The organism is Mycobacterium sp. 360MFTsu5.1, assembly GCF_000383495.1.
GTDB lineage: Bacteria > Actinomycetota > Actinomycetes > Mycobacteriales > Mycobacteriaceae > Mycobacterium > Mycobacterium mucogenicum_B.
In genome coordinates, this window is sequence record NZ_KB911475.1 from 57,543 (window position 1) to 114,169 (window position 56,627).

At 66.9% G+C, this 56,627-nt stretch carries 54 protein-coding genes and 1 tRNA gene (2 of these 55 cut by a window edge); 24 read left to right on the forward strand and 31 right to left on the reverse strand.

What is annotated here, in order from left to right; genetic code table 11:
- The 3 genes in view from H289_RS0126690 to H289_RS0126700 are tightly spaced (at most 21 nt apart) and all read right to left on the reverse strand, a layout consistent with a single transcriptional unit that may run on beyond the window.
- A protein-coding gene (locus H289_RS0126690; protein WP_020103919.1) for a BglII/BstYI family type II restriction endonuclease crosses the window boundary here: on the reverse strand, window positions 1–253 show its start. Its footprint begins 488 nt before the window's first position; the window shows 253 of its 741 coding nt (coding positions 1–253); its start codon is at window positions 251–253; its stop codon lies beyond the left edge, outside the window.
- Between the two features lie 21 nt (window positions 254–274).
- Window positions 275–715: an SRPBCC family protein gene (locus H289_RS0126695; protein WP_020103920.1), complete on the reverse strand. Its 441-nt coding sequence runs from the start codon at window positions 713–715 to the stop codon at window positions 275–277.
- Window positions 712–1,044 carry an ArsR/SmtB family transcription factor gene (locus H289_RS0126700; protein ID WP_020103921.1) on the reverse strand — a complete coding sequence of 111 codons (333 nt, stop codon included), beginning with the start codon at window positions 1,042–1,044 and terminating at the stop codon, window positions 712–714. Before H289_RS0126700 ends, H289_RS0126695 begins: the two co-directional genes overlap by 4 nt.
- An 86-nt stretch (window positions 1,045–1,130) precedes the next feature.
- On the opposite strand from H289_RS0126700, the gene H289_RS0126705 reads away from it, so the two are divergent.
- Window positions 1,131–1,889 (forward strand): DUF899 domain-containing protein, encoded by a 759-nt coding sequence (locus H289_RS0126705; protein WP_020103922.1) that lies wholly within the window; start codon window positions 1,131–1,133, stop codon window positions 1,887–1,889.
- Window positions 1,879–2,535: a maleylpyruvate isomerase family mycothiol-dependent enzyme gene (locus H289_RS0126710; protein ID WP_020103923.1), complete on the forward strand. Its 657-nt coding sequence runs from the start codon at window positions 1,879–1,881 to the stop codon at window positions 2,533–2,535. Before H289_RS0126705 ends, H289_RS0126710 begins: the two co-directional genes overlap by 11 nt.
- 3 nt (window positions 2,536–2,538) lie before the next feature.
- Here H289_RS0126710 and H289_RS0126715 read toward each other — a convergent pair whose 3' ends face one another.
- From H289_RS0126715 to H289_RS0126740, 6 genes are all read right to left on the reverse strand, one after another.
- Window positions 2,539–3,996, reverse strand: coding sequence for a DUF7059 domain-containing protein (locus H289_RS0126715; protein WP_020103924.1), 1,458 nt, complete (start codon window positions 3,994–3,996; stop codon window positions 2,539–2,541).
- Window positions 3,993–4,340, reverse strand: a complete 348-nt coding sequence (locus H289_RS0126720) for a hypothetical protein (protein ID WP_020103925.1) — start codon at window positions 4,338–4,340, stop codon at window positions 3,993–3,995. The genes H289_RS0126715 and H289_RS0126720 overlap by 4 nt, the downstream gene beginning before the upstream one ends.
- A gap of 101 nt (window positions 4,341–4,441) precedes the next feature.
- Window positions 4,442–5,131: a TetR/AcrR family transcriptional regulator gene (locus tag H289_RS0126725; protein ID WP_020103926.1), complete on the reverse strand. Its 690-nt coding sequence runs from the start codon at window positions 5,129–5,131 to the stop codon at window positions 4,442–4,444.
- Complete coding sequence (locus tag H289_RS0126730; RefSeq protein WP_020103927.1) at window positions 5,124–6,215, reverse strand: TIGR03857 family LLM class F420-dependent oxidoreductase; 1,092 nt, start codon at window positions 6,213–6,215, stop codon at window positions 5,124–5,126. Before H289_RS0126730 ends, H289_RS0126725 begins: the two co-directional genes overlap by 8 nt.
- A 53-nt stretch (window positions 6,216–6,268) precedes the next feature.
- On the reverse strand, window positions 6,269–6,544 hold the full coding sequence (locus H289_RS31440) for a hypothetical protein (RefSeq protein ID WP_020103928.1): 276 nt from the start codon (window positions 6,542–6,544) through the stop codon (window positions 6,269–6,271).
- A gap of 45 nt (window positions 6,545–6,589) precedes the next feature.
- The gene (locus H289_RS0126740; RefSeq protein WP_110772239.1) at window positions 6,590–7,228 is read right to left on the reverse strand and encodes a TetR/AcrR family transcriptional regulator; all 639 of its coding nucleotides are present in this window, start codon (window positions 7,226–7,228) and stop codon (window positions 6,590–6,592) included.
- Window positions 7,229–7,272: 44 nt separating this feature from the next.
- Here H289_RS0126740 and H289_RS0126745 point away from each other — a divergent pair, with 44 nt between their 5' ends.
- A complete protein-coding gene (locus tag H289_RS0126745) occupies window positions 7,273–7,911 on the forward strand; it encodes an O-methyltransferase (protein ID WP_020103930.1) in 639 nt (212 codons plus the stop codon).
- 6 nt (window positions 7,912–7,917) lie between these two features.
- Here H289_RS0126745 and H289_RS0126750 read toward each other — a convergent pair whose 3' ends face one another.
- The gene (locus tag H289_RS0126750; RefSeq protein WP_020103931.1) at window positions 7,918–8,475 is read right to left on the reverse strand and encodes a sugar O-acetyltransferase; all 558 of its coding nucleotides are present in this window, start codon (window positions 8,473–8,475) and stop codon (window positions 7,918–7,920) included.
- Between the two features lie 61 nt (window positions 8,476–8,536).
- Here H289_RS0126750 and H289_RS0126755 point away from each other — a divergent pair, with 61 nt between their 5' ends.
- A complete protein-coding gene (locus H289_RS0126755) occupies window positions 8,537–8,785 on the forward strand; it encodes an Rv2628 protein family (protein WP_020103932.1) in 249 nt (82 codons plus the stop codon).
- Between the two features lie 22 nt (window positions 8,786–8,807).
- Here the strand turns inward: H289_RS0126755 and H289_RS0126760 are convergent, their stop codons facing one another.
- Together H289_RS0126760 and H289_RS0126765 are read right to left on the reverse strand one after the other, a co-directional pair.
- Window positions 8,808–9,353, reverse strand: a complete 546-nt coding sequence (locus H289_RS0126760) for a pyridoxamine 5'-phosphate oxidase family protein (protein WP_020103933.1) — start codon at window positions 9,351–9,353, stop codon at window positions 8,808–8,810.
- Window positions 9,354–9,431: 78 nt separating this feature from the next.
- On the reverse strand, window positions 9,432–10,052 hold the full coding sequence (locus tag H289_RS0126765) for a TetR/AcrR family transcriptional regulator (RefSeq protein ID WP_020103934.1): 621 nt from the start codon (window positions 10,050–10,052) through the stop codon (window positions 9,432–9,434).
- A gap of 111 nt (window positions 10,053–10,163) precedes the next feature.
- Here H289_RS0126765 and H289_RS0126770 point away from each other — a divergent pair, with 111 nt between their 5' ends.
- Window positions 10,164–11,336: an aromatic ring-hydroxylating oxygenase subunit alpha gene (locus H289_RS0126770; protein ID WP_020103935.1), complete on the forward strand. Its 1,173-nt coding sequence runs from the start codon at window positions 10,164–10,166 to the stop codon at window positions 11,334–11,336.
- 74 nt (window positions 11,337–11,410) lie between these two features.
- A complete protein-coding gene (locus H289_RS0126775; RefSeq protein ID WP_020103936.1) occupies window positions 11,411–13,144 on the forward strand; it encodes an acyl-CoA dehydrogenase family protein in 1,734 nt (577 codons plus the stop codon).
- Here the strand turns inward: H289_RS0126775 and H289_RS0126780 are convergent.
- The 3 genes from H289_RS0126780 to H289_RS0126790 form a co-directional block, all read right to left on the reverse strand.
- A complete protein-coding gene (locus H289_RS0126780; RefSeq protein WP_020103937.1) occupies window positions 13,141–14,601 on the reverse strand; it encodes a bifunctional phosphatase PAP2/diacylglycerol kinase family protein in 1,461 nt (486 codons plus the stop codon). The genes H289_RS0126775 and H289_RS0126780 overlap by 4 nt on opposite strands.
- Before the next feature lie 116 nt (window positions 14,602–14,717).
- The gene (locus tag H289_RS33825; protein WP_020103938.1) at window positions 14,718–15,422 is read right to left on the reverse strand and encodes an esterase; all 705 of its coding nucleotides are present in this window, start codon (window positions 15,420–15,422) and stop codon (window positions 14,718–14,720) included.
- On the reverse strand, window positions 15,419–16,324 hold the full coding sequence (locus tag H289_RS0126790; protein WP_020103939.1) for an NHL repeat-containing protein: 906 nt from the start codon (window positions 16,322–16,324) through the stop codon (window positions 15,419–15,421). Before H289_RS0126790 ends, H289_RS33825 begins: the two co-directional genes overlap by 4 nt.
- Before the next feature lie 289 nt (window positions 16,325–16,613).
- On the opposite strand from H289_RS0126790, the gene H289_RS31445 reads away from it, so the two are divergent.
- The gene (locus tag H289_RS31445) at window positions 16,614–16,922 is read left to right on the forward strand and encodes a DUF732 domain-containing protein (RefSeq protein ID WP_231388133.1); all 309 of its coding nucleotides are present in this window, start codon (window positions 16,614–16,616) and stop codon (window positions 16,920–16,922) included.
- A 412-nt stretch (window positions 16,923–17,334) separates the two neighbouring features.
- On the opposite strand, the gene H289_RS0126805 is transcribed toward H289_RS31445, so the two are convergent.
- Window positions 17,335–18,462 carry an SIR2 family protein gene (locus H289_RS0126805; RefSeq protein ID WP_020103942.1) on the reverse strand — a complete coding sequence of 376 codons (1,128 nt, stop codon included), beginning with the start codon at window positions 18,460–18,462 and terminating at the stop codon, window positions 17,335–17,337.
- A gap of 232 nt (window positions 18,463–18,694) precedes the next feature.
- On the reverse strand, window positions 18,695–20,437 hold the full coding sequence (locus tag H289_RS0126810; protein ID WP_020103943.1) for a hypothetical protein: 1,743 nt from the start codon (window positions 20,435–20,437) through the stop codon (window positions 18,695–18,697).
- A 275-nt stretch (window positions 20,438–20,712) separates the two neighbouring features.
- Here H289_RS0126810 and H289_RS31450 point away from each other — a divergent pair, with 275 nt between their 5' ends.
- On the forward strand, window positions 20,713–21,540 hold the full coding sequence (locus tag H289_RS31450) for a hypothetical protein (protein WP_231388134.1): 828 nt from the start codon (window positions 20,713–20,715) through the stop codon (window positions 21,538–21,540).
- A gap of 3 nt (window positions 21,541–21,543) precedes the next feature.
- Here H289_RS31450 and H289_RS0126820 read toward each other — a convergent pair.
- A tRNA-Gly gene (locus tag H289_RS0126820) sits at window positions 21,544–21,617 on the reverse strand.
- A gap of 45 nt (window positions 21,618–21,662) precedes the next feature.
- Here H289_RS0126820 and dcd point away from each other — a divergent pair.
- Window positions 21,663–22,232 carry a dCTP deaminase gene (dcd, locus tag H289_RS0126825; protein ID WP_029105797.1) on the forward strand — a complete coding sequence of 190 codons (570 nt, stop codon included), beginning with the start codon at window positions 21,663–21,665 and terminating at the stop codon, window positions 22,230–22,232.
- A gap of 233 nt (window positions 22,233–22,465) precedes the next feature.
- On the opposite strand, the gene H289_RS0126830 is transcribed toward dcd, so the two are convergent.
- Entirely contained in the window at window positions 22,466–23,320 is an 855-nt protein-coding gene (locus H289_RS0126830; RefSeq protein ID WP_029105798.1) for a superoxide dismutase family protein, read from the reverse strand.
- A gap of 165 nt (window positions 23,321–23,485) precedes the next feature.
- Here H289_RS0126830 and H289_RS31455 point away from each other — a divergent pair, with 165 nt between their 5' ends.
- From H289_RS31455 to H289_RS0126860, 6 genes are all read left to right on the forward strand, one after another.
- Entirely contained in the window at window positions 23,486–24,796 is a 1,311-nt protein-coding gene (locus H289_RS31455; RefSeq protein WP_020103947.1) for an ammonium transporter, read from the forward strand.
- Window positions 24,797–25,020: 224 nt separating this feature from the next.
- Complete coding sequence (locus H289_RS31460; RefSeq protein ID WP_196810097.1) at window positions 25,021–26,583, forward strand: DUF7159 family protein; 1,563 nt, start codon at window positions 25,021–25,023, stop codon at window positions 26,581–26,583.
- Window positions 26,584–26,678: 95 nt separating this feature from the next.
- Window positions 26,679–28,007, forward strand: a complete 1,329-nt coding sequence (locus H289_RS0126845) for a UDP-glucose dehydrogenase family protein (protein WP_029105799.1) — start codon at window positions 26,679–26,681, stop codon at window positions 28,005–28,007.
- Window positions 28,008–28,061: 54 nt separating this feature from the next.
- Window positions 28,062–29,375 (forward strand): cytochrome P450, encoded by a 1,314-nt coding sequence (locus H289_RS0126850; protein WP_020103950.1) that lies wholly within the window; start codon window positions 28,062–28,064, stop codon window positions 29,373–29,375.
- A gap of 1 nt (window position 29,376) precedes the next feature.
- Complete coding sequence (locus tag H289_RS0126855; RefSeq protein WP_020103951.1) at window positions 29,377–30,126, forward strand: maleylpyruvate isomerase family mycothiol-dependent enzyme; 750 nt, start codon at window positions 29,377–29,379, stop codon at window positions 30,124–30,126.
- Window positions 30,127–30,146: 20 nt separating this feature from the next.
- Window positions 30,147–30,509 carry a nuclear transport factor 2 family protein gene (locus tag H289_RS0126860; RefSeq protein ID WP_020103952.1) on the forward strand — a complete coding sequence of 121 codons (363 nt, stop codon included), beginning with the start codon at window positions 30,147–30,149 and terminating at the stop codon, window positions 30,507–30,509.
- Between the two features lie 91 nt (window positions 30,510–30,600).
- Here H289_RS0126860 and H289_RS0126865 read toward each other — a convergent pair whose 3' ends face one another.
- Complete coding sequence (locus tag H289_RS0126865; RefSeq protein ID WP_020103953.1) at window positions 30,601–31,827, reverse strand: YibE/F family protein; 1,227 nt, start codon at window positions 31,825–31,827, stop codon at window positions 30,601–30,603.
- 35 nt (window positions 31,828–31,862) lie between these two features.
- On the reverse strand, window positions 31,863–32,324 hold the full coding sequence (locus H289_RS0126870; protein ID WP_020103954.1) for an SRPBCC family protein: 462 nt from the start codon (window positions 32,322–32,324) through the stop codon (window positions 31,863–31,865).
- Between the two features lie 36 nt (window positions 32,325–32,360).
- Here H289_RS0126870 and H289_RS32085 point away from each other — a divergent pair, with 36 nt between their 5' ends.
- A complete protein-coding gene (locus H289_RS32085; RefSeq protein ID WP_020103955.1) occupies window positions 32,361–32,990 on the forward strand; it encodes a TetR/AcrR family transcriptional regulator in 630 nt (209 codons plus the stop codon).
- A gap of 55 nt (window positions 32,991–33,045) precedes the next feature.
- Here H289_RS32085 and H289_RS0126880 read toward each other — a convergent pair whose 3' ends face one another.
- The 4 genes from H289_RS0126880 to H289_RS0126895 form a co-directional block, all read right to left on the reverse strand.
- Entirely contained in the window at window positions 33,046–34,329 is a 1,284-nt protein-coding gene (locus H289_RS0126880) for a pyridoxal phosphate-dependent aminotransferase (protein WP_020103956.1), read from the reverse strand.
- A gap of 115 nt (window positions 34,330–34,444) precedes the next feature.
- A complete protein-coding gene (locus H289_RS0126885; RefSeq protein WP_020103957.1) occupies window positions 34,445–37,330 on the reverse strand; it encodes a heterodisulfide reductase-related iron-sulfur binding cluster in 2,886 nt (961 codons plus the stop codon).
- A 212-nt stretch (window positions 37,331–37,542) separates the two neighbouring features.
- Window positions 37,543–40,032 carry an isoniazid response ATPase/transcriptional regulator IniR gene (iniR, locus tag H289_RS31470; protein ID WP_020103958.1) on the reverse strand — a complete coding sequence of 830 codons (2,490 nt, stop codon included), beginning with the start codon at window positions 40,030–40,032 and terminating at the stop codon, window positions 37,543–37,545.
- Window positions 40,029–42,002, reverse strand: a complete 1,974-nt coding sequence (locus H289_RS0126895) for an Hsp70 family protein (RefSeq protein ID WP_020103959.1) — start codon at window positions 42,000–42,002, stop codon at window positions 40,029–40,031. Before H289_RS0126895 ends, iniR begins: the two co-directional genes overlap by 4 nt.
- Window positions 42,003–42,217: 215 nt before the next feature.
- On the opposite strand from H289_RS0126895, the gene H289_RS33525 reads away from it, so the two are divergent.
- The 6 genes from H289_RS33525 to H289_RS0126925 all read left to right on the forward strand — a co-directional run bounded on the left by H289_RS33525 (window position 42,218) and on the right by H289_RS0126925 (window position 49,539).
- Entirely contained in the window at window positions 42,218–42,754 is a 537-nt protein-coding gene (locus tag H289_RS33525) for an Rv0340 family IniB-related protein (protein ID WP_020103960.1), read from the forward strand.
- Window positions 42,755–43,010: 256 nt separating this feature from the next.
- Window positions 43,011–44,123: an IniB N-terminal domain-containing protein gene (locus tag H289_RS0126905; RefSeq protein WP_020103961.1), complete on the forward strand. Its 1,113-nt coding sequence runs from the start codon at window positions 43,011–43,013 to the stop codon at window positions 44,121–44,123.
- Window positions 44,124–44,219: 96 nt separating this feature from the next.
- Window positions 44,220–46,061: a dynamin family protein gene (locus tag H289_RS0126910; protein WP_020103962.1), complete on the forward strand. Its 1,842-nt coding sequence runs from the start codon at window positions 44,220–44,222 to the stop codon at window positions 46,059–46,061.
- Window positions 46,058–47,572: a dynamin family protein gene (locus tag H289_RS0126915; protein WP_020103963.1), complete on the forward strand. Its 1,515-nt coding sequence runs from the start codon at window positions 46,058–46,060 to the stop codon at window positions 47,570–47,572. The genes H289_RS0126910 and H289_RS0126915 overlap by 4 nt, the downstream gene beginning before the upstream one ends.
- Window positions 47,573–47,665: 93 nt before the next feature.
- Window positions 47,666–48,298, forward strand: a complete 633-nt coding sequence (locus H289_RS0126920; protein ID WP_020103964.1) for an Abi-alpha family protein — start codon at window positions 47,666–47,668, stop codon at window positions 48,296–48,298.
- A complete protein-coding gene (locus tag H289_RS0126925; protein ID WP_036421636.1) occupies window positions 48,298–49,539 on the forward strand; it encodes a DUF445 domain-containing protein in 1,242 nt (413 codons plus the stop codon). The genes H289_RS0126920 and H289_RS0126925 overlap by 1 nt, the downstream gene beginning before the upstream one ends.
- On the opposite strand, the gene H289_RS32095 is transcribed toward H289_RS0126925, so the two are convergent.
- The 3 genes from H289_RS32095 to H289_RS0126940 are packed head-to-tail and all read right to left on the reverse strand — an operon-like array spanning window position 49,536 to window position 51,431.
- Window positions 49,536–49,925, reverse strand: coding sequence for a hypothetical protein (locus H289_RS32095; RefSeq protein WP_020103966.1), 390 nt, complete (start codon window positions 49,923–49,925; stop codon window positions 49,536–49,538). The two genes, H289_RS0126925 and H289_RS32095, sit on opposite strands and share 4 nt — an antisense overlap.
- 6 nt (window positions 49,926–49,931) lie before the next feature.
- On the reverse strand, window positions 49,932–50,861 hold the full coding sequence (locus H289_RS0126935) for an LLM class F420-dependent oxidoreductase (RefSeq protein ID WP_020103967.1): 930 nt from the start codon (window positions 50,859–50,861) through the stop codon (window positions 49,932–49,934).
- Window positions 50,862–50,879: 18 nt separating this feature from the next.
- On the reverse strand, window positions 50,880–51,431 hold the full coding sequence (locus H289_RS0126940; protein ID WP_020103968.1) for a hypothetical protein: 552 nt from the start codon (window positions 51,429–51,431) through the stop codon (window positions 50,880–50,882).
- Between the two features lie 101 nt (window positions 51,432–51,532).
- Between H289_RS0126940 and H289_RS31485 the strand changes: the two genes are divergently transcribed.
- Together H289_RS31485 and H289_RS0126950 are read left to right on the forward strand one after the other, a co-directional pair.
- Window positions 51,533–52,582, forward strand: a complete 1,050-nt coding sequence (locus H289_RS31485) for a sulfate ABC transporter substrate-binding protein (protein WP_036421581.1) — start codon at window positions 51,533–51,535, stop codon at window positions 52,580–52,582.
- Window positions 52,579–54,336 (forward strand): SulP family inorganic anion transporter, encoded by a 1,758-nt coding sequence (locus H289_RS0126950; protein ID WP_020103970.1) that lies wholly within the window; start codon window positions 52,579–52,581, stop codon window positions 54,334–54,336. The genes H289_RS31485 and H289_RS0126950 overlap by 4 nt, the downstream gene beginning before the upstream one ends.
- 9 nt (window positions 54,337–54,345) lie before the next feature.
- Here the strand turns inward: H289_RS0126950 and H289_RS0126955 are convergent, their stop codons facing one another.
- The 3 genes in view from H289_RS0126955 to H289_RS0126965 are tightly spaced (at most 33 nt apart) and all read right to left on the reverse strand, a layout consistent with a single transcriptional unit that may run on beyond the window.
- The gene (locus H289_RS0126955) at window positions 54,346–54,642 is read right to left on the reverse strand and encodes a hypothetical protein (RefSeq protein WP_020103971.1); all 297 of its coding nucleotides are present in this window, start codon (window positions 54,640–54,642) and stop codon (window positions 54,346–54,348) included.
- Window positions 54,643–54,661: 19 nt separating this feature from the next.
- Window positions 54,662–54,928: a hypothetical protein gene (locus H289_RS0126960; protein ID WP_036421584.1), complete on the reverse strand. Its 267-nt coding sequence runs from the start codon at window positions 54,926–54,928 to the stop codon at window positions 54,662–54,664.
- Window positions 54,929–54,961: 33 nt separating this feature from the next.
- A protein-coding gene (locus H289_RS0126965) for an AMP-binding protein (protein ID WP_036421587.1) crosses the window boundary here: on the reverse strand, window positions 54,962–56,627 show its 3' portion. The gene runs 1,181 nt beyond the window's last position; the window shows 1,666 of its 2,847 coding nt (coding positions 1,182–2,847); the start codon falls outside the window, past its right edge; the stop codon is at window positions 54,962–54,964.

Here is a 56,627-nt window from a genome sequence, read left to right on the forward strand (position 1 = left end):
CCACGCGTGCCTCACGCCAGCCCTTGTTCCGGAAGGCGGTGTTGAGCCGGGCCGCGAGCTCGGTCTCCTGGCCGCCGGGCTGGACGAGATCGTCCGTGCGGAGCTGGAATTCGTGCAGGGCGGTGAGGAGTTCGTCGAACCGCTGCGGGTTGGTGGCGGCCAGGATCGCGGCGGCGTTGCGGGTCTCGATGAACTCGTACCGATCACGGACGTGCGGCGGCAGCACGCGGGTGTACGAGTCCGTCAGATCCACGAGGCGACGGTAGCAGTGCGCTCAGCCACGCAGCACGGCCTCCAACTGTTCGGCGGTGCGCGCCCAACCGTTGTGGAAGTTGTCGTACTCGTGCGACGGCAGCAGCGAGTGCTCGATCTCCATCAGCGTCTCGCCGTCGCCGTGGGGCTCGAAGGTGACGTTGACGACGCTGGCCATGGTCGGGTCGGGCCAGTTGGAATTGCTCCACGTGAAACGGAGCAGCCGCGGGCGGTCGATCTCCAGGAAGTGCCCGATGATCAGGACGATGGTGCCGGTGGCGTCGTGGTCGACTTCGAACCGCAGCTTGCCGCCGACATGGGGTTCGACGGTGATGTCGACACACCGGGATGGGCGCGGGCACATCCAGTCCATCAACGACTCGACATCGAGCCACTCGCCGAACACCACGTCGGGGACCGCCGGCATGACGCGCTGCACGCGCACGGTCACGGGTTCTGTCATTGGCCATGTCCTTTGCGACGCAAGCGGTCCGCGAGGGCATCCGCCCGTACCGACCAGAAATTGGATTGTTCGTTGATCCACTGCTGCGCCATGGTCAGCCCATCGGGGCGAAGGGACACCCACCGTTCGCGGCCGCGGACATCGCGTTGCACCAGGCCCGCTGATTCCAGCACGCCGATATGCCGGGACACGCCGGCGAACGTCATCGGCAGCGGGGCGGCCAGGTCGGTGATGCGGGCATCGCCTTGTCGCAGCGTCTCCAGTAGCCGGCGGCGCGTCGGATCCGCAAGGGCGGCGTACGCTCGGTCCAGCAGCTGATCTTCAACCATCTTGTTGACTATAGCGATGGATCGTGCTCTCCTGGAATAGCAATGTTCAACAACTTTGTTTAATGATTCCGTAGAGGAGGAACACCGTGCAGAAACCCGAGATCGTGTCCGCGGCCGAATGGGACGCCGCGCTGGAGAAGATGCTCGTCGCGGAGAAAGAGTGGACCCGCCGGCGGGACCAACTGGCCGCGATGCGCCGCCGCATGCCGTGGACGCCGGTGACGAAGAACTACACGTTCGTCGGCCCCGATGGCGAGCTCAGCCTCACCGACTTGTTCGGTGGCCGAAGGCAACTCGTCGTCTACCGTGCCTTCTTCGAGGAAGGTGTGAAGGGTTGGCCCGAGCATGCGTGCCGCGGGTGTTCGATGATCGCCGACAACGTCGGACATGTGGCTCATCTGAACGCGCGCGACACGACGCTGGCGTTCGCCTCGCGCGCGCCGCAGCCCGACATCGCGCGGATGACGGCCCGCATGGGCTGGAAGATGCCGTGGTACACCATCACCGACGACTTCGACGTCGACTTCGGTGTGCACGAGTGGCACGGCACCAACGCCTTCATCCGCGACGGTGACGCCGTCTACCGCACATACTTCATCAACAACCGCGGCGACGAAGCGCTCGGTACCTCCTGGAGCTATCTCGACATGACGGCGCTCGGCCGTCAGGAGAACTGGGAGGACTCCCCGCCCGGATACCCGCAGGACCCGCCCTACGAATGGTGGGACTGGCACGACACCTACGGCGAGCACCAGCCTTCACGGTGGTTCGGCGACCCCGACCCCAGTAAGCCCGACGACCCCCGTCCGCCGCGCGCAGAAGGGTGCGCCTCCTGTGAGCGATGAACCTGAACTCGCGGATCTCTACCAGCAGGCCATGGACCGCATCGTCGAGTTGGTCAGTGCGCCAGACGTTTCCGTCGATGCGCCGGTCGCTGCCTGCCCCGGCTGGTCGGTGCGGGATGTGCTGGCCCACATGGCCGGCGTCGCGCAGGACTGGGCTGCGGGGCGGCGGGTCGCCCCACCCAACGATGCCCAGACGGCGGCGCAAGTGGCCCGGTTCGACGGGCGCGGCCTGGACGACATCCTGCGGGCGTGGGGCGACGCCGCCGCGGAGCTGCCGCGGCTCGCGCGCGAAGGCATCGCGCCGCCGCTCGGTGACATCGTTGTCCACGAACATGACATCCGGGATGCGCTCGGCCGCCCGGGTGCGCGGGATTCGGCTGCACTGCAGTGTGTTTCCGATCAACTGCTACGCAAGCTGGTGACGCCGGTGCCGGTGCGGATCATGGTCGAGGACGGTGAGTACCGGTGCGGTCCCGACGCCGAACCCGTGATCGATTTGAAGACGACGCGATTCGAAGCGCTGCGCTGGCGCACCGGACGGCGCAGCCGCCACCAGATGGCGGCCATGGCGTGGTCCGGGGACCCGGCGGCGGTGCTCGATCACCTGTACATGTTCGGGCCGGCAACCGCCGATCTCGTTGAGTGACGGTCAGTTCCACTCGACGAGGCCCAGCTCGATCAGACGGATGGCGGCGGTCAGAGCTTCGGCGCGGACCTGAACGGGATCGAATCCGGTCGCGTCTGCCGCGGCGACGATCTGGTCGCGTAGCGGCCGTCGCCCGTCGAGTTCCAGCACGACGGGCAGCGCCACCGGTGACGCGGTGGCGCACAGGCTGAGTCCCGGTAGCGTCCACACCTGTGTCGGCGCCGGCTCGTAGCCACCATCACCACGGGACAGTGTCTGATCCAAGCGGCTACCGGGAAGCGGCGTCAGCACGGTGTCGAGCAGGTCGTCATCGGTCAGCGCAGCCAGCCGCCGCCGGTGTGCGAACACCCGCTGAATCTGGTCACTCGCGGAGCCGGTGGGGGAGCCGGGCATGTCGTCGGTCCAGAGGTGTTCAACGCCAGAATTAGTGCGCTGCATGATGATTGCGCCTGTTGTCAGCGCCTCGATGCCCTGGTCGCGATAGAACTCCAGCCAGCGGGCCAGGGCGGCCGCGAAATCGGCGGTGGCGTGCACACTCTGCACCAGCCAGGTCTCGGCGTGCTCGAGAGGATCATGCGTCGCGAACCGCAGAACCCAAGCGTCACAACCTGATCCGGCGAACCATGAGCGAACCGGCGCGACCCAGTCGCCGTCTTCCGGGTGCGGCCAACTCGCCAGCATCGTGGCCCAGCCGCCGGCGCGCAGCCGCGGGACGAGATCGTGAACCAACTGCTGACCCAGGCTCCCGGGACGGCGCGCCGCCTGTCCGGCGTCGCGCCACAGATAGGTGTTGTCGGGCGAGATGATGAACGGTGGGTTCACCGTGATCAGGTCGAAGGTCTGCTCGGCGACGGGTTCCAGCAGGCTGCCTTCGCGCCAGGTGACATGCGACAGGTCATTGAGTCCGGCGCCGAACGCGGCGAGGTGCAGGGCGCGTGCGTTGACGTCGGTGCCGGTCACCTGACCCGCGTGGGCGGTGGCCTGGAACGCCTGCACGCCGCCGCCGGTGCCGACGTCGAGTGCGTCGACGCCAGGTAAGCGCACCGTGAGATCCGCCAGCGTCATGGATGCCTGCGCGACGGCGACGACATGGTCCCGCCCCGTCGGGCGCCCGTCCTGCCAGTCGTGGGCGACGAGCATGTCGTCGGCCCACCCGATGCAGATGGTCGCGCGCACCCCGTCATTGCCGGACGTGAGCAGGCCGTTGTCGACCAGGCTGTCGATGTTCAGTGGGGACAGCGCCGCCGCGGCGTCTGCGCTGGGCACCGCCAAACCGGCCAGGAACAGCTTCACCAGGATGGCCAGTGGGCCGGGGCCCTGGCGGTGCGCCAGCACAACTGCCTCAAGGGGATTCGGCGCGATGCGGCCGCCGCCGAGTCCGTTCGGCGAATAGCCCGCGGCAGCCAGCAGCTTGCCGAGGTCCGCGGCGCAATCGACCAGTCGTGCGCCGACGGTCGTCACTTCTGGAACGGGTTGCCGATCGAGAGTGTCGGCGCGCCGGTGATCTTCTGGAATACGTTGAACTTCTGGAAGACGTTGACCTTCTGCAAGTTGTCCCACTTCTGCAGGTTGTCGAACTTGAGGAACGGGAAGTTCACCTTCTGCATGTTCCAGAACTTCACGAATGGTGCGTTCAGCTTCAGGAACGGGGGCGGGGCGGTATCGACGCCGCCGACGTCACAACCCGTTTCGCAGGTTGCTGGCGCGGCTGACGCAGGTGTCGCCGTGGCCAATGTGACGCCCGTGGTGGCCGCGAGTGCCACCAGCGACAACGTGATGGTTCGGTTCAATTTCTCGCTAGCCATGGCAGCCTCCCGATGAGCCACACAGTGCAGAAACCTGCAGGTCAGACTTTATCAGCGCACCGGCAAGGGAACCTAGGAAAATATCTCCGTATGGTTTGGCGCTACCGCTGTGGCGGGGTCAACAACGCGACGACGGCGTCGGTCAGGGCCGCGCGGGCGACGTCGAGATCTGACGTGAAGCCGATCTGCCGCTCGTTGCTGAGACCGCGGATCGCGGCGGGCAGCAGGCACCGCACCCGGTGCAACTGGTCCGGGTCGACGTCGAGGCCGTCCATCAGATAGTCGAAACCCTGAATCCAGTCGAGCTCGCGGGCCGCGAAAGCCGCTGCGGTGCGCGGATATTCGGCGGCGATGTCGGACCGTCGTGCCGGTAGTGACGTGCGCAGCGCCGTGAGAGCGCGGCCCTCGGTGGTGTCCAGGTAGTGCCAGACGGATTCGATGGCCCCTTCCACCCGTTCGCGCAGGGTGCCGCTGCGGGGCGTGTCCGGTCCGGAAGCCCAACTGCGGGAGTGGATTTCGGTGATGACCGCGACCCAGAGCCCGTCCAGGTCGGCGAACTGGTGTTGCACGGTGCCCCAGGTGACGCCCGCATCCTTGGCGATGCGGTTCGCCGACACGGGCTCGCCACCGCTGTCGGCCAGACAGCGGATGGCGACGTCGAGCAGGCGGGCCCGGGTTTCCAGGCCGCGCTTGTTCAGCTTGGTGCCGGCACCGGACTCTGTGACGACGGCCTGCCACTGCTCCCGGGCGAGGGCCGCCTGCGGGGAGTCGCGGGCCGGGCGCTCAGGCAAATCGGCCCGGATTCGCCGCGACGGCCCGGTGCAGCGTCGGCCGGTTGGCCCGGTAGGCCTCGACGACGGGCGCCAGTTCGTGCGGGCTGGCCCCGTGCATGATCACCGAATGCACGCCCAGATCATACTGGCGGGCAATGGTTTTCGCGCAGTCCTGTGGCGAGCCCTTGGCGACGGCGTCGAGCCACTCGGTGGGGATCAGCTCAGCGATCCGCTGCAGCGTCTCGAACGACGCGCTGGCGTCGATGGGTCCGGCGGTCGCCGCATCGGTGAACAGGTCGGACTGCCGGATGCGGTCCCACGTCGCGCGGTCCCAGCCGTTGGCCGAGACCAGGACGTCCGGGTAGGCCTGTAGGTAGGTCGCGAGCCGTCCGACGCCGCGCCGGATCTGGTCGTCCTCGGACAACGCGTCGGGGACGGTCGCCAGGCATGCCCAGATGCGGACGCTGTCGGGGTCCCGGCCCGCCTTCTCCGCGCCGCGGCGTACCGCGGCGACCGACTTCTCCGTCGCCTCGTCGGAGAAGAACGTATGCAGCACAACGAAATCGGCGATCTCGCCGGCCAGCTCCATGGTCTTCGGGCCGACCGCAACCAGGCCGATCGGCGGCCCGTCTTCCAGGCCGTTCACGTGGCGCAGCATGGGCCACTTCCCGGCGGGGCCTTCGTGATTGAGGATCATCTCGCCGGCCCAGAGGCGGCGCAGGATGCCGAAGAAATCGCGCAGCCGCGCCTCGGTCACGACCGGCAGGCCGATCGCCTGCCAGTAGGGCCCCATCCCGCGGCCGAACGCCATCGCGAACCGGCCCTCGGTCAGGGCATGCATCGTCGACCCGATGGTCGCGGTGACCGTGGGATGCCGGGTGTGGTGATTGGTCGACGGCGCGATACCCAGAGTCGTGCTGGCGCCTGCCACCGCGCCGCTGAGCACGCCCGCGTCTTTCACCGTGAAGCGCTCGCCGATGTGGCAGGAGCCCAACCCGAGCGCTTCGGCGTCCCGGGTTTCGGGCAGCACCACGCGAGTGTCCGCGGGGTGCCGGGTGACGGCGTAGTAGCCGAGCTCGTTGAGCTGGTCCTGCGTGCTCATGGTGCGCCTTTCATCGGAGACGCTTAGCACTGTTAATCATTTTGGATCAATTGTCAATGAAGGTTCTCAATAACTTGGAGTGTCCCCGATGCGCCCGCCGCGTCGATGCTCGGGAACCGGGCATGCAGTTGATCGATCAGGAACCTGGCCTCATCGAGGTCGCGCCGTAGCTCTCGGGCGCGCCGGCGCATCGACCGCGCCCGCTCTGACCAGGCCGTCGCATCGGGTAGGGACTCGACCCGGGCCAGTCTGGATGCGAGGTCCCATGCATGCCTACGCAGCTCGGCGCGCAATGCCCGAGCTTGTGCCACATCGGCATCTTCAGTCACGCCGCCATATTCACATGACGGTCAATTGGCCGCATGGCCAATTGGTTAGATTGACTTCGAATCGTGGCTCAGAGCCGATGCCGACACCGCCAGGACGACGTCGACAACGGCGTCGAGGAAGGCATCGTCGATCGGTTCGCCCGTCACGATCACGCGATGGTGAACCGGGCCGACGAGCCACTCGGCCAACGCGGCCACATCGATCTCGGGGGACAGCTCATTGCGTTCGATCGCGCGGAGGAACGGTTTCTGGTCGCGCGTGCGCTGATCATCGAGGTAGCGGGAGCGAAATGTCTGTGCCAGTTCCGAATCGTGCTGGGACTGTCCGATGAGTGCGCGGTAGACGGCGCCCGCGTCATCCGTGGTCAGGAAGTGGGCGGTATCGCGCAGATGTGCGCGCAGGTCGGAGTCGAGGCTCCCGGTGTCGGGTGGCTCCAAAGCTGCGGCGGCGTCTTCGAGGAATGCGTCCATGAGGACCTCGGTCTTGGAGCCCCACCAGCGATAGACGGTCTGCTTGGCGACCCCCGCCGCCTTGGCGATGCCTTCCATGGTGACGCCGGAGAAGCCCTTTTCGACGAGTAGATCATCGGCCGCGCGTAGTACGGCTTCCCGCGCAGCTTCACTGCGACCGTGCCGGTTCCCGTGATGCGATTGCGCGCCTTCCATGGCTCGATTGAACACCATCGTAGGCCTAGTCTAGACGCAACGTTGCGTCTACTGTAGGTCGTATGACCTCAACACTGAACCAACCGGATTACGCCTCGATCATCAATCGCCTGTTCGCCGATGCGCAGTTGGACGATCAACGGCGGCAAGGGCTTTCGCCGACCGACTACGAAATTGCAGAACGTGCCGACGTGTGCCAGGACTTCTACCTTTCGGTGGCTCCCGACTCGGGCCGACTGCTGTACAGCCTGGTCCGCGCAGTGAAGCCCTCGACCATCGTGGAGTACGGGATGTCGTATGGCATTTCCACCCTGCACCTCGCCGCGGCAGTCCGCGACAACGGTGTCGGGCGGATCATCACCACGGAGATGAGTTCGCAGAAGATATCGGCGGCCCGCGCGACGTTCGCCGAGGCGGGGGTTGCTGACTTGATCACGATTCTGGAAGGCGACGCCCGCACGACCCTCGAGACCGTCACGGGCCCAGTGCAATTCGTGCTTCTCGACGGCTGGCCCGATCTGGACCTGCCGGTGTTGAAGATCCTGGAGCCGGTGTTGGCGCCCGGAGCACTGATCCTCGGCGACAACGTCAGGCTCGACCCGGATCACGTCTACCGCGACTACGTCAACGCGCCGGGGAGCGGCTACGTCAGTGTCCCTATTCCGCTCGACAAGGGCATGGAATTGACCGTCCGGGTTTAGCCGGCCCTACAGCTCGCGGATCACCCGGGCCGGCGAGCCAACGGCCAGCGCACGTGGTGGCAGGTCGCGGGTGACCACCGAACCGGCACCCACGACCGTGTCCGCGCCGATGGTGACGCCCGGGCACACGATGACGCCGCCGCCGAGCCACACGTTGTCGCCGATCGTGATCGGTTCGGCCGCCTCCCACTTGTCTCGGCGGACATCGGGATTCAGCGGGTGGGTGGCCGTCAGCAGCTGCACATTGGGCCCGATCTGCACATCGTCACCGATGCTGATCCGCGCGACGTCGAGAAGGATGAGTCCCCAGTTCGCGAAAGTGCGGGCGCCGATGGTGGTTTGGTAGCCGTAGTCGCACTGCAGCGGCGGACGGATTTCACTGTTCTCCCCGAAAGCGCCGAGGAGTTCGCGAAGTAGGCGGTTTCGCTGGTCGAGGTCGGTGGGGTCGAGCGCATTGATCCGGTGGGTGAGCTGTTGCGCTCGCTTCGACTCGCGGATCAGTTCGGGGTCGTCGGCAATGTAGAGGTCACCAGCGAGCATGCGGTCGCGCATCGAACGGGCCATACCACCACGTTAGGTGCTCGGCCGCGGTGAACCTTTTCGATGCCCGATTCGTTCAATTGGTATGAGCATCATCGACTTCCGCCGCCGGCGCCCCGTCGCGCCGACCTTCGTGGTGGTCGACCGCCTGCACGGCCGGCGTGCCGAAGAGGTACCCGGCGAGCAGATCGCCGCCACCGTGTCGTCGTGGCTGGCCGAACTGGGGGTGGAGAGCCCGCTCATCGATGCGCTGGAGTCGGCCGCCCAGAATCAGGACTGGCCGACCGTCTACGCCCTGGGAGAGCGGCTGTCGGTCGACGTCATGGTCGCGTAGCCGAAATATTCAGTGCCGGTGGTCAGTCCAGCGCCAGCTTCGTCGGCGCGCCGTCCATGCTCGACAGGTTCTTCTGCTGCCAGTAGTCGGCGACACCCTCCGGCCCCTTCTTCTCGGCCCAGGTGTCGAGCAGGACACGCTCGGACTCGACCGACATGAGCGGCACGCCGAAACCGCATGAGGTCTGGACGGTGTCCACGCTCAGGTCGTAGATCTGACGGGCACTGATGTGGGGCGGGAACTGGCTGTAGAGCTCGTCCCAGTCCGCGTCGCCGGGCGCGACCTCGCGGGCGGTGCCATACAGCCGCAGGATCATGGGCTCACGCTCGAACGAGCAGAACATCAATGTCATCCGCGGGTTGTCGAGCAGATGCGCCGACGTCTCGTTGCCACTGCCTGTCAGGTTCAGCCAGGCCACCCGGTGTGGCCCGAGAACGCGAAGCGAGTCCAGGCCCTTGGGGGACAGGTTGACCCGGCCGTCGCGCGCCGCGGTCGCCACGAAGTAGATGCTCTGCGCGGCAATGAAGGTGCGGAACCGGTCGTTGATCTCCGGGAACTGCTTGGCCATGTGGGCATGCTTGCACGGCGGACAGGCCGGGGGCGAGCGAGTTTCAGATGCCGAGATGGGGTCGCTCGTCCCTCGCGGCTACGGGGCTGTGTTGGCGGCTGAGTCGTGATGCAGCTGGACTGCCGGTGCGACCCAGCGACGGAGGAAGGCGCGCAACTCCTCGCCGTGCCGCTCGGGGCCGCCGGGATCCAGGATGAACGACTGCAGCGTGCGCAGCATGAACTCGACAAGCTCGTCGAGTTGCCGCCCACTGAAACCGGCTGCGGGCCAATCGACTTGAAAGCGCTCGAGGATCGATCGACCGAATGAAATGGCCGTCTCAGAGGTGACGCCCGCGGCGAAGGCACTTGCCCTGCCGGGGTGCATGACCAAGCTCAGATAGCGATCGTTGGGGAGCTGTTCCAAGGTGTAGGCGATGCCTTCGATGACGGCCTCGGTGGGGTCGGTGATCGATTGCAGGTCGGCGGCCAAGCGGTCCAGGAAGCCTTCGACTGCCGACAGCGCGGTGCCCGCCATCAGCGCGTCGAGGGTGGGGAAGTAGCGATACACCGTCTGCCGGGTGATCCCGAGTTCAGTGGCCACATCGGACACGCTCACCGAACCCCGCGCGTCGATCGACGAGTGGGCCGCGCTGACAATGCGGCGTACCGCCTCCTCGTCGTCGACGGGGATGTCACCAGACCAGCCGTGTCTGCGCATCACCGCATACTTCCATCCCGCTGCGCTTCACTGAACGCCACCAACTCTTGACCATACAACCATCATCTGATGTATGGTCCGGATATTCCCGAACGTGAAATGAGGTCAGCGATGACGGCGATCGCCGAAGGGCCGGTCAGCAATCAAGACGAGGAACTGACGAGGCGCGCCTTGCGTCATGCGGTCGACAAGACGACGGACATGGCTGCCCGCGAACTGCGGGTGCCGTTGCACTACTACCGAGATCCGAAGATCACTGAGATCGAGGAATCGCAGGTGCTGCGCCGCGTGCCGCTGGCGATCGTGCCGTCGGCCCAGATTCCGAACGTCAACGACTATGTCGTGCGCTCGGTGTTGGGTGACTCGCTACTGGTGACCCGCGACCGTGCCGGCGCCAGTCACGTGTTCCTCAACTACTGCCGCCACCGCGGCGCGAAACCGGCGTGCGGAGCCGGTAACGCCGCCCGGTTCACCTGCCCGTACCACGCGTGGAGCTACAAGAACACCGGCGAACTGTTCACCGTTCCCGGCAAGGCGGGATTCGATTCCATGGACAAGGCCGACTACGGACTTGTTGAGCTGCCGAGCCAGGAGCGACATGGCTTCATCTGGGCCGTGCTGACTGCCGGCGCTGACATCGACGTCGATGGCCATCTCGGGTCCATCGGGCCGGAACTCGCGCTGATGAACTATGCCTCATACGGCTATCACACAGAGAAAGAGTTCCAGTCCCAAGTGTCATGGAAGGGCGCCCTGGAAGCGTTCGCCGAGGGGTATCACTTCCCATTTGTCCACGGCGAGAGCGTGATTGGGCAGAACACCCTGCCCAACACCGGGGTATACGACGAGTACGGCAAGCACCATCGCATCGGCTTTCCCTTCAACTGGGTCGCCAATCTCGCCGACGACCCGTCCGGTTCATGGGACCCGCACCAGAACATGGGCGTCATCTACTGGATCTATCCCAACCTGATCCTGGCGAACAGCCCGGTCGGCGTCGAGATCATCGACATCCTGCCGGCGGGCGAACCGACCCGGTGCACGGTCCGGCACAGCTGGATGGGACGCGTGCCGGCCACCAATGATGAGATGCGTGCGGCCTACGACCAGGTGTACGACAACGTCCACGCCGCAGTCGTCGACGAGGACTTTGCCATGTTGCCCCAGTGCGGCGAAGGTGTCCGGCACGGCCAGCACGACCACATGATCATCGGCCGCAACGAGATTGGCGTGCAACACATGATCAAGGTGTTCGCCGAGGAACTCGGTGTGGCGCTCGAATAAGGACGCGCAATTCGCCGTCCCGGGAGCGTCCGGGCGCTAGATTCGGTGCCACACCCGGACCGAAGAAGGTACCCATGCCGAACTCTAGCGGCCTGTTGCTCAACCCGAACGACTTCGACCCCCAGCAATTCGATCCGGAGACGCGGCGTCAGCTGCGCGCGCTGATCGAATGGTTCGAGGACCGCGGCAAGGTGCGTCTGCTGCAGGACGATCTGGCCGCGACGTGGGTCGCCGACTTTCTCGATTTCATCAAGCGGGAGCGCGTTTTCGCCACGTTCCTGACGCCGTCGGAGTTCGCCGACGGTGATCCGAACAAGCGCTGGGACACCTCACGCAATGCCGTGCTGAGCGAGATCCTCGGGTTCTACGGGCTCGCGTACTGGTACGCGGAGCAGGTCACCATCCTCGGCCTCGGGCCCATCTGGCAGAGCGACAACATCAAGGCCAAGGAACGGGCCGCCGCCCAACTCGAGGCGGGCGGCGTCATGGCGTTCGCGCTGTCCGAACGCGAGCACGGCGCCGACATCTACAACACCGACATGCTCCTGACGCCGACGTCCGACGAGGGCGTCGTGTTCCGGGCCTCGGGCACGAAGTACTACATCGGCAACGGCAACGTCGCGGGCATGGTGTCGGTGTTCTCGCGCCGCACCGATGTCGACGGACCCGACGGCTACGTGTGGTTCGTCGCGGACAGTGGCCATGAGAACTACGAACTGATCGACAACGTCGTGCACGGCCAGATGTTCGTCAGCACGTTCCGGCTCGACGACTATCCGGTGCACGAGGAGGACATCCTATGCACCGGGCCGGAGGCGTTCTCGGCGGCGCTCAACACCGTCAACGTCGGCAAGTTCAATCTGTGCAGTGGCTCGATCGGCATGTGCGAGCACGCCTTCTACGAGGCGATCACGCACGCCAACAACCGGATCCTGTACGGCAACCCGGTCACCGACTTCCCGCACGTGCGTGCGTCATTCGTCGACGTCTATGCCCGATTGATCGCGATGAAGCTGTTCAGTGACCGCGCCATCGACTACTTCCGCAGTGCCGGCCTCGACGACCGCCGGTACCTGCTGTTCAACCCCGTCACCAAGTCGAAGGTCACCTCCGAGGGCGAACGAGTCATCACCCTGCTGTGGGATGTTCTGGCCGCCAAGGGATTCGAGAAGAACACCTACTTCAACGAGGTCAACCGCCTCATCGGTGCGCTGCCCCGGCTCGAGGGCACGGTGCACGTCAACGTCGCGCAGATCCTGAAGTTCATGCCCAACTACATGTTCAACCCGGCGAGCTACCCCGAGATCGGCACCCGCGACGACGCGGCCGACGACGTGTTCTTCTGGGCACAGGGGCCCGCACGCGGCGCGTCCAAGGTGCAGTTCGCGGACTGGGCCCCGGTGTACGAGCGGAACCTCACGGTGCCGAACGTGGCCCGCTTCTATGAGCAGGTGCAGGCCTTCAAGGACCTGCTTCTGACCGCGGCACCCGACGCCGATCAGCAGCGCGACCTCGACTTCGTCCTCGTCGTCGGGCACTTGTTCACGCTCGTCGTCTACGGGCAGTTGATTCTCGAGCAGGCCGAACTCACCGGGCTCGACCCCGACCTGCTGGATCAGATCTTCGACTTCCAGATCCGTGACTTCTCGTCGTATGCGGTTGCGCTGCACGGCAAGCCGAGTTCGACGTTGGCGCAACAGGAGTGGGCCTTGTCGGCGATCCGCAAGCCCGTCGTCGATGCGGCCCGTTTTGATCGGGTCTGGGACCAGGTGGCGGCGTACGACGGTGCGTACGAGATGCGGCCCTAGAGGGGACGGAACACCGGCAGTGCCCGGTACCGCACGGTGAAGCTGGCCTCGCTCAGCTCTTCTCCCACCTCGCCGTCGTGGGCGACGGGCGTCGGCCCGTCGACGGCGACGAACCGGAACTCCGGCACCTGCAGCTCGTGATAGAGCGGGCTGCGTTCGAGTCGGCCCAATAGGACGGCCGTCGCGATGCGCAGCCGGCTGAACCGTCGCCCGGTTTCGAGGATGCGGACGTCGATCAGGCCGTCGTCGAGGCGCGGCCGCACCGACGGGGCGAACCCCGACGGGAAGTACGTCGAGTTACCTAGGAAGAAGAGCTCGGTCTCAAGTGTCTTGTCGTCGTAGCTGATTCGCACCGGCGCTTCCTTGCGCAGCGTCAGATACAGCGCGTACAGCCCGGCCAGCGGTTTGCCCATCCTGCGCTCGAGCTTCTCGCGCGTTCGCACGTAGTTGGGGTAGGCGCCGATGCTGGCGGTGTTGATCACCATCTGTTTCTCGTTGAGGCACACCAGATCTACGTAGGCAGCGGAACCTCTGGCGATCGCCTCGGCGGTCCGGGCCACCGAATCGCAGCCGATGTCCTTGGCGAAGTGGTTGAACGTGCCGCCGGGGAACACCGCGAGCGGGACGCCTGCCTCGACGGCGATGCCCGCTGCGCAGGCCACCGTCCCGTCGCCGCCGCCGACTGCGAGCACGTCGGCGCGTTCGGCCGTCTCCCGCAGCACCGTCTCGATGTCGTCGTCCTTTTGGAGCTCCACGATTTCCATGCGCGGCAAGGCTTTCCGGGCCTCTTCGATGACCCTCTTGCCCGTCCCGTCACCGGAGGCCGGATTGATCACGAGGGCCACGCCTTCGCCCTCCGGTCGGGGCTCGGTGCGGAACCGCAACGGATCCGACGTCGGCAGGGTGGTGGCCGGGATGGTCGGGACGATGCGGGCGCCCAGGACCGCGATCGCGGCGCCGATGCCGAAGCCGGCGAACACGTCACCGGGATAGTGCGCGCCGGTGGCCACCCGCGACAGTCCGACCAGACCGGCGAGCAGTGCCAGCGGCAGACCGGCGGCTGGCGACTCCAGGCCGACGCCCACCGCGAAGGCCGCGGCGCTCGCTGAGTGCCCTGATGGGAGGGAGTTTGAGGTGGGGACGCGCTTGCTCCGTCGGACCAGCGGGATGAGGGTGCGGTCCGGGCGCGGCCGTCGCCAGATTCGTTTCGCGAGCTGGTTGGTGACGAGGCTGGTCACCGCGAGGCTGACGACACCGCGCGCCGCGCCACGCCTGACCGACGCGCTGCCGAACGCACCCAGCCCGGCGGCAATGGCGAACCACAGCTTGGAATGGTCGGCGGCCCTGGTCAGGCGGGGCATCGTGGAGTCCAGCAGGGGGCTCGGCGATTCGGCTACTGCTTCGAACACCTCACGGTCCAGACTGCCCAGGCCCTTGCCGATCGCGCGCACATCCATGAGGCCCAAAGTATCCGCAATGGCGGAGATTCAACCTTCGTGGAGCCGATGACGGGAATTGAACCCGCGTATTCAGCTCGGGAAGCGATGTTCGTCATTGCGGTCGGTGTCGGCGATCAGGCCAGTACCGCCGCGAGTTCGGAGCGCGGTACTGGCACGCGCTGTGCCCCGTCGACTTCTGGCAGCCACATGCCCTGGCCGATGTAGAAGATGATCGCGTCGTCGGTGATCGCGAAGTTCTGATACACCTCGGCTCCCAGCGTGTTGTGCGGTGGCGGCTCCAGGGTGCTCTGCCGACGCTTGTTCATATAGCGCTGGACGATCGGATCCAGCGTGGCGACCGGGTCGGTGCCCCGCTTGAACAGCGTGGCGAGCGTGATCGCGGTGCGTGCGCCCAGGTCGTAGTTGAACGCCTTGAATCCGGTCACAGGATGAGCGCCGGTGTCGTCGTGCACGTCGAAGACGACGCTTCGGGTACCGGACGGCGAAACTCCAGACCGGTATGTGTGCGGTGTCAATGCGTGTCCGTAGGGAACATCTCGCGGCCGTGCCTGAGCCATGAAATCTACGAACTGATCCCTGTCGTGCGTCACAAAATCGGTCAGTGCGTGGAGGTCGGGATAGTCGAGCGGATAATCGATGTCGATTGTGTACGTCGAGTTTTCGGTATGTATGTGACATGTCAGGTCCGCCCCGGCCGTCCCGCCGAGATCGGCACATGCGGGTATCCCCGGCTGCGCCGCAGCGGTGGCGCTGAAGACCAGCGCACAGTTCAGCGCAGTGGCAATGATGAGCGCAGGCAACAACTTTCGGTTGGTCATCGAGCTCCCTCGAGTTTGACGATGCGGCGGTTGCCGTCGTCGACGACGTACACCGCGCCCGTTGTGCCGACCGCGATGCTGACGGGGCCTTTGAGCCCGGTGAACGGCAACACCGTTGGTGCGCTCGCCCCGGGATCGAGCTTCAGGACTCGATTCTGTTGTCCGTCAACCACATACACCGCGCTCTTCGCGTCGACGGCGATGTCTATGACGCTGCGAAGTGCATGGAAAGGCAGCTCCGACGGACTACTCGCCCCCGGCGCCAACTTCAGGACACGCTTGCCAACCGGGTCTCCGACGTACAGGTTGCCTGCTGCATCGACGGTCATCCCTGCGGCAACGCTCATGTGCTGGAACGGCAATGCCGCGGGGGCGTTCGATCCTGGCGCTTGTTTGGCCACCTGAACGGGCAGACAGCATCTCCGTCCCGAGTCCTCTCCGCCGCCGACCATGCCGTAGAAACCGCCTACGGCGTCGACCGCCTGAATCACGCCGCGGTACTCGCGTCCGAGATCGGGCATCGGCAGCACCGTCTGCTGCTCGCCATCGTGCGCGAGCTTCACCAGGTGGCTGGGACTGTGTCCGCCGTCGATGACCCATACCTCTCCGGCCGGATTGGTCATCACGGTGGCGCGCGCGAACGGCAGCACCTTCTGGGCGTTCGAGCCGGCAGGCAACTCGATCACCCGATTGACTCCGTTCCGCCCGGCTGGGACATCGGAGACGAACACGTTGTCCGCCGCGTCGACCGCGACATCGTAGGGTCCGTTCAGGCCCGTGAACGGGAGCACCGACTGGGTGGGTGCCGCCGGAGGCGACGGCTCAGGCACCGGAGCGGAGGCGTGGCTGCAGCCGGTGACGCCGGCGACGATCACCAACAGCGCGCTGATCAGTCGCTTCATCAGCCCGCGCCCAGCGTGAGCTCGGAGATCGAAAAGTCCATGGTTGTCCTCGGTTCGGCGAACATCTCGGGGTCAAGGTTGAGGTGACCGCCTTGGCGGATTCTTGGGATTTTGCGGATCCGGAGTGCGAACCGTCCCTGCGCGATCGCTGCCAAGGATCCGCCAAGGGCGTCGCCGAATGCTGAGCCTGTTCCAGATACCTATCCACGGAAAGTGCTCACCGCAGATGATCACCACGCGAATCAATAAGACCGCCGTCCGCGCCGTCCTAACCGCAGGAGCGGTCGGCTTGGCCTCAGTCCTCGCGGCCGGCGCGGCCAATGCGGCGCCGGCGGACGACCAGTTCCTCGCCGCGCTGGCCCACCAGGGCATCGGCTTCGGGAGCACTCAGTCGGCGATCACCGTCGCGCATCACGTGTGCGATGCGCTGGCCGGCGGGATGGAGCCCGCCGACATCAGCCACAATCTGGCGGCCTCCAACTCCGGCATCGACCAGCAGGCAGGTCTTGTCATCACCGTCGTTGCGGCGCAGTCGTATTGCCCGCGGTTTGTGCATCAGATGGCCAACGGCGCCACGGTCGTCGGCCCCGATCACTGACGGGTCTGACAGTGCAGTTGCTGAGCCTGACGCCCTCGTTCGAACGGACTCGAGCAGCATTGAGGTTGGTAGAGCTGGAGTCGATGCCGGAAATCGAACCCGCATATTGAACAGGTCGCACAAAGCCATGTTTCGTTCGGCCTTTGCCTGTGCGAACCCCCTTGGCGGGGTCACGGCGGGATCGACGGATTTATCGTTGATGCTGCGGTCAGTGCTCACACCTCACGCGCGATGGAGCACGTATGAGGGTTCATACGTTGCGGCCGGAAACGTGCCGTCGCAGCTTTCGCGGTTCATGGGGCACGTGAAGGTGAGACGGCATTGGTGATCGACATACATCTGTTCGATGACGATCGCGCGTTAGAAGCAATTGGCTAGCAAGTCGGGCGCATTGAGCGGGATGCTGTCGCGGCTAGAACGGCGCTTTTTCGCCGACGAACCATTTCCACGTGGCTGTTTCTCGTAAGCCGTCGATCCCAGTTCGTTCGATCTGCGCATTGTGAGCGAAGAACTTGCCGGATTCCCAACCGAACGCATTTTCCACGTCGTAGGTGGTTGGGCCGTCGCCCTTGGTCACGATGAGGATCCTTGGTGGTTCTCGATGCGTGTCCCGAGCGCGTTTCAAGAGATCGTTCACGCATGCGTCCCTAAACGAATAGCCAGCGATAAGCCAGTGGCTAGAGCTTCGGAAATCGTCATCCGCTATATCGTAGGCGAGCTGGAATGGGTAGTGCTTAACGTGATCGATCTTGTCGTGCTGATTGGCCAGCACAACCAATGGAAATGCCATAACCTGCATTTCCCGATACCTGTTCCATACCGCTGGATCACGCGCGATTTCAAGTGGAATCTTCAGATATCTGCTGCCGACTTTCCAGAACGTCACCGATCCGTGAAGGTCGAGCAGTTTGATGCGCTTGGTGGGGAAGCTATTGGAAGTGCGCAATGTCTGCGCCGTCAATTTGCTGTCGCTGAGGGGCTGTAGATCTGCAGCGGTCCAGCCCTCGCCCATATCGCAGAAATCATCTCTGTACTCTTCTGTGAGGGCAGTGAGGACTAAAGCATCGTAGTTCAAGTTAGCGACTGTGACATGGTTCGGGAACGCGTCAATTCCAGTTTTAAGAAAGTTCGATATGCTCGCGTATGAGCCCTTGTCGGGATTCGAATTCTCTACAATTATTTGGAGGGTGTGTCCTATGCCGCGCTGTCTTACTCGCTGAACAAATAACATCACTTCGGAAATCGCCTGCGCCATATCGTGATTGTGTTCTGTGAGTAGGGCGTAACTTCTGAGATCATCCAAGATGTCGGTTTGCCCACCGAATGCGCCGATCAGTGATTCGAAGTCTCCGGATGGATTCTCGGCTTGAGCCCGAATCGCCACTTGTTGCATGGCCCGAGCAACCTCGTCGCTGCGGCCTTCATACTTTGCGGTTAGTCGTGCGATGACTTGTGTGGTGATGTTGTTCAGCAACAAATTTTTGCTAAACGCGATGCTCAACCCATTGCCAACCAACATCGCCAGGTTGCCGCTTGACACTCTTCGTCCTCAACGCCGCAGCTCGGCAGCCCGGTCGGCGCTGCCCTCCAGGATCGTAGACAAAGGTCAACGACAGCTGGCGAATTTCGGTGCGCCGCGTCGCAGCCTCACTGAGCCACGCGTCGTGCCGCACTCGTAAGGCGACTTATCGCTCGAGCAGATCGATGGTTGATCGCCGTTGGCGTTCCTCGCTAATGCTGAATGCAACGCTACGGTCGGCGGGAGATCGCGACTAGTCGAGGAAGTATCCATCGTTCATCTTCGGGTCGGGCTTGAGTGGGGACTCGTACGCGCGAAGGCCGCCGTTCTGCGCCCGGCGTTCCCAATGATCGTTCCGCATGCGATTGATCTCGTCGCACTGTGCCTGCGAGAGGTAGAACTTTCTCGCCTCAATCTGTCGATATGCGTTGTAGAACTTTTCCGGATGAACTGGCTCGATTGCTGCGGCTTTTCTTAGCTCATCAAGCAACAGTTCGATTTCGCTGCGGCTAATTCGTTTCCGGAGATCCGGCAGGAGGTTGATCATCCCATCCTCCGATATCAGCAGAATTACGGTGGGAGGTGCGGCAGAGGCAAGGTACCGCACCGCGGAGTTGTACCGCGCACCCCGTGCCCGGTCGCCCTCGTCGGTGGCAGTGCCATCCAGGATTACCCCCGCTGCATGGCATGCCCCAGATGAATCGACGAGTATGGCTCCATCAATGCGAGTGAATTGCCGAATCAGGTCGTCGACAACAACCGCGGGGTCGATGGCTAACGCTTGACCTCCAAGCCTTGCCGTCTCGTTGATCGCGTCGCCCGAGACAACAAGCATCGCCCCATGCTCGGCCGACTCCCTGGCCACGGTGGCGATAGACCACAGCGCGTCAACATCACATTCCCCGAGTACACGGGCACAGATTTCGTCGAACTGGTCGCGCCGCACAGGCTCTGCGGGAATCCGTGGAGCTCCGTATTCCACGCTGAGCAAGCGGGCTCCAGCACCGTCGAGGAGCTCCCACCTGCCGGCGCCGACAACGAGTGCCTGGAATACCGACTCCGAGTTCGTGGGATAACTGCTACTTAATCTTCCGAATCCGTAGACCATTTCGCCGTCTGCGAGCAGCGACTCCCCGTACCGGTTGCTCGACTCAAGTAGCTTCCTCAACGCCCGTGTCTCGCTAATGGGAACTGGATTGCTCAACGTCGAGGACCGCTGGATGTGTTCGGAGTTGCGGTGCGCAATTAGAAGCGACCCTGTGCCGACGCGCTGTTCGTATGGTGTCGTCGCCACCTTGTTCAATCCTCCGAACAACTCCGTGGGCATGTCGTTGCCGGCCAGTACGGTCGCGGACAGGGTTACAGCTCTGCCCGCTGCCCTTGCGATGTCTGCGGGTTCATTGCCGGAGCCCAAGTGGGAGCCCGCGTTTGGATCGTGCAGAGCTCGCGTGCTCAAGTCCAGGACCTCGTCAATAACGCCCTGCACGAGCGACTGTGTGACGGGATAGCGGCCGTCCATCATCATCTCGGACTTCAGGCGCGGCGCGTCATCGAGAATCCGCTGGGGTAGGCCTACCGCAGTGAAAACGAAGTGTTCGTCGACCAGGGTCGGAAGTCCGACGAAAAAGCTCAGGCCCAACTTTGTCTGGAGCACCTCACCGATCGCGATGCCGTAGGCGCGGTCTCGGAATTCCTGATGTTTTCGTTCATGTGATCGCTGATCGCTAAACCGCATCTGGCTATTTGGGTCTTCGTTGTAGAGGGTGTCGGCCCGCTCGTGTAGCCCCTCAAAGTCTGCAACAACAATCGGGCCATCCTCAGGTTCAATGCATAACGGATGTCCAGAACCGCCCTCTGCGGACAGGCCGATTAGAAACACCGTCGGTTTGACAGGGATGCCGATTGCCTCCAGTGACCGCTCAAGGTCCGTCTCCACATCGTGACGGAACGATCGCTGGAAGCCCCACATGAACAGTGTGATGGTGTTGCCTGGCACGAGGATCAGCCTACTTCTGTAGGTGGGCCTCGGTGTCGTTGTCCGTAGTGAGCGCTATGGTTACGCTCAGTCACAGCGTCTTCGAAAATTGCGTGAACCCGGCACGGGGCCAACGAAATTCGACTATTGCTGAGAAACCTGTCGGTACCGGGCCATAGGCTGACGGCATGCCATGTCGTCTCAGCTTTCCGGAGCGTGAGAAGGCGCGCGCGAGACTGGAGAGGTTCGTTCGCCGCGCTCGAAGGGTAATGGCGCATTCGCTAGTCAAGGATCACATGGAGTTGCTGCAGGCAGTTGCGGATGGCACTTTCCGGATCAAGACGATCAAGAACACCCAGACTGGCGAGCACGAACAGCGGCTCTTGATCGAGCTGCCGCCAGAAGAGGCATTCGAATCGTTCGCAGCCCGGCTGCGGCCGTTCACGATTCGCGATGAGGTTGTCTACTGGGAACTCGTTCTCGATTCCGTCGAGGGCCTGGTGCCTCCGGCGACCCTGGAAGAGGTTATCGACATCGCAGGGCTGCGCCAGGCGTGGGCGGGTGTAACCCAAGACAGGAAGAGCGCGCAGGCGTACGCGGTCGTCACCGAGAATGGGCAGTTAACGGACAAGGAGCTTGCCCACGACTGGCTGAACTCCGATGCGCTGCACGCCCAGGCGATCAGCTCCGCCGTGGGAAAAGATCTCGATCTGGATCACCGATACCAGGCTGCCGCCGGTGTGTACGCCCGCTTGGGAGCGGCAGTGAACGCGACCTACAACGTGGTCAGTTATCTGGTCGCCGAGCGATTGCTCGATCTCGATGAGTCAGCTTTCACGGAACGCGTCACCGCCGAAACGAGTATCGATGAGCAACTCGTAGGCGGCTACATGGCCCCGGCGGGGTCGACTCCTATACCAACTGATCTCGTTGACGTTGCCAACCTGGATGCAGCATGGACCCCGGTGCACGAGGAGTTCGAGCAGATTATCCGGGCAAGGAAACAGGCTGAAGCGGATGCGGCCGTAGCCGACAACTGCCTGCTGACCCGGGGTTCGCGCGGGGTACGAATGCGATGGCCGGATGGCAGAGAAACCACGGCTAACTGGAGTTACCAGGCCTAACAGTGGAGCCGATGACGGGAATCGAACCCGCGTATTCAGCTTGGGAAGCTGATGTTCTGCCATTGAACTACATCGGCATGGTGCCGCTGCAGGATATCAACCCGGGCCGATAGGCTCCCCACGTGCTCCTCTCAGATCGCGATCTTCGGGCTGAAATCGCTGCTGGACGTCTCGGCATCGACCCGTTCGATGACGCCATGGTGCAGCCCTCCAGCGTCGACGTCCGGCTGGACAGCCTGTTCCGGGTCTTCAACAACACCCGCTACACGCACATCGACCCGGCGCAGCAGCAGGACGAGCTGACCACCCTGGTCGAGCCCGCCGATGGCGAGCCCTTCGTCCTGCACCCGGGCGAGTTCGTGCTGGGCTCGACACTCGAAACCTGCACGCTGCCACACGATCTGGCAGGACGGCTCGAAGGCAAGAGCTCGTTGGGCCGGCTCGGCCTGCTGACGCACTCGACCGCGGGCTTCATCGACCCCGGCTTCTCCGGGCACATCACGCTGGAGCTGTCGAACGTCGCCAACCTGCCAATCACTCTGTGGCCCGGCATGAAGATCGGCCAGCTCTGCCTGCTCCGCCTGACCAGCCCCGCCGAGCACCCCTACGGCAGCGACAAGGTCGGGTCGAAGTACCAAGGCCAGCGTGGGCCGACGCCTTCTCGGTCGTACCTGAACTTCGTCAAGCCCTAGCCCCGTTGACTGCGAACTGACGCAGAACTTTTGCGAGTCGCGGGCTGCGTAGATTCGCAGTCAACGCCACCTGAGTGCTGAGTCCGCGGTGGAGGGGTGCGCTACTCGGCGTTTCTCGCCGTGGCCGCAGGATCAATGCACACAGGCGGCTCACCGACGTTGACCTTGTATCCAGGGCGTCGCCTACTTGACCTTTTGCACCCTCATTCCAGGGTCAACGGAAACCCCAGAACTCAGCCACCCGGCATCGGGTTCATCGGGCTCATCGGCCCGACCGGGCTGGGAACCGTGGTGGTGGTCGGAGTGGTCGACGCCGTCGTGGACGTAGTGGTCGTCGTCGACGGAGTGGCGGACGTCGGCGAAGTCGAAGTCGGCGTGGAAGTCGAAGAAGTCGCCGGCGGCGCCACCGGAACGCCCGTCGTCTCCGTGACCGTCGCGGTCGACGTCGACGGAGAAGCAGACGACGTAGAAGTAGCACCAGCAGGGGCGAGCACCGCGCATGCGACCCGCCCGCCGGCATCACCCGTCGCCAGCGTCTCGGCGTCCGGCCCAGGCGTTCCGTTGTGGGTGTAACGCGGCGGGATGTTGGCGAAGTTGTCCGGTCCCTGGTGAATGATCAGCGCACTGCCTTCGGGTCCCTTCAGGCCGGCTTCGGTGAACGCGTCGGTGGTCGCGACGACCTTGCCTGTGCCGTCGCCGCGGATGTTGAGCGGCGTCAGGTCACCGCTCGACGGATGGCCTGTATGTCCGGCGACCTGCAGACGACCGCCGGCCGAGGTGAAGTCGCCCTCGCACTTGCCGACGGAGTGGATGTGCATGCCGTGGCTACCCGGGGCGAGGATGCCGCCGCCGGTGGTCTCGACGGTCACGGTGGCGTAGCCGTCGGTGAAGTCGATCGAGGCGTTCGCGACGGGTCTGCCGTCGGACGTCTTGAGCACGACGTTCAGCGCGGACGGATTGGCCTGGGTCCAGGTGGTCGGCGGCGCAGAGGTCGATGACTTCGACGTGTTCTGGTTGGAATTACAGCCGGCCAGCACAAAAACGGGTGCGGTGAGCAGTGCAGCAGCTGCAGTTGTGCGCTTCAACATCTCACCCAGATACCCGGAAGCACCAGCGTCTAACCGCCGGTTGTTTCACGCGAAACCAAGCATCGAACGCCTATGTGAGGCTGGTGTAACACGTCGGAAACGCAGTCGCCGCGCGCCGGAAACTCCGCCGATACATTCTCGTCAAGATTGTCGAAGGAGTCTCACGTGCAAGGCATCGATCCCGCCGCTACCGCTTGGCTGCTCGCCAGCACCGCCCTGGTCCTGCTGATGACCCCGGGCCTGGCCATCTTCTATGGCGGCATGGTCCGCACGACCGGCGTGCTCAACATGATCATGATGAGCTTCATCTCGATTCCGCTGGTCACGGTCGCGTGGCTGGTGCTCGGGTACACGCTGGCCTTCTCGGACGGTGACGGCTTCCTCGGCAACCTCGAACACTTCGGCATGCTCGGCATCACCCCGAGCACCACACACGGCGCCGTCCCCGAGCTGTTGTTCGCCACCTTCCAGCTGACCTTCGCGATCATCACCGCCGCCCTGATCAGCGGCGCCATCGCCGACCGCGCCAAGTTCTCGGCGTGGATGGTCTTCGTGCCGATCTGGGCGATCGTCGTCTACAGCGTCATCGCGCACTGGGTGTGGGGTCCGGACGGCTGGCTCGCCAAGATGGGCGCGCTGGACTACGCGGGCGGCCTGGTCGTCGAGATCGCGTCGGGCGCCTCGGCGCTGGCGCTCGCCATCGTGCTGGGCCCGCGCATCGGCTTCAAGCAGGACGCCATGCGCCCGCACAACCTGCCGTTCGTGCTGCTCGGTGTCGGTCTGCTGTGGTTCGGCTGGTTCGGATTCAATGCGGGCTCGGCGCTGGCCGCCAATGGCACCGCGGCCGCGATCTTCCTCAACACCCTGGTCGCGGGCTGTCTCGGCATGCTGGGCTGGCTCACCGTCGAGCAGGTGCGTGACGGCAAGCCGACGACGTTCGGTGCGGCGTCCGGCGTCGTCGCCGGCCTGGTCGCGATCACCCCGTCGTGCGGCACGGTCAACACGCTGGGCGCGCTCATCGTCGGCCTGCTGGCCGGCGTGGTCTGCTCGTTCGCGGTCGGCCTCAAGTTCAAGCTCAACTACGACGACTCGCTCGACGTCGTCGGCGTGCACTTCGTGGGCGGTGTCGTCGGCGTCGTGCTGATCGGCCTGCTGGCGACGGACGTCATGACCGGCGGCGTCCGCGGCCTCTTCTACGGCGGCGGATTCGCCCAGCTCGGCAAGCAGATGCTCGCGATGGCCGTCGTCGCCGCGTACGCCTTCACGGCGACGTTCGTGCTCGGCAAGATCATCGACAGGGTCATGGGTTTCCGGCTCAGCGCCGAAGACGAGACCGCAGGCGTCGACTTCACCCAGCACGCCGAAACGGCCTATGCGGAGGGCGTGCACGGCCACCTGGGCACCCGCCGGCCGACCGGTTCCAGCTCGCTGACCGATCTGTTGAAGCAGCCTCGCCCGGACGCCGAGGACGCCTGAAACTGCTTAGGTCATCTACGCCGAACGCGGGTAGGGTTGAACCACCGGCATTGGCGGGACTGTGTCAGCCAGCGCCGCGGCAAGAACTGCATCGTGGCTCCATGAGCTGGGGGAATCGGTAACGACTCCGCCGTTCGCTGCGATGAAGTATCTGGTTGTGGCCTGCGCGGCAGGGGATTCTCGGTGTCGGGCTAGATAGCGTAGCGAACACTATTGGAGGGTCAGTGGACATCGTTCTGGGTGTGTCTATGACGCCAACCACGGTGCGTATGGCGCTGGTTGAGGGTGATAAGGCCGACGGCGCGATCGTCGACCACGATATTTTCGAAACGCAGACCGCGGACGGTTCAGCAACGCCGGTCGAGCAGGTTGTCAGCGCCATCCTGGGGACCCGGGAGAGCGCCGAGGAAGGCGGCCACCACCTGAAATCGGTGGGCGTCGCCTGGAGTGACCACGACGCCGCCGCGCGGTTGCGCGACGCGTTGGACGCCGCCGGCGTCAAGGACGTCATGATGATCTCCGAGCTGCACGCCGCGGGGTCGCTGGCACAGGCCGCGGGCCAGGCTGTCGGCTACTCGAGCACCGGTCTGCTGTTCGTCGACCGCGACACCGCGACCATGTCCGTCGTCGATGCCGACGGTTCCATCTCGAAGGTGCTGAGCCGCAGCCTGCACAGCACCGACGCCATGGCCGTCCTCGGCGACATGGCCGCCGCCGTCGCCACCGCCGACACGTCGCCGCAGGGCATGTTCGTCGTCGGCTCCGGCGTCGACGTCACCGCGGTGCAGGCGCACCTGGCCGAGCTGCTCGACATCCCGGTGAACGCCCCGGGCGACGCCGACCTGGCACTGGCCCGCGGCGCCGCCCTCGCCTCGGCCAGCGCGCCGATGTTCGACGCCGCCACCGCCGGCCTGGCCTACTCGGCCGCGCCGGGTGGTGTCGCTGCCGCGGCTCCGCTGGCAGCCCCGCTGCTGACCGCCGACGAGTTCGGTTTCGACGAGCTGGGCGACGCCCCCGTGGTCGCCGATCAGGGCCGCAAGCCCTTCCTGCTGGTCGGTAGCGCACTCACCTCGATTTTCGTCGTCGGCGTTGTGGCCCTCGCCATTTCGCTGGCGGTGAGCATCCGGCCGACGGTCGATCAACGGCCCGCGCCCGCACAGGCCGCGATCGTGCCCAGCGCGCCGATCGTCGCACCCGCGCCGCCGCCGGCCGCCGTCCCGCCCCCCGCGCCGGCACCGGCTGCTGCCCCCGACCCGGCGCCCGAAGTGCAGGTTCAGGCCCCGCGTCACGTCGACGCGCCGCAGGTGGTCAAGGAGTCCGCGCCGCAGGTGCACGTCCCCGCGCCCGCCCCGGAAGCTCCCGCGCCGGCTCCGGCACCCGTCCCGGTGTCGATGCCCGACGTGCCCGCCGCTCCCGTCGAGCCCCCGCCCGCGGCGGTTCCGGCCCCGGCTCCCGTGGTGCTGCCGCCGCCGGTCATCCAGATCCCCGGCCCGCAGCCGCCCGCCTGGAACCCGTGGGTGCCGCGTCCGCAGCAGCCGCAGTGGAACCCGGGCAACAACTACCCGGACTACCCGAGTCGCGGCGGCCGAGGCCACGACGACGACGGCTACCCGGGCAACTACCCCGGCAACGGCTACCCCGGAAACCAGTACCCCGGCAACGGATACCCGGGCAACCAGTACCCGGGCGGCTCGAACGGGTACCCGGGCGACTACCCCGGTGACTCCGGCAAGAAGCCGAAGCAGCCCAAGCAGACCTGCTTCCTGATCTTCTGCCAGAAGAACTGACGCCCGTCAGGCCGGCGGCTGTTTGTCATCTGCCGTTGGCCTGACGCTCAGTGTCACTTCGCGCCGCGCTCATCACGGCTGCCTATCAAGGCAGTATGAGATGCACCGTGTTCGGTACCGGCTACCTCGGGGCGACGCATGCCGCCGGCATGGCGGAGCTCGGCCATGAGGTCCTCGGCGTCGACATCGACCCCGGCAAGATCGCGAAGCTGGCGGCCGGTGACATCCCGTTCTACGAGCCCGGGCTGCGGAAGATGCTGCGCGACAACATCGAAGCCGGGCGGCTGCACTTCACCACCGACTATGACGAGGCCGCCGAGTTCGGCGACGTGCACTTCCTCGGCGTGGGCACCCCGCAGAAGAAGGGGGAGTACGCCGCCGACCTGCGGTACGTGCAGTCCGTCATCGACACCCTGGTGCCGCGGCTGCGCCGGCCCGCGGTGATCGTCGGCAAGTCCACCGTCCCGGTGGGCACCGCCGCCGAACTCGGGGCCCGGGCCCGCGAGCTCGCACCGCCGGGCATCGACGTCGAGGTGGCGTGGAATCCGGAGTTCCTGCGCGAGGGCTTCGCCGTCAAGGACACCCTGCACCCGGACCGCATCGTCCTTGGCGTGCAAGCGGATTCGCAGCGCGCCGAGGCGGCGATCCGGGAGCTGTACGCGCGCATCCTGGAGCGCGGCGTGCCGTTCCTGCTGACCGACCTGCAGACCGCGGAACTGGTCAAGGTCTCCGCGAACGCCTTCCTGGCCACCAAGATCTCGTTCATCAACGCCATCGCCGAGGTGTGCGAAGCGACCAACGCCGACGTCACCGTCCTGGCCGACGCACTGGGCTACGACCCTCGCATCGGCCGGCGATTCCTCAACGCTGGCTTGGGTTTTGGTGGTGGCTGCCTGCCCAAGGACATCCGCGCTTTCATGGCCCGCGCCGGTGAACTCGGCGCCGACCCTGCGCTGACCTTCCTGCGTGAAGTGGACAGCATCAACATGCGCCGGCGCACCCGCATGGTGGAGCTGACCACCAAGGCGTGCGGCGGCACGCTGCTGGGCGCCAACATCGCGGTGCTGGGTGCGGCGTTCAAGCCCGAGTCCGACGACGTGCGTGACTCACCGGCCCTGAACGTGGCCGGCATGCTGCAGCTCAACGGCGCGGCCGTCAACGTCTACGACCCCAAGGCCATGGACAACTCCCGCCGGGTCTTCCCGACGCTGAACTACTCCACCTCCGTCCTCGAGGCCTGCGACCGCGCCGACGCCGTGCTGGTCCTGACCGAATGGCAGGAGTTCCTGGACCTGGACCCCGAACAGCTGGCGGCCACCGTCCGGGTGAAAGTGATTGTCGACGGCCGCAATTGCCTCGACGTCGCGAAATGGCAGGCCGCGGGCTGGCGGGTCCATGCGCTGGGCCGCAATCTGACGCCCTGATTTCCGACTGCAGTATGTAGCCCGACCGCACTGGGCGTGCCTAAGCTCGGCTCCATGACGCTGAGGCAACGGCTCAACTGGTTCGCGCTGCACGCCGTCATCCGCAATCTCGCCGCATACGGCGCGCGGCATGGCGACCTCCAGGGCCGGCTCATCGCCGACCCGGCGGTGCGGACCGACCCCGGCGCGTTCGCCGACGAACTGCGCAGCCGCGGCCGGATGTATCGCGGCCGTGCGGCCTGGATCACCGCGGATCATGCTCTCGTGCACCAGATTCTGCGTTCGGATGACTTCACCGTCACGCAGATCGGCGGGACGCTGCCCGGCGCCCTCGGCTGGCTGGAGAACAAGACCACCGTCAAGGGCCGGTTGCATCCGCTGCTGCCGCCGTCGCTGCTGTCGGTCGATGGCGAGCAGCACACCCGGTACCGCAAGACCGTCTCGGCGGTGTTCACGACGCGGGCCGTGGCGGCATTGCGGGAACGGGTGCAGGAGGCCGCGAACGGGCTGATCGATGAGCTGGCGGCGGGGGACACCGTCGACATCGTGCAGAGCTACTGCTCGCAGCTGCCCGTCACGGTGATCGCGGACATCCTCGGGGTGCCCGAGCATGAACGGTCGCACATCCTCGAATTCGGCGAACTGGCCGCGCCCAGCCTGGACATCGGGCTGACCTGGCAGCAGTACCTCAGCGTCGAAGACGGGCTGGACGGCTTCAACACCTGGCTGGCCACACACCTCAGCGAGCTCCGGGCCAACCCCGGCGACAACCTCATGAGCCAGCTCATCGCAGCCAGCGACGGCGGCGCCCGGCTCAACGACGAAGAACTGCGGGCCACCGCCGGCCTCGTACTGGCGGCCGGGTTCGAGACCACGGTGAATCTGCTGGGCAACGGCATCCGAATGTTGTTGCAGCATCCCGATCAACTGGCCCTGCTGCTGGCGCAGCCCGACCTCTGGCCCACCGCCGTCGAAGAGATCCTGCGGCTCGACTCGCCGGTCCAGCTGTCGGCCCGCATCGCCAAGGTGGACGTCGACATCGCCGGGTACCACGTGGGCGCCGGTGAGCCCGTCGTCGTCTACCTGGCCGGGGCCAACCGTGACCCGGCCGTCTTCCCCGACCCGCACCGCTTCGACGTCACCCGCGCCAACGCGGGCAAGCACCATTCGTTCTCCGGCGGACGGCACTTCTGCCTCGGTGCGGCGTTGGCCCGCTCCGAAGGGGAAGTAGGACTGCGGACGTTCTTCGAGCGGTTCCCCGACGCGCAACTCGCGGGCCCCGGCACCCGGCGCGACACTCGCGTGCTCCGGGGTTGGGCGGCATTGCCGATCGCACTCGGGCAGGCGCGCGCAGCGGTACCGTCGTGAAATGGCCTTTCGCGCAGCCCTGATCGAGGAAACCGCCGCCTTCGGCGACATCATCCGCAAAGCCGACCTGGAAACCCCGGTGCCCACCTGTCCGGGGTGGACCCTCAAGCAGCTGTTCAAACACGTCGGCCGCGGCAACCGCTGGTGCGCCCAGATCATCGCCGAGCACCGGAAGGAGCCCCTCGATCCCCGCGAGGTGCGAGACGGTAAACCGCCGGAGGACCTCGACGCTGCCATCGACTGGCTGAACGCGGGTGCGCAGGCCATCGTCGACGCCGTCGAGCACGTCGGGTCGGATGCGAAGGTGTGGACGTTCATCGGGCCCAAGCCCGCCGGGTGGTGGATCCGGCGTCGCCTCCACGAACAGACCGTGCACCGCGCCGATGCCGCTCTGGCACTGGGCCTTCCGTTCGTGCTCGATGCCGAGCTGGCCGCCGACGGCGTCACCGAGACACTGGAACGGGTGGCGCTGATGGCGCCCGCCGGGGATCCGCCGCTGGAGCGCGGACGGTCGCTGCACCTGCACGCCGCCGAATCCGAGCTCGGCCCCACCGGCGAGTGGCTGGTGGTCAACGACGAGGACGGCCTCGGCTGGTCGCATCAGCACGCCAAAGGTGATGCGGCAGTGCGGGGTCCGGTGACCGGGCTGCTGCTCGCGGTCACCCGACGCCAGACCGTCGAGGAGGCCGGCCTCGAGGTCATAGGTGACGCGGCCGTGTGGCAGCGCTGGGTCGACCACTCGGCGTTCTGAGGTCAGGTAGGTTCGCAGACATGACGACTTCCGAGATCGCGACGGTTCTCGCCTGGATCGACGCCCTCAACGACCGCGACCTGGACACCCTGGACAAGCTGTCGAGCGGTGACATCGAGATCGGTGACGCGAACGGCGCCAGCCAGGGGCGGAATGCGTTGCGCGCCTGGGCAACCGACCTCGACGAGAAGTCGACGGTCGGCCGGATGTTCGTGCACGACGGCGTCGTGGTCGTCGAGCAGACGATCACCGGCGGCGGTGCCGATCGCGCGGCCGCGACGGCGTTCCGCGTGGTGCACGACCACGTCACCTCGGCCTTCCGGCACGACGACCTGGCATCGGCGCTCGCGGCGACCGAGCTCATCGAGTCGGACGCGGTGTAGTTTCCCGCGGCCGGTTGGCCGACTGTCTCTCTGCACAACTCGCCCTGGGACCCGTTGACGCCCCCAGATCGAACACGTGTAGGGAGACGCGTCAATCCGTAGCGTGCCGCGGGGTGGCCAGCACCGCCGCGATCGCGGTGGTCAGCGGCACCGACAGCGCCAGCGCGATGCCGCCGACTGCCGACCGGGCGATCTCGATCGCCACGCTCTCACTGGTCAGCACGTCGCCCAGCGACCGGTTGGCGACGCTGAACAACAGCAGCAGCGGCAGCGCGCTACCGGCGTACGCGAGCACCAGCGTGTAGACGGTGCTGGCGATATGGTCGCGCCCAACCCGCATGGCGCCGGTGAAGATGGCCCGCCGGGACGCACCGTGTTCGGCCAGCTCGAAGGCCGTCGACGCCTGCGTGACGGTGACGTCGTTGAGTACACCCAGCGAGCCGATGATGAAGCCGGCGAGCAACAGCCCGGTGATCGACACGGACCCCATGTAGGCCGCGATCTCGTTGTTCTGGTCTTCCGACAACCCGGTGAGGTGTGCCAATTCGATTGCGCCCCAGGACAACACCGCCGACAACAGCAGCGCGCTCAGGGTGCCGAGCAGGGCGGCGCTCGTGCGCAGGCTGACGCCGTGCGCCAGGTAGATCACCGCGTACAGGATCACCGACGACGCGACGAGCGCGACCGGGATGGCCGGGCCGCCGTCCCGCAGTGCCGGCAACAGGAAGACCGTCAGCACCACGAACGCGACCGCGATCCCGACCAGTGCCCGCAGCCCGCGCCAGCGGGCCACCGCGACGACCACCACGGCGAAGACGGCAGCCAGCGCGATGAGCGGCCAGGTGCGCTCGAAGTCGAAGAAGGCGTAGGTGGTGGTGCCGGAGTCGTCGACCTGGCGGGTCACCCGGATGTGGTCGCCGGCGGCGAGGTGCGGCTGGCCGGGACCGGTGCTGAACTCGAGCAGGGTGTTGGCGCCGGAATTGGGCCCGGAGTCGATGCCGATCAGCGACTGCACGCAGCTCCCCGCGCCCGGCGGGGCGGTGACCGGGGCGGACGTCAGCACCGCGCCGACCGACGGGCTGCCGCAGTTGTTCATGCCGGTCGATACGACGTGCCCGGCCTCGGTGCTCACGGCGCCGCCGTGGGCGTTCTGGAACGGCAGCGGGATGTCGACGGCCTTGCCGTGCGGCCACAGCAGGACGGCGCCGATGACCGTCGCCAGCCCGATCACCGCCAGGAGCCCGACGACGATCTTCGCGGCCAGTGGGCTGAGCGGCGCCGGGCCGGAACTGTGCGAGTGGGTATGCGAGTGCGCCACTCGAGCCAGCGTAGGGGGTCGGGCTGAGCGTTGGGTCAGGCGCGGCTGAGTGCGTCGCGCCGTTCGCCTTCGATCGCCAGCTTGGCGGACAGTGTTTTCAGGACGTACTGCACGACGGCGCGGTAACCCAGACCGACGATGCGCCAAGGGCTTTCGAACGTCCCGTGCCAGTCGATGCGGGTGCCGTCCGGCTCGGGGGTGAAGGTCACCTGCGCCTGGTAGTTCCGCACCGGGGTCTTCGAGATGATGGTGTAGCCGTGCCGCTGACCGGGCTCGTGGATGGTCGTCTGCTCCCGCGCGGGAAACCGGGGCGTACCGACGGCGCGGACGGCCCCGACGCCACCGTCGTCGGCAGGCCCCCGGGTCTCCCAGGCCGAGTAGTTGATCAGGGGCCGCGCCCACTCGGACCAGCGGGAACCGTCCGCGACCACGTCGAACAGCGTGCTCGGCGTGGCCTGCGCATGGCGCGTGACCCGGACTTCGTAGTGGTGTGTCATGTTGACCAAGTTAACGGAACGCTGTTCTATTAAGCAATGGATTCGCCGGATTCTCCAGTGGCGCTGCCGTTTGTGCGGGCCCGCAGTCCGCAGCAGCGGGAGGACCGCCTGCGCCGGCTGACCGAGGTCACCCGGGCCCTGCTGGACGTCACTCGGGCCGGCGAGCTGACGCTCGGCGACATCGCCGCCGCGGCGGGCCTGGCCAAGTCGGGGGTGCTGCGGTACGCCGGTTCGCGGGAGGCGCTGCTGCTCCTGGTGATGTACCACGAGCACCTGGGCTGGCTCGATGACCTGGGGGTCCAGCTGCACGATGAACGGCGTAGCCCGGCAACGGCTTTGGCGCACACCCTCGCGCAGCGCCCGGTGCTGTGCGACCTGATCAGCGCCGCGCCGGTGCTGATGAACCGGCTGACAGCCGAAGCGGCCGAGATGGTGCGCACTCAGGCGCGTGACGTCGAGGACCGGCTCCGCGAGACCCTCGAGCCCCGGCTGTCGCTGGAGCGTCAGCAGCTGGTGTTGCTGACCGCCGCGATCCATGCCTTCGTCGGCGCGGTATGGGGTTGGGCGGCAATCGATTCCGCCAATCAGCCCGAACCCGGCACCGAGCTCGAAGACACCCTCGCCGCGCTGCTGCGGACCTTCATCGCGGGCCTGAAACAGCAGTGATTTGTGCACGATTTTCCGCGGCAGGCGCGGAAAATCGTGCACAAATCCCAGGGGATTACTGGCGGTAGCTCGCCAGGAAGTTGCCGAGTCGCTCGATGGCGTTGGCCAGGTCGCGGGCCCACGGCAGCGTCACGATGCGCAGGTGATCCGGTGTGGGCCAATTGAATCCGGTGCCCTGGGTGAGCAGGATCTTCTCCTGCAGCAGCAGGTCGAGCACCAGCTGCTCGTCGTCCCGGATCTCGTGCACCTCGGGGTCCAGCCGCGGGAACGCGTAGAGCGCGCCCTCGGGCTTGACGCAGGAGACGCCGGGAATCTCGTTGAGCTTGTTCCAGGCGACGTCGCGCTGCTCGAGCAGCCGGCCGCCGGGCAGGATCAGGTCCTCGATGCTCTGGTGTCCGCCGAGCGCCACCTGAATGGCATGCTGCGCAGGCACATTCGGGCACAGGCGCATATTGGACAGCAGGCTGATGCCCTCCAGGAAGCTCGACGCGTGCTCCTTGGGGCCGGTGATGGCCAGCCAGCCGGACCGGTAGCCGGCCACGCGGTACGCCTTGGACAGGCCGTTGAACGTCAGGCACAGCATGTCGGGAGCCACGGACGCCATGGGGATGTGCTTGGCCTCGTCGTAGAGGATCTTGTCGTAGATCTCGTCGGCCAGCAGCAGCAGCTGGTGCTTGCGCGCCAGGTTCGCGATGGACTCCAGCGTCTCGCGGCTGTACACCGCGCCGGTGGGGTTGTTCGGGTTGATCACGACGATCGCCTTGGTGCGGTCGGTGATCTTCGACTCCAGGTCGGCGATGTCGGGGTTCCAGCCCTGCGTCTCGTCGCACAGGTAGTGCACCGGGGTGCCGCCGGCCAGCGCCGTCGACGCCGTCCACAGCGGGTAGTCCGGGGCCGGGATCAGCACCTGGTCGCCGTTGTCGAGCAGCGCCTGCAGCGTCATGGTGATCAGCTCGGAGACGCCGTTGCCCAGGAAGACGTCGTCGACGTCGAACCGGGGGAAGCCCTCGACCAACTCGTAGCGCGTGACCACCGCGCGGCGCGCGGACACGATGCCCTTGGAGTCGGAGTAACCCTGGGCGTAGGGGAGGGCGGCGATCATGTCGCGCATGATCACGTCCGGTGCCTCGAAGCCGAACGGCGCCGGGTTACCGATGTTGAGCTTGAGGATCCGGTGGCCCTCGGCCTCGAGCCGGGAGGCCTGCTCGTGTACCGGGCCGCGGATCTCGTAGAGGACGTCCTGCAGCTTGGTCGACTGCGCAAACGTCCGCTGATTGCGCGGATGGCCGCTGTGCCATGTGCGGTCAGCGGGTACCTGGTGGGTGGTCACGGTTTCCATGCTCTCATCGGTGTCGAATTCTTTTGCCCATCTGCGATCAGGGCCACATATGCCAATGGCCAGCTACGACGCTCCATGCGGCGGGTCGTAGCTGGCCATTGCGGTGTACTTCGCGTTACCGCTTACCGGGGCGCTTTGCGCCCGGACGCATGCCCAGTCCGACGACCGGCGGTTCCGGCTTGGCCTCTTCCGCCGGGGCGGCAGGTGCCGCAGCGGCGGGAGCCTCGGCGGCCGGCTCAGCAGCCGGAGCTTCAGCAGCCGGAGCGGCGGGCGCCGCCGGTGCTGCCGGAGCCGCGGCCTTCTTGGCGCCGGGGCGACGCGCGCCCGCGGCCAGACCCAGACCCTTCACCGGAGCCGCGGGAGCGGCCGGTGCGGCGGGCGCCTCGGCGGCGGGAGCAGCCTCGGCGGCCGGGGCCGGAGCGGCAGCAGCCGGAGCGGCAGCCTTCTTGGCACCCGGACGCTTGGCGCCCGCAGCCAGACCCAGACCCTTGGCCGGAGCGGCAGCAGGAGCCTCAGCGGCGGGAGCAGCCTCAGCAGCCGGAGCCGCAGCCGCCGGGGCGGCGGCCTTCTTGGCACCCGGACGCTTGGCGGCCATGCCCAGGCCGGTGACCGGCTTGGCGGCGGCCGGAGCGGCAGCGGCAGCAGGTGCCTCGGCAGCCGGAGCGGCCTCGGCAGCGGGAGCCGGAGCGGCCGGAGCCGGCTTCGGGGCCTCCTTGGCCTTCTTCTCGGCGAGCGCGGCGGAAGCCTTTGCCGCCGTGCCCTTCTCGGGCAGCGTCACCTTAGTGGTGTCGAGCGAGTTCAGCAGCAGCTGAGCGACGTCGAGCACCTCGGTCTTCTCGATGCTGCGGGTCGCGGCCACGTCGTCGACGCCGTCGCTCATCATCACGCGGCAGAACGGGCAGCCGGTCGCGATCGCCGAGGCGCCGGTGTCGACGGCCTCTTCGGCGCGCTCGGTGTTGATGCGCTTGCCGATGTGCTCTTCCATCCACATGCGGGCACCACCGGCACCACAGCACAGGCCGCGGTCGGCGTGGCGGGGCATCTCGGTGAGCACGGCGCCGGCGGCACCGACCAGCTCACGCGGGGCCTCGTACTCCTTGTTGTGGCGGCCGAGGAAGCAGGGGTCGTGGTAGGTGACCTCTTGGCTGGCCGATGACACCGGGATCAGCTTCTTGTCCCGCACCAGGCGGTTCAGCAGCTGCGTGTGGTGCACGACGGTGTAGTTGGCGCCCAGCTGCGGGTACTCGCGACCGATGGTGTTGAAGCAGTGCGGGCAGGTGACGACGATCTTGCGCTTGTCGGGGTCGACGCCCTCGAACAGCTCGTTGATGGTCTCGACGTTCTGCGCGGCGAGCTGCTGGAACAGGAACTCGTTGCCGGCGCGGCGGGCCGAGTCACCGGTACAGGTCTCGCCGGTGCCCAGCACCAGGAACTTCACGCCCGCGGTGGCGAGCAGCTCGGCGACGGCCTTCGTGGTCTTCTTGGCACGGTCCTCGTAGGCGCCGGCGCAGCCGACCCAGAACAGGTACTCGAAGCCGTCGAAGCTCTCGACGTCCTGGCCGTAGACCGGGATGTCGAAGTCCAGCTCGTCGATCCAGGTGGTGCGTTCCTTCGCGTTCTGGCCCCAGGGGTTGCCCTTGAGTTCCAGGTTCTTGAACAGCACGCCCAGCTCGCCGGGGAACTCGGACTCGACCATGACCTGGTAGCGCCGCATGTCGACGATGTGGTCGATGTGCTCGATGTCCACCGGGCACTGCTCGACGCAGGCACCGCAGTTGGTGCAGGACCACAGCACGTCGGGGTCGATGACGCCGCCCTGCTCAGCGGTGCCGACCAGCGGACGCAGCGCCTGCTCGGGGCCGGAACCCTCGATGCGCGCGAAGCCGTCCTCGGGGACGCCGTGTCCGTGCAGGCTGTCGCCCAGCTTGGCGAAGTCGACCGAACCCTCCTCGGGCATCGGCTTGCCTTCGATGATGTACGGCGCCTTGGCGAACAGGTGGTCGCGCAGGTTCATGATGACGAGCTTGGGAGACAGCGGCTTTCCGGTGTTCCACGCCGGGCACTGCGACTGGCAGCGACCGCACTCGGTACAGGTGGAGAAGTCGAGGTTGCCCTTCCAGGTGAAGTCCTCGATCTTGCCGCGGCCGAACACCGCGTCCTCGGCGGGATCGTCGAAGTCGATCTTCTCGCCCTTGTACTCCATCGGCAGCAGCGGGCCGAGGCCGTCGGGCAGGCGCTTGAAGGTGACGTTGATCGGGGCCAGGCCGATGTGCAGGTGCTTGGAGTGCAGCACGATCAGCAGGAAGACCAGCATGACGCCGATGTGCGACAGCAGCGCGATGGTCTCGATCCAGACGTTGGCGGTGTGGCCCAGCGGAGCCAGCAGCGCGGCCATGCCGTCGGAGAAGAAGGCGCCGTTCTGGTACGGGAAGTGCTCGCCGAGGACGTTGACGGCGGCACCGCGGAAGATCGCGTAGGTCAGGATGACCAGGAAGATCATGATGAGGATCTCCCACGCGCCACCGTTGTGCGACCCGTAGAACCGGGACTCGCGGCCGATGTTGTTGGGGTTCTTGGTCAGGCGGATGATCGCGAAGACGACGATGCCGGCCAGCACGGCCAGGGCGAAGAAGTCCTGCAGGAAGCCGAGGACGGCCCAGTGTCCGACGAATGGGATGGCGAACTTCGGGTCGAACAGGACGCCATAGGCTTCCAGGTAGACCGACGCGAGGACGAAGAAGCCCCACATGGTGAAGAAGTGCGCGATGCCGGGGATCGACCACTTGAGGAGCTTCGACTGGGCGAAGACTTCCTTGTTCTGGTTCAGGAAGCGGGTGACGAGATCGTCCTTACGGCCACGTTCGTCGCCGAGCTTCTGCCCGGAGCTGATCAGCTTGGTCAGCCACAGGACGCGCTTGGCGGCGAACCCCAGGACGATGACCGTTGCCAACAGCCCGATGACCAGTCTGGCCACGTCGAGCGTGTGTTCGAGATTCTCCACCGCGCCTCTCCCAGTTATGTAGCTACTAGCCGGTAACTTATTGAGGTTACCAACGGGTAACTTAAGCTAGATGCCTGCTCATAGTCGCATCCTGGGTAGAACGCACGCTAGCAAGGCTGTCCTAACTTGAGCTGCCGCTTTGCGCTCACTTCCTTACCCAGAATCAGCCTCGGCCAAGCGCCGATCGAGGCCTTCCTTATATAAGGGTGGTGTCAGACCTTCTCGACGAGCAGCGCCCGCAGCATCGACAACATCTCCGACCGCGATTCGGCCCCCAACCTGCGGCGAATGCGGGCGACATGGTGCTCGACGGTCTTCGCGGAGATCAGCAGCCGGGCCCCGATGTCGCGGTATGGCATGCCCTGCAGCACCAGCTCCGCGACCTCGCGCTCGCGGTCGGACAGCCGGGTCCAGGCGGGCGTTGCGGCGGATGTGGCCCGAGCGTCACCCGAGGCAGGAGGTGGTGTGGTGTTGCGCACATCTGGGCCGGAAGCGGGCTCACGCGGAATAGCGGGGACCGCGGGCTCGATGGGATCGGCCGCCGCCTCGAGGGCCGCGTCCTGCTTGAGGTCGCGCGCCAGCTGCAGCATGGCCCCGGAGATCCGGCCGTCGGCCGAATGCAACGCGGCCTGACTGGCCAGACGCGTGGCATCCCACGTCAGCCCGAAGCGCGCCAGCCCGCGGGCGGCCGCCGTCACCTCGGCGGCGTCGACGTCGCCGGCGAGGACCCGCAGCCACGCCCGGCCGGCGCCGGCGAGCGCGGTGGCGTAGGCGCCGTGCGCACCTTCGGCCCGGCTGGCTGCGGCCAGGGCCTGCCCGTGCGGGGCGACGGCCTCGGGCGCGTTGGCCAGGATGCCGGCGTGCACGCCCGCCCAGTGCAGCGGCACTGCCCAGAGCGCCGGATTGCCGGCGGCCCGCAGCAGCCCGAACGCCTCGGCCAGCGGCTGGCGCAGCTGGTCGAGCTGCTGCAACCGGGCCGCCGCGACCCACAACTCGCCGAGCGGCAGCAGGGCGTACAGGTCCAGGGAGTATTCGGCCAGCACTTCCATGGCCGCGTGCCAGTGTTTCTGCAGGGCGCCGGTGTCGCCGCTGCGCCGGGCGACGGCGGTCTGCAGCGCGGTGAACCACAGCGCGTCGCGGCGGTGCAGGTCGGCGACCTCGGTCGTGCCCAATGCCGGGACGGCGGAATCGAGTTGGCCGTCGAGCATCCGGATCCAGCCCAGCAGCAGCCGGTGGCGCAGACCCGTGAAACCCGCGTCGCCGCCGGTGCGGATGGCCCGGCCGATGACGCTGCGGGCGCGGACGGCGTCACCGCCGTGCAGGGCGACGAGGCTCAGCAGTGCGGCGGGGCTGTCCGGCGCGACGGCGTGCACGCCGTTGGTGGACCCGAGGGCCTGCGTGAGCCGCGCCATCGCGACGGCGAACGGCTGATCAAGCGTCAGCAGCATGCCCTCGGCCATACCGCGCGCCGCGCGCGCGGAAGACGTTGGCGGCAGCGAGTTCTCGGCCTGCAGGCAGACGCGGGCCAGCTGGGCATCGGCGGTGGCGACACCGACCACGGCGCCCGCCGCGGCGACGAACGGATCGGGATCGGGGCCGAGCCACCGGAACAGATCCGCGGCATGGGCGGCGGCACCGTCGTGCATCGCGACGCTGGCCGCGATGCGCACCGCCTGGGCGCGGACGCCGGCGTCGTCGGCGGTGAGCAGTTCGTCCGCCAGGGTGCCGGCGGTGGTGCAGTCGCCGGTGACGGCAAGGGCGTCGGCGAGGTGCACGTCGGCCGGGGCGGTGCCCGCGCGGGCCGCCGCCCGGTACAGGCGGGCGGCCTGACGCGGTGCGGCCGACGCGGCGCGGTGAATCAGATCGGCCGCCAGGAGGTCGTCGACGGTGCCGTGCTCGGCCAGCTTCAGCGCCAATTCGGTTGACAGGGTGGCGGATTCGACCTGCGAGCGCAGCAGCCGGCATTCGGTCTCGCGGTGCCGCGCGGCGCCGACCAGCCGGGTGAGCGACCGGTGCAGCGTGTCGATGAACCGCGGGTGCAGCGACGCGGACAGCAGGCCGCTGGCGCGGGCCCGGTCCATCAGCACGGCCGCGTCGTCGCCGGGCAGTTGCAAGGCGGCGGCGATGTCGTCGGGCCCCAGTTCCGGGCTGAGCGAACACAGCAACAACGTGTCGAGCAGGTGCTCGTCGAGCCGGCGCAGCCGTTCACTCAACGCGACGGACGCGGCCCGGACCGGATCGGCGCCCGACGCCAGCGCCGACAGCGCCGAGTACACCAGCAGCGGGATGCCGCCGGTGGCAACGATCAATGCGGGCACCTGCGTGCCGGGGACGCCGGCGCGGGCCAGCGCCTCGTTGATCTCGCGGGGCGTCATCGGCGCCAGCTGAATCGGCGGATGCTGCCGGCTCAGAGTGGTGGTGAGGGCGTTGAGCGCGCGCTCGTGCGCCAACGGCTCGGCGCTGACCACCACGGTGCGGGCCGGGTCACCGGCCAGCTCGGTCAGCGCGTCCAGCTCTTCCGGGGACAGCAGTTGGGCATCGTCGATGACGATGGCCGCGTCCGGTGCCTCGCCGGGCTTCGGCACCCGCGCGAGCATCGTCGTGCCGTTGGCCCGCAACGTCTTTCGCACCGCTTCCAGCGCGGTGGTCTTGCCGCTGCCGATTCCGCCGAGCACCAGCGACGTGCCGGCCGCTGCGGTCATTGGCTGGTCGATGCCGAGGGTTGCGCGGTGATGGGCGCCGATGCGGTGGCCACCGATGCCGACGGAGCAGACCCGGTCTCCGCCGATACGGAGGCCGTCTTGGGCGGTTGCTCCACCGTGGGCTGTGTGCTGGGCGCCTGGGTCGTCGGCGCGGCCGTCGGAGTCTGCGTGCTGGGCGGCTGCGTCGTCGGCGGCTTCGTCGTGGTCGGCGGCTGTGTGGTGGTGGGCGGCTGCGTCGTCGTCGGCGGCTGGGTCGTCGTCGTGGGCGGCTGCGTGGTGGTCGTGGTGGTCGGGGGTGTGGTGGTCGTCGTTGTCGTGGTCGACGGTGTGGTCGTCGTAGTCGTGGTGGTTGTCGTGGTCGTCGTCGAGCTCGTGGTCGACGAGTCACTGGTGGTCGTCGTCGTGGTCGGCGCGTTGGTCGTGGTGGTGACCGGGTTGGTCACTGTCGAGGTCTCGACCTGCCCGTTCGGATTCGTCTGTGTCACAACGGACTTCGTGGCCTTGTAGGTGCTCGTGGTGATGGAGCCGTCGGGGCCGGTGATGGTGGTGGTGACGTCGACGGTCACCGGGCCGGACGGGGTGTCGTTGCTGGTGAGTCCGACGGCAGCCCAACTGCCGCCGGCGACCAGGAACGCCGCCGCGGCCGCGCCGAAGATCAGCGGTGGGCGCCGGTACCAGGGGACCGGCGCCACGTCGGGCAGGTTGTCCTCTTCTTCGTGAGCGAAGTCCATCGCCGGCCGCGCGGTGGTCTCGCCGTAGGGCGCGGCCTCGGCGTAGCCGGTCGCAAAGTCTGCGCCGCCGACCGCCGCGCCGGGGTCCTCGTCGTCGGACCAGGCGAGCGACGGCCCGACGGTCGAGGACGGGTTCGCGTCGGCGGGCGGCATCGGGGCGGCCATGGTCGCGGGGCCGCCCGCCCATGCCGCGGGACCGGCCGCCCAGCCCATCGTCGGGGCCATGCCCGTCGGGGCGTCGGCGCTCATGGTGCGCTGATCGACCAGCGGGGCGCCGCCGGCCGCGGTGAGCGCCGGCTGCGGTGAGGTCACCACCGGAACCCGGAAGTGCTCCGAAAGGCGTTGGGTGACAATCGGAATCGACGCGCCGCCGCCGGCGGTGGCCACGGCGGTCAGGACGCCGGCCGGAATCTGGTTGCGCTGCAGCGTTTCCTGCAGGACGGCGAGCAGCCCGGCCAGGGCCGGTTCGAGCAGCCGTTCCAGCTCGGGGCGGGTGATGCGCAGCGCCGACGCGAAGCCGGGCAGGTTGGCGTTCACCGACGTCGCGGTCTCCGACGAGAGGCGCTCCTTGGCCTGCCGGCACTGGTCGCGCAGCTGCGACAGCGAGCCGACGGCCGCGGTGCCGGCCGGATCGGCATCGGACGACTCGGTGATGCCGGCGATGACGTGGTTGAGCAGCGCCTGGTCGACGAGGTCGCCGGAGAACTCCGGGTAGCGCACAGTCTCGCCGATCTGGCTCAGCGTCGCGGCGTCGGCGATGGTCACGCTGGTGCCGCTGCCGCCGAAATCGCACAGCGCCACCACGCCGTGATCCGGCAGTCCGGACCCGGCCTTGAGGCCGGCCAGCGCCGCGGCCGCGTCGGAGACCACGGGTGCGGCGGCCAGACCCGGCTTGCCGCGCAGCGCCGCAGAGAGCGCGCCGATGGTGGACATACCCCAGTGCGCTGGAGCGGCGATGACGATCGGGGCGCCGCCGCCCGCGGTGCGGGCCATGGAGTCGAGGGCCTCGGCAAGGACGGCCTCACCGCGATGCGCCGAGCCGTCGGGAGCGATCAGGGGGATCGGGTCGCCGACGCGCTCGACGAACCCGGTCAGGACCAGGCCGCCCGGTTGCGTGGGGATGCCGACTTCGGCGGGCCGGTCGGGGTACAGGGCCAGGATGGCGCGACGGCTCACCGGCGGTCGCCCGGCCGGCACGGCCACCAGATTGGTCTGGCCGATCGACAAACCGAGGCTCATAAACGTCCACTCCTTTGATGCGCTACCGGGCTCAGGCCACCCTATGCGCTGGCAGCCCGGGGTTGGGACACAATCCCCTAACGATTGGTGAATCCCTAATGGGAGTGCCCCTAACGGATGGTGTCGGGTGCTGGGGTCAGCACCGATCTCTGGGAGCTATATCGGCGATAGCATCGAAATAGTTATCAAGAGGCCCCCAGGAAGGAGTAGGTGCCATGGCAAATCCGCTACTGGATTTCGTCATGTCGGTGGTGCGTGACCCCGACGTGGCTGCGCACTACGCCGCCGACCCTGCCGGTGCCATCGCCGACGCCAATCTCACCGGCGTCACCACGGCGGATGTCGCGCACCTGATCCCGGTGGTGTCCGAGTCCCTGGGCACAGTGTCCTCCGCGGCGGGTGGCGTGCCAACCGCCGGCTTCGACGATCCCGGCGTCAACGTCTGGACCAGTGGCGCCGCCACCGCGGCGTTCGACGCCTTCGATGCCTTCGACACGCACGTGCCGACGGTGGTGTCACCGCAGGTGATTTCCGACCCTGACCTGGGAGGATTCGACAGTGGACCGGGCCTGCCGGACCACACCGCCGTGCCGGACCTCGCGGTGTCCGACGACCTCGGCCTGCACAGCGACGTCCCGGTCGTCGATGCCGGCGAGCTGTCGGATCCGGGTGCGCTCGACTGGCACCCCGTCGATACCGCAGACCCGTCTGCCGGCGTCGAACACCACCAGGGCTTCGACTTCTTCAGCTGACCCACTCATCCCGACAAACGCCGGTGGCCGCCATGGCCACCGGCGTTTTCTGTTTCTGACCGCGCACTCAGCAAACACCCTAGCCATCCCCTAATCCCCTAATAGGGGGAGCTTGGATACCCCACTAAGTTTCATTGGGGGTAGGGGTGGTTGCCCCGTTTGCACGGCCCTCGACGGCCCCTAACGTTGTTCTCAGTTCGCCGGACAGCGGCGAGAAGAACTTCCAAAGAGCAACACCCCAACGAAAGGGACTCCAATGACCAGCCTGATCGAATTCATCATCGACCTCTTCCGCTTCCCGACCATCGCGAGCTCGTTCGTCGCGAACCCGGAGCAGACCATGCGCGACGCCGGCCTCGCCGGTGTCACCTCCGCGCAGCTCGCCTCGGTGGCCGCCAGCGCCGTCCCGGCCGGCGTGGTCCTCGGTGGCGGCGACCCGGTCGTCGGCCTGCAGAACGCGGTTTCGGACTACTACAGCATGTCCTCGCCGTTCTCCCCGCAGACCTCCTTCGCCCCCGAGTTCGCCAGCCGGAACCAGACGGACTTCGCCAGCCACAACAACGTGCCGATCGCCAGTGGCAACGACATCCCGGTGCTGAGCCCCGAGCAGCACGCCGGCGCCAACGCCCAGCAGGGTGCCTTCAACCTGGGCTTCGGTGATATCACCCTCGGTGGCAGCCACGTCCAGCAGGGCGACGGTGGCGTCAACATCGCGGGCAACAACCACGGTGACATCGCCAGCGGCAAGGGCGCCGTGCAGGGCGACGGCAACACCGTCACCAACGGCGACATCCTGACCGGCAGCCACTCGCCGGTGATCGTCGGCACCGGCAACCACGCGACCGACAACTCGCAGACCGCGGGCGGCCACATCATCCAGGGCAACTCCGGCCCGGTGGTCAACGACGTCAACACCGGTGGCGGCAACGGCGGCGGCGCGAGCGCCGGCGGCGGCCTGATCGGTGGCGGCCACGCGAGCGGCGGCAGCGGTGGCAGCGGCGGCAACATCGTGATCAACGACGGCAACACCTCGTCGACGCACGTCGGTGGCAACCAGACCACGGTCGGTGGCGACCTGGGCAGCGGCAACAAGAGCGTCATCGACGACTCGTCGCACTCCTCGACCGTCAACACCAGCCTGAACAGCGGGAACACGGCCAACACCAGCATCGGTAGCGGCAACAGCACCCACACCAACATCGGCAGCGGGAACACCACCCACACCGAGCTGAGCTCCGACAACTCGGTCCACAGCACGGTTGCCGACAACTCGGTGCACGAGGCCAGCATGAACACCTACGCACCGACCGAAACCCACACCACCACCGATTTCAGCCACACCACCCACGTCGATCCGCACATGCACTGATCGATCGCGACAAACCGTCCGGCGGGGCCACTTGCAGGCCCCGCCGGATGTTTGCGCATACCGTTAGACAGTGACAATGCAGTCGAGGAGAGCCCAGTGACGCAGCCGAACGAGGCGAACCCGCGCCCGGTCGCGGTGATCGTCGAGTTGATCGACCACACCAGCCGGATCGCAGGCCTCAACGACCGCGACGACCTGGCGCAGCGGTTGCTGGCGGCCAAGACCCGGATCAGCGATCCACAGATCCGGGTGGTCATCGCCGGACAGCTCAAGCAGGGCAAGAGCCAGTTGCTGAACTCGTTGCTGAACATGCCGGTCGCCCGCGTCGGCGACGACGAGAGCACCGTGCTCACGACCGTCGTCCACTACGGCGATGCGGCGGCCGCCGAACTCGTGCTGGCGCCCGCTCAGGAAGGTGGCGACCCGTCCGTCGTCGCGATTCCGCCCAACCAGCTGTCGGCCGATCTGCGCCACGCCCCGCAGGCGCAGGGCCGCCAGGTGCTGCGCGTCGAAGTCGCGGCGCCGAGCCCGATGCTCAAGGGTGGCCTCACCTTCGTCGACACCCCCGGCGTCGGCGGGCTGGGGCAGCCCCACCTGTCGGCGACGCTCGGCCTGTTGCCCGATGCCGACGCCCTCCTGATGGTCAGTGACACCAGTCAGGAGTTCACCGAGCCGGAGCTCACGTTCATCCGGCAGGCCCTCGAAATCTGCCCGGTGGCAACGATTGTCGCCACCAAGACCGACCTGTACCCGCACTGGCGGGAGATCGTCGCGGCCAACGCCGCGCACCTGCAGCGCGCGCGGCTGAACGTTCCGGTGGTTCCGGTGTCCTCGGCGCTGCGCACCCACGCGCTGGCGCTGAACGACAAGGAACTCAACGACGAGTCCAACTTCCCGGCGATCATCAAGTTCCTCACCGAAAAGGTGCTCAGCCGCGAGAACGACCGCCTCAAGGACCAGGTGGTCACCGAAATCCACGCGGCCGCAGAACATCTCACCCTGGCGGTGTCCACCGAACTGGCGGCGATCAACGACCCCGAGAAGATCGAGCGCATCAAGGCCGAGCTCGAGCAGAAGAAGGAAGACGCCCAGAATGCGTTGCAGCAGACCGCATTGTGGCAGCAGGTGCTCAACGACGGCATCGCCGACCTGACGGCCGACGTCGACCACGACCTGCGCAACCGCTTCCGCAACATCACCGCGCACACCGAGCGCATCATCGACGGCTGCGACCCCACCCAGCACTGGGCCGAGATCGGCGCCGAGTTGGAGAACGTGGTCGCGACGGCTGTCGGTGACAACTTCGTCTGGGCGCACCAGCGCGCCGAGGCCCTCGCCGCGGAGGTGGCCCGCACATTCGTCGAGGCCGGGCTGGATTCGGTCGAACTGGCCGAGGTCCGGGCCCGGGACATGGGCGCCGGGCTGGGTGAGTTCAACCCCGTGGCGCGGCTGGAGTCCGAGCCGATCCGCGCCGGGCACAAGGTCATCACCGGGATGCGCGGGTCCTACGGTGGTGTGCTGATGTTCGGCATGCTGACCTCGTTCGCCGGGCTGGGCATGTTCAACCCGCTGTCGCTGGGCGCCGGACTGGTGCTGGGCCGCAAGGCCTACAAGGAGGACATGGAGAACCGCATGCTGCGGGTGCGCGGCGAGGCGAAGATGAACGTCCGCCGGTTCGTCGACGACGTGTCGTTCGCCGTCGGCAAGGAGTCCCGCGACCGGTTGCGAAACATCCAGCGGCACTTGCGTGATCACTACCGTGGCATCGCCAATCAGACCACCCGTTCGCTCAACGAATCGCTGCAGGCAACCCTCGCGGCGGCGCAGATCGAAGCGGGCGAGCGTGACAACCGCGTGCGGGAACTGGAGCGGCAGTTGAACATTCTGCGCCAGGTCCTTGAGAACACCGTGAAACTGACTCCCGCACTCGCCCAGTGAGCACAAGCGCACGCGTCCGCGCCATCTTGGGCGGCGTCATCTCGGCCTACCGGTCCGACCCCGTCTACCAGCACCGGCCGCAGGCCCTCGCCGAGCTGGACTGGATCGGCCGCCGGCTCGATCAGCCGATCCGCATCGCCCTGGCCGGAACCCTCAAGGCCGGCAAGTCGACACTGGTGAATGCGCTTGTGGGCGAAGAGATTGCGCCCACCGACGCCACCGAGGCCACCCGCCTGGTCACCTGGTTCCGGCACGGCGCCACGCCCCGGGTCACCGCCAACCATCGCGACGGCCGCCGCACCGACGTGCCGATCACGCGCGGCGACGGGCTCACCTTCGACCTGGCACGGTATTCCGGGGCGCAGGGCGCCGCCAACGTGGGAGACATCGTCGACCTCGACGTGCAGTGGCCCGCAGCGGAATTGGAACAGACGACCATCATCGACACGCCGGGCACCTCGTCGCTGTCACGTGACGTCTCCGACCGCACGCTGCAACTGCTCGTGCCGCGTGACGGCGTACCGCGGGTGGACGCCGTCGTCTTCCTGCTGCGCACGCTCAACGCGCCAGACATCGCGCTGCTCAAGCAGATCGGGGAACTCGTCGGCAGCGGCTCGGGCGCCCTCGGCGTCATCGGCGTCGCGTCGCGCGCCGACGAGATCGGCGCCGGACGCATCGATGCCATGATGTCGGCCCGTGAGGTGGCCACCCGATTCACGTCGGAGCTGGACCGCACCGGCGTCTGCCAGGCCGTCGTCCCGGTGTCGGGCCTGCTGGCGCTGACCGCACGCACACTGCAGCAGAGCGAATTCACCGCGCTGCAGAAGTTGGCCGCCCTGGACGGTGACGGCGCGACGGCCCTGACCAAGGCCATGCTGTCTGCCGATCGCTTTGCCCGACAGGATGATTCGCTGCCGGTGGACGCCATCACCCGGGCCGCGCTGCTGGACCGGTTCGGCATGTTCGGCATCCGGATCGCGATCGCTGTGCTGCGCGCCGGCGTCACCGACTCCCAGGGGCTCGCCGACGAACTGCTGGACCGCAGTGGGCTGGTGGCCCTGCGCGACGTCATCGATCAGCAGTTCGCGCAGCGCGCCGACATGCTCAAGGCGCACACCGCGTTGCGCTCGCTGCGGCGCTTCGTGGAGGCCAATCCCATCTACGCGACGCCGTTCATCCTGGCGGACATCGATCCCCTGCTGGCCGACACACACGCCTTCGAAGAATTGCGACTTCTCGGTCAATTACGTTCCCGGCCAACCACATTGAACGACGACGAGATGGCGTCGCTGCGCCGCATCATCGGCGGCTCGGGGACCGACGCGGCCAGCCGGCTCGGGCTGAGCAACGATGCGCCGTACGACGGCCCGCGGGCGGCGTTCGCGGCGGTGCAGCGGTGGCGCCGCCGGGCCGATCATCCGCTCAACGACCCCTTCACCGCACGCGCCTGCCGGGCCGCCGTGCGCAGTGCCGAGGCCCTGGTCGCCGACTATGCGGCGCAGGGAAGGTGAGATATTCGAGATCGTTGGCAATTTGGTACCCCGCGCGGCTACCGTTTGCGGGTGGCTCAATCGTTTGACCCTTTCGGCCTGGTAGGACGCGCGGTGGACGCCGCTCGACTCGGTCTGGACGTCTACAGCTGGACCGAGCAGCAGATCGTCGGCGCGTTGCGCAAAGGCCTCAACGAACTGGAACCGGAAGACAGTGATGACGACGTCGTCTCGGCGCCCACTGAGGCGCCCGCCGAAGAGTCGCTCAACTCCAAGATGAGCCAGCTGCTGAACCGGGCGCTCGACCAGAACACCGCCGGCAGCCAGACCGAGCTGTACCACCATCTGCTCGATCAGTTGGTGGCCGACGAGGCCCGCATCGTCGGCGCCCTGTCCGACGGCTCCGTCTCGCCCTTGGTCAACGTCTACGACCGGACCCGCAAGCCGGTGCTGGAGAACGCGGCACTGGTCGGCCGGACCGCGAACGTCGCCCTCCCGCAGATGACGCCGCAGTACGTCGGGCATTTGCTGGCGCTGCGCCTCGTGGAGATCGGTCCGGAGGATTCTGCGCTGAAAACCGAGTACGAGGTGCTGATGGCTGAGACCATCGTCCTCAACGCGATCAAGGCCGCGTCGAAGGGTCCGCTGCCCGCCAAGGTGGAGAAGCTGACCTTGACGCTGTCGCCGCTGGGCCGATCGCTGTGGGCCGCCGCCACCGCGGAGGACGACCAGAACGGGTGGCGCTGATGTCCTTGACCGAGATCCTCCTCGACTTCCGCGAGCACTGGATCATCTACTTCTCCATGCCGCTGGTGGCCGCCTTCGTCGGCTGGAGCACCAAGATCGTGGCGATGGAGATGATCTACCGGCCGCTGGAGTTCAAGGGCATCGGTCCCATCGGCTGGCAGGGCATCATCCCGCGACGGGCCGGCAAGGTCGGCTCCACCACCATCGAGCTGCTCACCGCGAATCTGCTCAAACCCGAGGAACTGCTGTCCCGGATCGACGCCAAAGAGGCCGTCGAGGTGCTGCGCGAACCGCTGTCGGCGTCGATCAACGACATCGCGCGCGACGTCGCCGAGGAAATTCGTCCGGGCCTGTGGGATTCCCTGCCCGAGGCCGGGCGCCAGGCGATTCTCAACCGCATCCACTCCCAGGCGCCGCGCATCACCGAGAAGATGCTGAACGAGATGCAGTCGGACCTCAGCCGGTTCGTCGACCTGCAGTTCCTCGCGGTCACCACGCTGGTGCGCAACAAAGAGAAGCTCAACAAGCTGATGCGTGGCCTGTCCGACGACGCCATGGCGTTCGTCCGGCGCAGCGGCATCTACTTCGGCCTGATCATCGGTACCGCGCAGATGTTCGTCTGGGCCATCTTCAAACTGCCGTGGATCATGCCGGCCTTCGGCTTCGGTATCGGTCTGATCAGCGACTACATCGCGCTCAACATGCTGTTCCGGCCCATCAAGCCGACGAAGTATCTGGGCTTCATCAAGTTCCAAGGGCTGCTGCACGCCCAGCGCGAGAAGATCACCGCCGACTACGCGCGCATCCTCTCCGAGGACCTCTTCGCGCCGGACATCCTCTTCGACGGCATCCTCAAGGGCCCCGGCGCCGACAAGCTGTTCGCCATGATCGCGCGTGAGGTCGAGGCCGCCATCGACAACGAGATCGGCGGTTGGACCGGCACCGTCGTGAAGTTCGCGGTCGGCACGTCGAAGTACAACGCGCTGAAAGACCGGGTCGTCGATCTCGTGGTCGAGCGGCTGCCGGCCACGCTGCTGGACGCGCAGGACTACGCCATGAGCAAGATCGATCTGGAACAGACGATCATCGAGAAGATGAATCAGCTCAGCAACGAGGAGTACGAGTCGATTCTGCGGCCGGTGTTCAAGGACGACGAACCGTTGATGGTCGCCATCGGCGCCATCCTCGGTGGCTGCGTCGGTGAACTCCAGGTGCTGATGATCGAGTTCTTCACGCACTAGTGCGGGCGCGGTCCCGGCGGGTGGGTGCGCCGGGACTGGGTGATCGACGTCGACGTCTTCGGGGTGCGGCTGGTGGTCGTGCTGTCACCTGACGGCGTGGACGTGGGAGACGTCGTCGTCGTATCCGTCGTGGGCGGCACGTCGATGTCCGTGGTCGACGGAGTCACTGACGAGTAGCTGGTGGACGTCGGCGTGCTCGTGGTGACCGCCGTGGTCGACGGTTGGCCGGAGTCATCCACGATGACGGGCACCGGCGGCGGCTGCGGTTGGTTGTTGTGCCGCACCAGCCACGATCCCGCGAAATACAGCAGTGCGATCGCGGCGAGCGCGGCCAGGCTGGCGCCGACGACATGCGGGGTGCGCTCGTGCCACGGCCGCTCGGTCATGGCCGGTCAGCGTAGCTGGGGAATGACCTCCGTGCTGAAGAACTCGATGTGGTCGAGGTCGGCCATGTCCAGCACCTGCAGATAGATGCGCTCGACCCCGGCCGCGACGAACGGCGCCAGCTTGTCGACGATCTCGGCCGGTGTGCCGACAGTGGGGGAGTTGCCGCGCATCTCGTCGACCTCGCGGCCGATGGCGGCGGCCCGGCGGGCGATCTCCGCGTCGTCTTTGCCCGCGCACAGCACGAAAGCCGCCGAGTACGTGATGCTTTCGGGTGCCCGGCCGGCCGCGTCGACGGCCGCCCGTACGCGGCCGAACTGAGTGGTCAGGGTGTCGATGTCGACGAACGGGATGTTGAATTCGGAGGCGAACCGGGCGGCGAGCGCCGGGGTCCGCTTGGCGCCGCCGCCGCCGATGATCACCGGCGGGTGGGCCTGTGCCGGCTTGGGCAGTGCCGGGGAGTTCTTGACGGTGTAGTGCTTGCCGGCGAAGTCGAACAGTTCACCGACCGGGGTGTCCCAGAATCCGGTGATGATCTGCAGCTGTTCTTCCAGGCGGTCGAAGCGTTCGCCGAGGCTGGGGAACGGGATCGCGTAGGCCTCGTGCTCTTCGGCGAACCACCCGGCGCCGAGGCCCAATTCCACACGGCCCCCGCTCATTTCGTCGACCTGCGCGACGGCGATGGCGAGCGGGCCGGGGTAGCGGAACGTCGCGGAGGTGACCATGGTGCCGAGCCGGATGGTGCTCGTCTCCCGCGCGATGCCGCCGAGCGTCACCCACGAGTCGGTGGGGCCGGGCAGCCCGTCGCCGGCCATGGCCAGGTAGTGGTCGGAGCGGAAAAACGCTGAGTAGCCGAGCCTTTCGGCGGTCTGAGCGACGGCGAGCTGGTCGGCGTAGGTGGCACCCTGCTGTGGTTCGACGAATACCCGGAAGTCCATGCCGCCCAGCCTAGTGAATCAGAACGCCTTGGCACCCGCCGTCGAGACGAACATCCCGTGGCCCGTCGCGGCATTGGTGAAGCGGGTGCCTTCGGCCCCGGCGAGGATGGTCCAACCCACCGCCGAGTACGTCTGGTAGTCCAGGGTGACCGTCGGGATGGCACCGAGATTGCCCAAGCCCCAAGACAATTTGCCGGCAGCGGTGACCCGGACGCCGCGCGCGGTCTCCCCGTTGACCTGTGGCGCATTGGCGAACGACGACTCGCAGTCGACGGCGGCCGTGTTGAGCTGGCACCGGGTCTGGCCGGACTTGGTCGCGATGAAGACATAGCCGTTCTGCGGAGCCAGGGCCTGCGCCGTGGGTGGCACGGCGCTCGGTACGGGGATGGGGCTCACCGGGACCGGGCGGATCGCCTTCTCACTCGGTGTGGGTGTGCTGGTGGACGCGGTGGTCGACAGGCCACCGGCCGGTCCGGACTGCGGGTTCCCGGTGGTGGTGCTGTCGCAGCCCGCGAGCAGCGTGGCAGCCAGCGCAGCGGTGGCAGACATGGTGAGCCGTGTGTGGTTCATCGGCCATCAGGCTACGGGAGATCTGATCGCGCTGATCCAGACCGCTGCCCCGGCGCGTCCTGCTGCCTAACGTCGAACTTCCGTAGTGAACAGAGGTGGCGATGAGCAGAAAACACATATCCCCGCTCGGCGTGGTCGGCGTCGTCGCCATCGCGGTGGCCGGAGTTCTGATCGGGTTCAAGAACATTCACGGTTCATCGCCGGATGCACTGTTGAACGTGTCGTACGACCCGACGCGCGAGCTGTACGCGGCGCTGGACCCGCAGTTCGTTGCGGAGTACCGCAAGCAGTCCGGCGTCACCGTCGACATCGCTCAGTCGCACGGCGGATCCGGCCGGCAGGCGCGCAACGTCATCGACGGTACGTCGAAAGCCGGTGTGGTCTCACTGGCGTTGGTCAGTGACGTCGACAAGCTGGCCAAGCGCGGGCTCATCGCCAAGGACTGGCAGCACCGGCTGCCCAACAACTCGGTCCCCTATACGTCGACCATCGTGTTCGTGGTCCGCAAGGACAACCCGAAGAACATCCACGACTGGCCCGATCTGGTCAAGGGCGATGTCTCGGTGGTGACCCCGGACCCGCGCACGTCGGGCAACGGCAAGCTCAGCGTGCTGGCCGGGTGGGGTTCGGTGACGACCCGTGGCGGCTCCGAGGCAGCGGCCCACGACTACCTGGCGGCGTTGTTCAAGCACGTCGCCGTCGCCGATGAGGGCGCGCGTGGCGCGGCCACCAGCTTCGCCGTGCAGAAGATCGGCGATGTGCACCTGACGTGGGAGAACGAAGCCATCCGGGAGGTGGCTGCGGCACCGAACGAGCTGCAGATCGTGTACCCACCGGTGAGCATCAAGGCCGAACCCGCGGTGGCCTGGGTGGATGCGAACGTGGCCGGCAAGAAGACCGAGGTCTACGCGAAGGCCTACCTGAACTACCTGTTCACCGATCCTGCCCAGGACGTCATCGCGAAATACGGGTACCGCTCGATCAACCCTCAGATCCAGGCCAAGTATCGGGCCCAGTTACCGGACATCGCGCTGTTCCCGGTGTCGGCGATCGCCAAGGACTGGGACGACGCCGCCGAAAAGTTCTTCGGCGACAACGGAATCGTCGACACCATTCATATCCCTGCGCAGCGAACGGTGGTGGGATCGTGAGCCTGCTTTCGAACCTGAAGACCAACTACGACCGCACCCTCGCCCGGCGCGATCTGATCGCCGGCCTGACGGTGGCCGCCATCGCTCTCCCACAGGGTATGGCCTACGCCCTGATCGCCGGCGTCGACCCCAAATACGGTGTCTTCTCGGCCATCGTGGTGACCCTCATCGCGTCGATATTCGGCTCGTCGTCGCACCTGATCAACGGACCCACCAGCGCCATCTCACTGTTGGTGTTCAGCTCGCTGGCGTTCATCGATCCCGAGAACCGCACCGAACTGTTCGAGGCACTGTTCCTGCTCGCGGTGCTGGTGGGCACCATCCAGATTCTGATCTCGGTGTTCAAGCTGGGTGACCTGACCCGGTACATCTCCGAGTCGGTGATCGTCGGGTTCATGGCGGCGGCCGCGTTCCTACTTGCCTTGGGCCAGTTGGGAAATGCGCTCGGCGTCAAGGACCGGGGCAACGGCAACATGCAGGTGCTGTACCGCACCTACCTCACGCTGTTCCACGGCGACGCGATCAACTACCGGGCCGTGGTGCTGAGTGTCACGGCTGTCGTCGCGGCGGTCGTGCTCCGAAAGTTGGTGCAGCGCTATGGCTGGCCGCAGATCGACATGCTTGCCGTGCTGGTCATCGCGGCGCTGATCGCCTACTTCTCGGGCTGGTCGACACCCGGGCACGGCGGCAAGACCGCGGTGTCGATCACCGGAAAGATTCCCGCCAGCCTGCCCGACTTCCACATTCCAGTGGTGCATTGGGAGTGGCTGCCGCATCTGTCGGAGGGCGCGTTGGCGGTCGCGTTCATCGGTTTGATCGAGGCGCTGTCGATCGCGAAAGCCATTGCGCACCAGACACAGCAGAAGATCGACTACAACCGGCAGATTCTGGCGGAAGGCCTGGCCAACCTCACCGGTGGCTTCTTCCAGAGCCTGCCCGGTTCGGGTTCGCTGTCGCGGTCGGCCATCAACTTCCAGGCCGGTGCGGCCACCAGGTTCTCCGGCGTCATCGCGTCGGTGGCGGTGGCCGGCGCACTGCTGCTGTTCGCGCCGCTGCTGAGTTACATCCCGAAGGCGGCGCTGGCCGGTCTGCTGCTGGTGACGGCGGTTCGCCTGGTCGATTTCCAACGACTGGTGCACACCGTCCGGGCCTCTCGTTACGACGCCGGTCTGGTGATCGTCACGGCAATCACCGGCGTGGTCGTCGACCTGGACAAGGCGGTGCTGCTCGGCGTCGCGCTGTCGATCCTGCTGTTCGTCCCGCGCGCCTCCAAGCTCAAGATCGCCGAGCTCGTGGTCACGCCGGAACGGGTGGTCCGAGAACGGGTCGGCGACGAGCCGGACAATCCGGCGGTGCTCATCTACGACATCGAAGGAGAGTTGTTCTTCGGTGCCGCACCGGAAATCGAGCACGCGCTGGACGCGCTCACCGAGCGGGTCAAGGCCGAAGGCACCCAATTCGTGGTGCTCCGGCTCAAACGTGCCCGCAACCCCGACGCGGTCGGCATCGAGCGTGTCGAGCGGTTCCTGCACGACCTGACCGAGCTCGGTGTCACCGTCCTGCTGGCCGGCGTTCGGCCCGACACCCTGGACGTCCTGAGCAACGTCGGGCTGCGCGACTGGTTCCCGGACGAGCGCATCTTCCCGGAAGAGGAGAAGGAGTTCTCGGCAACGCTCAAGGCGGTCCGCTACGCGGAGTCACGGCTGGTCCCGAGTCGTGTCGGCAGCGACGAGGAGCTGTACTACCTGGTCTGACCGGACCCGCTACTGCGGCAGCAGCGGGGGACGGCAGATGTTGTTGATCGGGTCCCACCACGCGCCGTCGCGGCAGTCGAGCGGCGTCGTCGAGACCGGCGGCCGGCAGCTGTTGATGTTCGGGTCCCACCAGCCGCCCGGACAGTTCTGCACCAGCGGGGCCTGGCACCGGTTCTGCACCGGATCCCACCAGGTGCCGTTGTCGCAGTCCGCGTTGCTGACGGCCGGCGCGATCGCTGCGGTGATGGCCATGGGTGCCAAGGCGGCCGCGGCGATGACGGCGGCACGCTGCAGAGACTTGTGCATGCCGTCAGCCTAAATGGCCTCAGTTACAAGGCAAGTCACCCGGTGTGTAGTAGGGCACCCCGGCCGGGGTGTAGCACGGCGGCCGGCCGGCGGCGGCCTGCGCGGCCGCGTCCTCCGGAGCCGCCGCGGCCACCGCCGCATCACCGGCGATGTTGGTACAGCCGCCGGCACTCACGTGGCGACCGCCGACGCTGCCGCACACATCGGAGTGTGCGACCGGTGCGCCGACGGTCGGCACGGCCGCGGACGCCAGCAGCAACAACACTGCAGCAACGCTTTTCTTCATGCGAAGATTATTGACGACTTCGTCAGGCTGGTATCAGTTTTCCTTGTAACTACCGTCGTCGGTCCGGGTGAAGTAGCGGCCGGGCGGGGGCAGCGGGTCGCGGCGCAGCGGTCCGGCGACCGGGCGGTGCCACGGTGTCATCGGTACCTCGTCGACGACGCGGACGAACGCCGGCCGTTGCGCGGCCGGCAGACTCGCGAGTGCCTCGTCCAAGTCGCCGGCGGAGACGTCCTGCCCGTCCACCAGGGACAGCGCCGCGACCGCCACTTCGGCGTCGTCGGCGGCGACGCCATAGGTGTGCACCAGGTCGACGGCGGGCAGCTTGCCGAGGGCCGCGGTGATCGGCAGGGACGCCACCACCTCGTCGGCGGTGCGGATCTGGGTGTCGACCGAGTCGATCAGCCAGTAGTCGCCGTCGGCGTCCCGGCTGACCAGGCTGCCGCTGGAGAACCAGGCGTCGCCGGCCTCGAACAGATTGCGCAGCGGCGGCGCCGACGCGGTGGTGGCCGAGCTGATCTTCACCAGCAGCAGGCCGGTCTCGTCGTCGGCGCACCGGATGGCGTAACCGTCCGCGCCCGAAACAAGTTGCTGCGCTTCGGGATCCCATCGCACGACCTCGACGGTCGCGCTGCCGGGGAGCGGCCGCCCCAGCGATCCGGGCTTGGCCGGGTTGACGTTGGCCAGGATGGCCTCGCCCTCGCTGGTGGACCAGAAGTCGAGAACACCGGCCGGCGCGAACCGGTCCAGCACGCGGCGCCACAGGCCGCGGGGCATGCCGGAGCCGACGAACAGGCGCACCGAGTGGTTGCGCTCGGCGGGCTGCGGGGCGGCGTTGACCAGCGGCCGCAGCTGCGCCCACGTGTAGCAGACGATGGTCACGCCGTAGCGGCGCACTTCCGTCCAGAACGTCGTCGGGTCCAGGTCCTTGGCCATCGCCAGCCGACTGCCGCCCGCGACCGCGCCGCCGATGCCCGTCAGCAGGCCGGAGGTGTGGTAGATCGGGTTGATGCAGTAGACGGTGTCGGAGTTGTTCAGCGTCGCCGACGTCGCGGTTCCGTATGCCGACAAACCGAAGCGGCCGTTGGTGACTCGGATGGGGCGGGGATCGTCGTCCGGGCCGCCGAAGAAGATGAATGCGAGCTCGCCGGCACGGCCCGGGTTGGGGCGGTACCAGTCGGGGATGCGCACGGCGTTGGTCTCGCCGATCTCGAGGGCCGTCAGGGTGCGGTCCCGGTTGAGGTACGGGGTGTCCAACAGGAATGTGTGCAGCGGCCGGCCGGCGAAGTCGGCCTCGGAATGTTCGGGGTCGGCGATGACGCGGTTGACCCTGCCGAGCTCGACTTCACGCGCGGTATCGGCACCGGGCCGGAGCATCACGGCCACGGCACCGATGCGGTTGAGTGCCGTCACCACCGCCAGTGCCGACGGGCGCGTGCCCATCAACACGCCGACGTGCTCACCGGCGCGCACGCCCGCGGCGAGCAGGCCGCGCACCACCGCGTCGATGCGGACCTTGTTCTCGCCGTAGGTGTAGCTGCGGTCCTCGTACATGAAGCTGACGTCGTTGGGCGCGTGCTGCGCCTGCTCATCGAACAAGAGCGCCAACGAGATTCGGGTGTTCGCGTCCAGTCTCCGGATGCGTGCCAACCGGGGCATCTGACGCGACACGGTGCCGAACATGCCGCGGACGTCCCCGACC

Bases quoted from the DNA above. Each gene is read 5' to 3' on its own strand.
- H289_RS0126760 (WP_020103933.1), bottom strand. From the start codon at position 9,353: ATGGCCAAGCAGTTCCCGGAGATCAACGACCGGTTCCGCACCTTCATT.
- H289_RS0126790 (WP_020103939.1), bottom strand. From the start codon at position 16,324: ATGAAGCGACTGATCAGCGCGCTGTTGGTGATCGTCGCCGGCGTCACC.
- H289_RS0126750 (WP_020103931.1), bottom strand. From the start codon at position 8,475: ATGGCCCGTTCGATGCGCGACCGCATGCTCGCTGGTGACCTCTACATT.
- H289_RS0126855 (WP_020103951.1), top strand. From the start codon at position 29,377: ATGGCCTTTCGCGCAGCCCTGATCGAGGAAACCGCCGCCTTCGGCGAC.
- H289_RS0126935 (WP_020103967.1), bottom strand. From the start codon at position 50,861: ATGGACTTCCGGGTATTCGTCGAACCACAGCAGGGTGCCACCTACGCC.
- H289_RS0126940 (WP_020103968.1), bottom strand. From the start codon at position 51,431: ATGAACCACACACGGCTCACCATGTCTGCCACCGCTGCGCTGGCTGCC.
- H289_RS0126770 (WP_020103935.1), top strand. From the start codon at position 10,164: ATGACGGCGATCGCCGAAGGGCCGGTCAGCAATCAAGACGAGGAACTG.
- H289_RS0126895 (WP_020103959.1), bottom strand. From the start codon at position 42,002: ATGAGCCTCGGTTTGTCGATCGGCCAGACCAATCTGGTGGCCGTGCCG.
- H289_RS0126740 (WP_110772239.1), bottom strand. From the start codon at position 7,228: ATGGTGTTCAATCGAGCCATGGAAGGCGCGCAATCGCATCACGGGAAC.
- H289_RS0126720 (WP_020103925.1), bottom strand. From the start codon at position 4,340: ATGGCTAGCGAGAAATTGAACCGAACCATCACGTTGTCGCTGGTGGCA.
- H289_RS0126830 (WP_029105798.1), bottom strand. From the start codon at position 23,320: ATGTTGAAGCGCACAACTGCAGCTGCTGCACTGCTCACCGCACCCGTT.
- H289_RS32095 (WP_020103966.1), bottom strand. From the start codon at position 49,925: ATGACCGAGCGGCCGTGGCACGAGCGCACCCCGCATGTCGTCGGCGCC.
- H289_RS0126780 (WP_020103937.1), bottom strand. From the start codon at position 14,601: ATGGATGTGCGCGCGATCGGCAAGGGCCTGGGCAGTCTGGACCGTGAG.
- H289_RS0126850 (WP_020103950.1), top strand. From the start codon at position 28,062: ATGACGCTGAGGCAACGGCTCAACTGGTTCGCGCTGCACGCCGTCATC.
- H289_RS0126955 (WP_020103971.1), bottom strand. From the start codon at position 54,642: ATGCACAAGTCTCTGCAGCGTGCCGCCGTCATCGCCGCGGCCGCCTTG.
- H289_RS0126695 (WP_020103920.1), bottom strand. From the start codon at position 715: ATGACAGAACCCGTGACCGTGCGCGTGCAGCGCGTCATGCCGGCGGTC.
- H289_RS0126925 (WP_036421636.1), top strand. From the start codon at position 48,298: ATGTCCTTGACCGAGATCCTCCTCGACTTCCGCGAGCACTGGATCATC.
- H289_RS0126905 (WP_020103961.1), top strand. From the start codon at position 43,011: ATGACCAGCCTGATCGAATTCATCATCGACCTCTTCCGCTTCCCGACC.
- H289_RS0126730 (WP_020103927.1), bottom strand. From the start codon at position 6,215: ATGAGCACGCAGGACCAGCTCAACGAGCTCGGCTACTACGCCGTCACC.
- H289_RS0126745 (WP_020103930.1), top strand. From the start codon at position 7,273: ATGACCTCAACACTGAACCAACCGGATTACGCCTCGATCATCAATCGC.
- iniR (WP_020103958.1), bottom strand. From the start codon at position 40,032: ATGACCGCAGCGGCCGGCACGTCGCTGGTGCTCGGCGGAATCGGCAGC.
- H289_RS0126775 (WP_020103936.1), top strand. From the start codon at position 11,411: ATGCCGAACTCTAGCGGCCTGTTGCTCAACCCGAACGACTTCGACCCC.
- H289_RS0126700 (WP_020103921.1), bottom strand. From the start codon at position 1,044: ATGGTTGAAGATCAGCTGCTGGACCGAGCGTACGCCGCCCTTGCGGAT.
- H289_RS33525 (WP_020103960.1), top strand. From the start codon at position 42,218: ATGGCAAATCCGCTACTGGATTTCGTCATGTCGGTGGTGCGTGACCCC.
- H289_RS0126765 (WP_020103934.1), bottom strand. From the start codon at position 10,052: ATGCGCAGACACGGCTGGTCTGGTGACATCCCCGTCGACGACGAGGAG.
- H289_RS0126880 (WP_020103956.1), bottom strand. From the start codon at position 34,329: ATGGAAACCGTGACCACCCACCAGGTACCCGCTGACCGCACATGGCAC.
- H289_RS0126860 (WP_020103952.1), top strand. From the start codon at position 30,147: ATGACGACTTCCGAGATCGCGACGGTTCTCGCCTGGATCGACGCCCTC.
- H289_RS0126960 (WP_036421584.1), bottom strand. From the start codon at position 54,928: ATGAAGAAAAGCGTTGCTGCAGTGTTGTTGCTGCTGGCGTCCGCGGCC.
- H289_RS31450 (WP_231388134.1), top strand. From the start codon at position 20,713: ATGGAGTTGCTGCAGGCAGTTGCGGATGGCACTTTCCGGATCAAGACG.
- H289_RS31485 (WP_036421581.1), top strand. From the start codon at position 51,533: ATGAGCAGAAAACACATATCCCCGCTCGGCGTGGTCGGCGTCGTCGCC.
- H289_RS33825 (WP_020103938.1), bottom strand. From the start codon at position 15,422: ATGACCAACCGAAAGTTGTTGCCTGCGCTCATCATTGCCACTGCGCTG.
- H289_RS0126845 (WP_029105799.1), top strand. From the start codon at position 26,679: ATGAGATGCACCGTGTTCGGTACCGGCTACCTCGGGGCGACGCATGCC.
- H289_RS32085 (WP_020103955.1), top strand. From the start codon at position 32,361: ATGGATTCGCCGGATTCTCCAGTGGCGCTGCCGTTTGTGCGGGCCCGC.
- H289_RS0126755 (WP_020103932.1), top strand. From the start codon at position 8,537: ATGAGCATCATCGACTTCCGCCGCCGGCGCCCCGTCGCGCCGACCTTC.
- H289_RS0126870 (WP_020103954.1), bottom strand. From the start codon at position 32,324: ATGACACACCACTACGAAGTCCGGGTCACGCGCCATGCGCAGGCCACG.